This window comes from Nocardia nova (assembly GCF_002933465.1).
GTDB classification, from domain to species: domain Bacteria; phylum Actinomycetota; class Actinomycetes; order Mycobacteriales; family Mycobacteriaceae; genus Nocardia; species Nocardia nova_B.
In genome coordinates this window covers 57,672-103,906 of the sequence record NZ_PSZE01000024.1, presented here as the reverse complement: position 1 = coordinate 103,906, position 46,235 = coordinate 57,672, and the positions used below count along the sequence as shown (strand labels likewise).

General features: G+C 68.6%; 40 protein-coding genes, 4 tRNA genes and 1 pseudogene (1 of these 45 only partly in view). 26 read left to right on the top strand and 19 right to left on the bottom strand.

Features of this window, described 5'->3' with window-relative positions; translation table 11 throughout:
- Window positions 1-1,856 precede the first annotated feature (1,856 nt).
- Window positions 1,857-2,105, top strand: a complete 249-nt coding sequence (locus C5E41_RS33440) for a hypothetical protein (RefSeq protein WP_146097670.1) — start codon at window positions 1,857-1,859, stop codon at window positions 2,103-2,105.
- A pseudogene (locus tag C5E41_RS36025) lies at window positions 2,083-3,162 on the top strand (recombinase family protein); the annotation flags it as partial. The gene C5E41_RS33440 and the pseudogene C5E41_RS36025, both read left to right, overlap by 23 nt.
- A gap of 87 nt (window positions 3,163-3,249) precedes the next feature.
- Here the strand turns inward: C5E41_RS36025 and C5E41_RS35345 are convergent.
- Complete coding sequence (locus C5E41_RS35345; RefSeq protein WP_258081226.1) at window positions 3,250-3,462, bottom strand: hypothetical protein; 213 nt, start codon at window positions 3,460-3,462, stop codon at window positions 3,250-3,252.
- 259 nt (window positions 3,463-3,721) lie between these two features.
- A tRNA-Val gene (locus tag C5E41_RS24690) sits at window positions 3,722-3,796 on the bottom strand.
- 520 nt (window positions 3,797-4,316) lie between these two features.
- On the opposite strand from C5E41_RS24690, the gene C5E41_RS24685 reads away from it, so the two are divergent.
- From C5E41_RS24685 to C5E41_RS24670, 4 genes are all read left to right on the top strand, one after another.
- Window positions 4,317-4,389: transfer RNA gene (locus C5E41_RS24685), tRNA-Gly, on the top strand.
- A gap of 23 nt (window positions 4,390-4,412) precedes the next feature.
- A tRNA-Cys gene (locus tag C5E41_RS24680) sits at window positions 4,413-4,483 on the top strand.
- A gap of 17 nt (window positions 4,484-4,500) precedes the next feature.
- Window positions 4,501-4,575, top strand: a tRNA-Val gene (locus C5E41_RS24675).
- Window positions 4,576-4,721: 146 nt separating this feature from the next.
- Window positions 4,722-5,180 (top strand): SRPBCC family protein, encoded by a 459-nt coding sequence (locus C5E41_RS24670; protein WP_181063404.1) that lies wholly within the window; start codon window positions 4,722-4,724, stop codon window positions 5,178-5,180.
- Between the two features lie 19 nt (window positions 5,181-5,199).
- Here C5E41_RS24670 and C5E41_RS24665 read toward each other — a convergent pair whose 3' ends face one another.
- Window positions 5,200-5,967: an ArsR/SmtB family transcription factor gene (locus C5E41_RS24665; RefSeq protein WP_104378146.1), complete on the bottom strand. Its 768-nt coding sequence runs from the start codon at window positions 5,965-5,967 to the stop codon at window positions 5,200-5,202.
- A 331-nt stretch (window positions 5,968-6,298) separates the two neighbouring features.
- On the opposite strand from C5E41_RS24665, the gene C5E41_RS24660 reads away from it, so the two are divergent.
- Window positions 6,299-7,717, top strand: a complete 1,419-nt coding sequence (locus C5E41_RS24660) for an MFS transporter (RefSeq protein WP_104378130.1) — start codon at window positions 6,299-6,301, stop codon at window positions 7,715-7,717.
- A gap of 120 nt (window positions 7,718-7,837) precedes the next feature.
- Complete coding sequence (locus C5E41_RS24655; protein WP_104378145.1) at window positions 7,838-9,022, top strand: hypothetical protein; 1,185 nt, start codon at window positions 7,838-7,840, stop codon at window positions 9,020-9,022.
- Window positions 9,023-9,024: 2 nt separating this feature from the next.
- Here C5E41_RS24655 and C5E41_RS24650 read toward each other — a convergent pair whose 3' ends face one another.
- Window positions 9,025-9,966 carry a hypothetical protein gene (locus C5E41_RS24650; protein ID WP_146097669.1) on the bottom strand — a complete coding sequence of 314 codons (942 nt, stop codon included), beginning with the start codon at window positions 9,964-9,966 and terminating at the stop codon, window positions 9,025-9,027.
- A 266-nt stretch (window positions 9,967-10,232) separates the two neighbouring features.
- On the opposite strand from C5E41_RS24650, the gene C5E41_RS24640 reads away from it, so the two are divergent.
- Both C5E41_RS24640 and C5E41_RS24635 read left to right on the top strand, forming a co-directional pair.
- Window positions 10,233-11,471, top strand: coding sequence for an MFS transporter (locus C5E41_RS24640; protein WP_104378127.1), 1,239 nt, complete (start codon window positions 10,233-10,235; stop codon window positions 11,469-11,471).
- The gene (locus C5E41_RS24635; RefSeq protein WP_104378126.1) at window positions 11,468-12,007 is read left to right on the top strand and encodes a GNAT family N-acetyltransferase; all 540 of its coding nucleotides are present in this window, start codon (window positions 11,468-11,470) and stop codon (window positions 12,005-12,007) included. Before C5E41_RS24640 ends, C5E41_RS24635 begins: the two co-directional genes overlap by 4 nt.
- A gap of 48 nt (window positions 12,008-12,055) precedes the next feature.
- Here the strand turns inward: C5E41_RS24635 and C5E41_RS24630 are convergent, their stop codons facing one another.
- Entirely contained in the window at window positions 12,056-12,862 is an 807-nt protein-coding gene (locus tag C5E41_RS24630) for a tyrosine-protein phosphatase (RefSeq protein ID WP_104378125.1), read from the bottom strand.
- Between the two features lie 82 nt (window positions 12,863-12,944).
- Window positions 12,945-13,964, bottom strand: coding sequence for a cell division protein ZapE (gene zapE, locus C5E41_RS24625; protein ID WP_104378124.1), 1,020 nt, complete (start codon window positions 13,962-13,964; stop codon window positions 12,945-12,947).
- Between the two features lie 35 nt (window positions 13,965-13,999).
- On the opposite strand from zapE, the gene C5E41_RS24620 reads away from it, so the two are divergent.
- The 4 genes from C5E41_RS24620 to msrB all read left to right on the top strand — a co-directional run bounded on the left by C5E41_RS24620 (window position 14,000) and on the right by msrB (window position 18,352).
- Complete coding sequence (locus tag C5E41_RS24620; protein ID WP_104378123.1) at window positions 14,000-14,791, top strand: pyrimidine reductase family protein; 792 nt, start codon at window positions 14,000-14,002, stop codon at window positions 14,789-14,791.
- Window positions 14,792-14,823: 32 nt separating this feature from the next.
- Window positions 14,824-16,386, top strand: a complete 1,563-nt coding sequence (locus C5E41_RS24615; protein WP_104378122.1) for an alpha/beta hydrolase — start codon at window positions 14,824-14,826, stop codon at window positions 16,384-16,386.
- Window positions 16,387-16,504: 118 nt separating this feature from the next.
- Window positions 16,505-17,839 carry a glycosyltransferase family 87 protein gene (locus C5E41_RS24610; protein WP_258081225.1) on the top strand — a complete coding sequence of 445 codons (1,335 nt, stop codon included), beginning with the start codon at window positions 16,505-16,507 and terminating at the stop codon, window positions 17,837-17,839.
- Between the two features lie 57 nt (window positions 17,840-17,896).
- Window positions 17,897-18,352: a peptide-methionine (R)-S-oxide reductase MsrB gene (msrB, locus tag C5E41_RS24605; RefSeq protein ID WP_104378120.1), complete on the top strand. Its 456-nt coding sequence runs from the start codon at window positions 17,897-17,899 to the stop codon at window positions 18,350-18,352.
- Window positions 18,353-18,561: 209 nt separating this feature from the next.
- Here the strand turns inward: msrB and hemQ are convergent, their stop codons facing one another.
- The 3 genes from hemQ to hemE all read right to left on the bottom strand — a co-directional run bounded on the left by hemQ (window position 18,562) and on the right by hemE (window position 22,070).
- A complete protein-coding gene (gene hemQ / locus C5E41_RS24600; protein WP_104378119.1) occupies window positions 18,562-19,257 on the bottom strand; it encodes a hydrogen peroxide-dependent heme synthase in 696 nt (231 codons plus the stop codon).
- A 138-nt stretch (window positions 19,258-19,395) separates the two neighbouring features.
- Window positions 19,396-20,736, bottom strand: coding sequence for a protoporphyrinogen oxidase (locus tag C5E41_RS24595; protein WP_104378118.1), 1,341 nt, complete (start codon window positions 20,734-20,736; stop codon window positions 19,396-19,398).
- 266 nt (window positions 20,737-21,002) lie between these two features.
- Window positions 21,003-22,070, bottom strand: coding sequence for a uroporphyrinogen decarboxylase (gene hemE, locus C5E41_RS24590; RefSeq protein ID WP_104378117.1), 1,068 nt, complete (start codon window positions 22,068-22,070; stop codon window positions 21,003-21,005).
- A gap of 119 nt (window positions 22,071-22,189) precedes the next feature.
- On the opposite strand from hemE, the gene C5E41_RS24585 reads away from it, so the two are divergent.
- Entirely contained in the window at window positions 22,190-22,828 is a 639-nt protein-coding gene (locus tag C5E41_RS24585; protein ID WP_081879712.1) for a DUF3000 domain-containing protein, read from the top strand.
- A gap of 21 nt (window positions 22,829-22,849) precedes the next feature.
- Window positions 22,850-24,166, top strand: a complete 1,317-nt coding sequence (locus C5E41_RS24580; RefSeq protein WP_104378116.1) for an HRDC domain-containing protein — start codon at window positions 22,850-22,852, stop codon at window positions 24,164-24,166.
- Between the two features lie 124 nt (window positions 24,167-24,290).
- On the opposite strand, the gene dxs is transcribed toward C5E41_RS24580, so the two are convergent.
- Window positions 24,291-26,186, bottom strand: a complete 1,896-nt coding sequence (gene dxs / locus C5E41_RS24575) for a 1-deoxy-D-xylulose-5-phosphate synthase (protein WP_104378115.1) — start codon at window positions 26,184-26,186, stop codon at window positions 24,291-24,293.
- 173 nt (window positions 26,187-26,359) lie between these two features.
- On the opposite strand from dxs, the gene C5E41_RS24570 reads away from it, so the two are divergent.
- Complete coding sequence (locus C5E41_RS24570) at window positions 26,360-27,166, top strand: SIMPL domain-containing protein (RefSeq protein ID WP_104378114.1); 807 nt, start codon at window positions 26,360-26,362, stop codon at window positions 27,164-27,166.
- Between the two features lie 222 nt (window positions 27,167-27,388).
- Here C5E41_RS24570 and C5E41_RS24565 read toward each other — a convergent pair whose 3' ends face one another.
- Window positions 27,389-28,783: a class I SAM-dependent RNA methyltransferase gene (locus C5E41_RS24565; protein WP_104378113.1), complete on the bottom strand. Its 1,395-nt coding sequence runs from the start codon at window positions 28,781-28,783 to the stop codon at window positions 27,389-27,391.
- Window positions 28,780-30,768 (bottom strand): APC family permease, encoded by a 1,989-nt coding sequence (locus C5E41_RS24560; protein ID WP_104378112.1) that lies wholly within the window; start codon window positions 30,766-30,768, stop codon window positions 28,780-28,782. Before C5E41_RS24560 ends, C5E41_RS24565 begins: the two co-directional genes overlap by 4 nt.
- Window positions 30,769-30,936: 168 nt before the next feature.
- On the opposite strand from C5E41_RS24560, the gene C5E41_RS24555 reads away from it, so the two are divergent.
- The gene (locus C5E41_RS24555) at window positions 30,937-31,608 is read left to right on the top strand and encodes a potassium channel family protein (protein WP_104378111.1); all 672 of its coding nucleotides are present in this window, start codon (window positions 30,937-30,939) and stop codon (window positions 31,606-31,608) included.
- The gene (locus C5E41_RS24550; RefSeq protein ID WP_104378110.1) at window positions 31,605-32,309 is read left to right on the top strand and encodes a potassium channel family protein; all 705 of its coding nucleotides are present in this window, start codon (window positions 31,605-31,607) and stop codon (window positions 32,307-32,309) included. The genes C5E41_RS24555 and C5E41_RS24550 overlap by 4 nt, the downstream gene beginning before the upstream one ends.
- 6 nt (window positions 32,310-32,315) lie before the next feature.
- Here the strand turns inward: C5E41_RS24550 and C5E41_RS24545 are convergent, their stop codons facing one another.
- From C5E41_RS24545 to C5E41_RS24535, 3 genes are all read right to left on the bottom strand, one after another.
- Window positions 32,316-32,975: a sigma-70 family RNA polymerase sigma factor gene (locus C5E41_RS24545; RefSeq protein WP_308189495.1), complete on the bottom strand. Its 660-nt coding sequence runs from the start codon at window positions 32,973-32,975 to the stop codon at window positions 32,316-32,318.
- Window positions 32,976-33,146: 171 nt separating this feature from the next.
- Window positions 33,147-33,740 carry a DUF3159 domain-containing protein gene (locus C5E41_RS24540; protein ID WP_258081233.1) on the bottom strand — a complete coding sequence of 198 codons (594 nt, stop codon included), beginning with the start codon at window positions 33,738-33,740 and terminating at the stop codon, window positions 33,147-33,149.
- 192 nt (window positions 33,741-33,932) lie between these two features.
- Window positions 33,933-34,355, bottom strand: coding sequence for an OB-fold nucleic acid binding domain-containing protein (locus tag C5E41_RS24535; protein WP_104378108.1), 423 nt, complete (start codon window positions 34,353-34,355; stop codon window positions 33,933-33,935).
- A 301-nt stretch (window positions 34,356-34,656) separates the two neighbouring features.
- Here C5E41_RS24535 and C5E41_RS24530 point away from each other — a divergent pair, with 301 nt between their 5' ends.
- The gene (locus C5E41_RS24530; protein ID WP_104378107.1) at window positions 34,657-35,385 is read left to right on the top strand and encodes an alpha/beta fold hydrolase; all 729 of its coding nucleotides are present in this window, start codon (window positions 34,657-34,659) and stop codon (window positions 35,383-35,385) included.
- A gap of 43 nt (window positions 35,386-35,428) precedes the next feature.
- On the opposite strand, the gene C5E41_RS24525 is transcribed toward C5E41_RS24530, so the two are convergent.
- Both C5E41_RS24525 and dut read right to left on the bottom strand, forming a co-directional pair.
- Window positions 35,429-36,370, bottom strand: coding sequence for a DUF3710 domain-containing protein (locus C5E41_RS24525; protein ID WP_104378144.1), 942 nt, complete (start codon window positions 36,368-36,370; stop codon window positions 35,429-35,431).
- 1,388 nt (window positions 36,371-37,758) lie between these two features.
- The gene (dut, locus tag C5E41_RS24520; protein WP_104378106.1) at window positions 37,759-38,256 is read right to left on the bottom strand and encodes a dUTP diphosphatase; all 498 of its coding nucleotides are present in this window, start codon (window positions 38,254-38,256) and stop codon (window positions 37,759-37,761) included.
- Between the two features lie 141 nt (window positions 38,257-38,397).
- Between dut and C5E41_RS24515 the strand changes: the two genes are divergently transcribed.
- On the top strand, window positions 38,398-38,928 hold the full coding sequence (locus tag C5E41_RS24515; protein ID WP_104378143.1) for a DUF3093 domain-containing protein: 531 nt from the start codon (window positions 38,398-38,400) through the stop codon (window positions 38,926-38,928).
- A gap of 77 nt (window positions 38,929-39,005) precedes the next feature.
- Here the strand turns inward: C5E41_RS24515 and C5E41_RS24510 are convergent, their stop codons facing one another.
- Window positions 39,006-39,308 (bottom strand): DUF4193 domain-containing protein, encoded by a 303-nt coding sequence (locus C5E41_RS24510; RefSeq protein WP_025351469.1) that lies wholly within the window; start codon window positions 39,306-39,308, stop codon window positions 39,006-39,008.
- A 510-nt stretch (window positions 39,309-39,818) separates the two neighbouring features.
- Here C5E41_RS24510 and cei point away from each other — a divergent pair.
- Complete coding sequence (cei, locus tag C5E41_RS24505) at window positions 39,819-40,496, top strand: envelope integrity protein Cei (RefSeq protein ID WP_104378142.1); 678 nt, start codon at window positions 39,819-39,821, stop codon at window positions 40,494-40,496.
- A 12-nt stretch (window positions 40,497-40,508) separates the two neighbouring features.
- On the opposite strand, the gene C5E41_RS24500 is transcribed toward cei, so the two are convergent.
- The gene (locus C5E41_RS24500) at window positions 40,509-41,420 is read right to left on the bottom strand and encodes an inositol monophosphatase family protein (protein WP_104378105.1); all 912 of its coding nucleotides are present in this window, start codon (window positions 41,418-41,420) and stop codon (window positions 40,509-40,511) included.
- A 119-nt stretch (window positions 41,421-41,539) separates the two neighbouring features.
- On the opposite strand from C5E41_RS24500, the gene ppgK reads away from it, so the two are divergent.
- The 4 genes from ppgK to C5E41_RS24480 form a co-directional block, all read left to right on the top strand.
- Window positions 41,540-42,298 carry a polyphosphate--glucose phosphotransferase gene (gene ppgK / locus C5E41_RS24495; RefSeq protein ID WP_030517222.1) on the top strand — a complete coding sequence of 253 codons (759 nt, stop codon included), beginning with the start codon at window positions 41,540-41,542 and terminating at the stop codon, window positions 42,296-42,298.
- A gap of 152 nt (window positions 42,299-42,450) precedes the next feature.
- On the top strand, window positions 42,451-43,842 hold the full coding sequence (locus C5E41_RS24490) for an RNA polymerase sigma factor (RefSeq protein ID WP_104378104.1): 1,392 nt from the start codon (window positions 42,451-42,453) through the stop codon (window positions 43,840-43,842).
- Window positions 43,843-43,947: 105 nt separating this feature from the next.
- Window positions 43,948-45,537: a Na+/H+ antiporter gene (locus C5E41_RS24485; RefSeq protein WP_104378103.1), complete on the top strand. Its 1,590-nt coding sequence runs from the start codon at window positions 43,948-43,950 to the stop codon at window positions 45,535-45,537.
- Between the two features lie 340 nt (window positions 45,538-45,877).
- Window positions 45,878-46,235, top strand: partial view of a rhomboid-like protein gene (locus tag C5E41_RS24480; RefSeq protein WP_181063403.1) — the start only. It continues 503 nt past the right edge of the window; 358 of the gene's 861 nt are visible here — the first part of the coding sequence; it begins with the start codon at window positions 45,878-45,880; its stop codon lies beyond the right edge, outside the window.

The window sequence follows — 46,235 nt, the reverse complement described above, 5'->3', positions numbered from 1 at the left end:
GCTGGCCCGCTCCCGCGGCCTTACCGAACCCACCGAACAGGAGGAAACCACCACTCCAGCACTGACCGCCTGACCAAACAGGATCACGCGGCAATCACCCCGATACACCACACAATTGGACTTGACCCGTGCCGGCCGGTAGCCGATGACCGGACCAGCAAAGGCAACTTACCCTCCCAATGCCGAGAGTCCCGAGGACTCGCCGGACCGCACCGCTTTTCAAGTCCGATTGCAGGGTACACGCCCTCCGTTCTCGTCGATGCAATCGGTTCACGACAGCCGTTTGAGATAACAGGTTCGATATAGCCTCGTAAACCGAAATGACATGTTTGGCCCGAAACTCCATGTAGGCGCCAATCATATTCGCACCGGAGGCTCACACACGCAGTTCCGAAGGAACGAGTTCGCATACACGTTGCCGACGCGGCACAGGGTTCGCCCTCATACGTGTAGCCGCCGAACTGCCGTTTGAATCGAGATAGCACGTCCCACACCCCCGGGACGGCCCCCGCAGCCCTGTCGACCGAAAGTATTGCTGCGGCGAGCCATCAGATGCGACGCGGGCGATTGTAATGGGCCGCGCTTCAACAGCGCCGACACCTGCATCCGTCAACGCCACTCGATCAGAACATGCCGCATCCGCAGCGAGCTCCGAAAGGACGCCAGCCGAAGATTTACTCGACATCAGACCGTCGCGGTACACGCTCGGCGCTAATACCAGAATGCCATTGCCGCAAGTGGCGATCCGCCTCGGACCCTCATCGGAATTGCCACTGATATCGATCTCGGCAATAAACTGCCGCGGCAGGCTCGCGGCGGCGAGCACGCTTACATGCCTGAAGTGGCATGCCCAGCGGCCCGGTGGCCTTCACCGTCGACGACCAACCGATCGCGGTCACCATAGCCGACTCCCCTACCAAGCTCTGCATTGATTCCCACTAGCACCTCTACATTCCAGCAGCATTGCGCAACCGCGAGCACATGGTCGGCGCCATTTGTTGTCTCTACCACCACGCCCGCGACGACGGGTACATCCCAGCGACGGGCAATGCCGTTGCGCACGTTTGACAACCCACGGCAACGACCGGCCAGCCGAACAACTCCTGCGCACCGCAACGGGCGACCGATTACCGGACGGCGCTAGGACTACCTGTGGCACCGCATCGGCCGAGAATCCCGTGGGTCAAGCCCCTGAAGTTCACGGCAAATTGGCTGCGCCACACCTCAGTGACCTGAGCGAACGCAACTTCGGCTACGCAGGCCCCGAGCGTTCGCCGGCCACTCAGAGCCATCCGGCTCAGACGGCCCAACTCTGACCTACGTCCGAGCGTCCTTGCCCGAAGTCGCGACCGCACTGGCGACCCTCGTCGCCGAACCGCATCCACTCACCCCTACCGAAACAGATGAAGTAGGACAACTCTCAGCGTCGGACACCCACGACTCCCGGCACAGTCGCGTGGGCGAGCATCCACTCGCGCATGCCTTATCACCTGTGATCCGTTGCGGGTCACGTGTTTACGAGCCAGATGGTCAGGTATTCTGAGATTGAGCTAAGAATTCGATCAAGCTTCTTCCCCTAGCGCTATGCAGCTGGGAACATGATCTCGTCTGGCGCAGACGAGGACTCGATTTGTCCGAAGTGAATCGAGTGCATATGTTCTTGCGCCCCACAGCCTCTGCCAACAGGGCCTGCAACCCGCCTGAGCCGCCCGCCGGTGGCTTGGAGCCGTCATCAATCGGCACGCATCCCAACTCGCTGATGCTGCAGCTTGCTTCGCTGATCAGGCCGACATCACACCCACAGCAATCTTGTAGCAATCAAACTGGGATTGCGTCGTGCCACAGGATTGGCATCCTTGACAGCTACAGACGTCTCCGAACAGGGTGCGGTTCAGACCCGCTACGGATGCAACGGGCGCGAGATGTCTAGGCGCGGCCAGCTGCCGTTCGGCGAGAAGGCCGAGCATCGCCTTGTCGTGCAGAGTGACCGGCGGGATCCTCCCGATCTCCGCATGCTCAGCCGAGCCGTCATCGAACTGGCCAAAGAGATCGCCGAGGCCACCACCATCGAGGAGGAAAGAAATGAGAGGGGTCGGCGCCACTGACCTCGCCGTCGCGTACCTACGCGTCTCGGACAGGAAGCAGCTCAATACTGCTGCAGACATCGATCCGGACGGCAATTCCATTGCCACACAACGGCGTATCGTCGAGCAGCGTGCCGAGACACTGCCGGCCAGGATCGTTGAGGAATTTGTCGAACCCGGCGTCTCCGCGCAATCTGTCGAGAAGCGTCCCGAGTTTCAGAAGATGCTCGCGCATCTCCAGCAGCACCCGCAGATCAAGTATGTGATCGTCTACATGCGGTCCCGCGCCTTCCGTAACTACATCGACGCCGCGTTGACCAAACGCCAGCTGGATCTCATGGGCGTGAAGCTCATTTCGGCCAAGGAAGACTTCGGTGACGGCATCTACGGCGACATGATGGCCGCCATCACCGACATCTTCAACGACACCCAGAACCGGCTCTCCGGCCAAGACATCAGCACCAAAATGCAGCACAAGGCCATGAACGGCGGCACGTGCAGCCGCGCGAAGCTCGGCTACGTCAACACCCGAATCATCGTCGAGGGCCACCAGGTCAACACCGTCGAGATCGATCCGGAACGAGGACCATTGGTAACTCGCGCCTGGGAGCTCTACGCCAGCGGCGAATACACACTCGAAGCACTGCAAGCGACGATGGCCGACCTCGGACTCACCTGCCGACCCACGGCACGTCGCCCTGTACCAACACCTCCCTCGGCCGCCACGCTGCACAACATGCTCCGCGACCCGTACTACGTCGGATACGTCGTATGGAAGGGCCAAATGTATCCGGGGCGTCACCAGCCCCTGGTCACTGAAGAACTGTTTCACAACGTCCAGGAGGTTCTCAGCGCGAGAAGCGCCAACGGCAACCGTGCACGGATCCACAACCACTACCTCAAGGGAACGCTCTTCTGCGGCCGATGCCGCGACGCCGGCGAAACATCGCGCCTGTTCTTCAGTACCCCGAGGAGTCGCAACGGCACTCACTACGAGTACTTCGTGTGCCGACGGGCCACCGAAAGACAATGCGACCTGCCCGCCTTGCCACGCGAGACCGTCGAGGCCGCGATCGCCGAGCACTACCGCTCCTTGCGCCTGCCGGACCGGTTTGCGGCGGAGACTCGGCGACTACTCGAAGAGGTCGTGACCGATGAACAGAGCTCAGTGCGACAGATGCATGCCGACCTCAATCACAAACTGGCAGACCTCGACGCGAAGGAGAGCCGGCTGATCGATCTTCTCGCCGACGACCTGATGCCCGCCGACAAGGTTCATCTGAAGTTGATCGAACTCAGGGGCCAACGCAAGCGGATCGAAGCCGGTATCGCCAACACGACCGAGCAATTGACGGTCGGAGCGAGTGTTCTCCGTCACGCACTGGATCTCATCACGGACCCATACGCGCTATACCAAGGATCCAGCGACGAAGTTCGGCGACGCCTCAACGCCACGTTCTACCGCCGCTTCTACCTGGACGACTTAGCGGAATCAGTGACCACCTCAGTGAGGGACGACAAGTGCGACATCTTCGCCGACCTCCATGCAGCAGCACAGAGCCAACCGGATAACCAACCAGAAAAATCGGACAAATTGCGGAACACGCGGCAGGTCGCCGGTTCCTATAAGAGCGTCATGGTGGTCCCAGCTGGGTTCGAACCAGCGACCTCTCGCGTGTGAGGCGAGCGCTCTCCCGCTGAGCTATGGGACCGGGGATTTCGGGGCGGCTGGGGTGCCGTTCCGAACGAGATGGAACCTTAACACGCGTCCCCGGGGTCACACCAAATCGGGGCTTGACCTGGGTATTTCATCCGGTCGGCGATGGACGGAACATGAACGGGCACAGAAGGTCTCATGCAGCCCGATTCGGTGCGTAGTCGGCCCTTCTCTACCGGCGTGAGCATCGCGGGAGATTGGGCGGGACGTGCCCGACCGGGCCGGCGGTTGCGGATCTCCACGCCGCGGGACGAGGCCCGACCACACCCCTACCGCGGGCCGGTCCGCCGCCGCAGTCGGCGCGGCGACGGATGGGACTTCGGGGAACGCCTGGTCGGTGCCGCGCCGGTGCGCCGACGCCGGCGTCACCCGATGGGGGCTCCCGCCCCCGGAAAACACACCGATGTTATTCACTTTCGCCCCTATCTACCAGGCGATTTGTTGACGACGCGGGTTGTGGGCTAATGTTCTCTCTCGCAGCCGGAAGGGGCCGAAAAGCCCCGGAAATGCAGCACGCGGATGTAGCGCAGTTGGTAGCGCATCACCTTGCCAAGGTGAGGGTCGCGGGTTCGAATCCCGTCATCCGCTCGAAGGCCAACCCGGCCTTGGTTGGCGGTGTGGCCGAGTGGTGAGGCAACGGCCTGCAAAGCCGTGCACACGGGTTCGATTCCCGTCGCCGCCTCTGAGTAGGCGAACCACGCGCGATTAGCTCAGCGGGAGAGCGCTTCCCTGACACGGAAGAGGTCACTGGTTCAATCCCAGTATCGCGCACCAACGAAGAACAGGTCAGCCCCGGTTTCGACCGGGGCTTTCTTGTATCCGCATCATGGATGTATCCAGACCATGGACAATTGTGTCCGCCGTCTCATCGCCCGGGATACGGTCGAAGCCCAGCAAGCCGAGCGGCAAGGAGAGATGTCGTGCGCGATTCGGTAACCGTCCACATGGCCGCGTCGCCGGCGCAGGTGTGGCCGCTGGTCAGCGATATCACGCGGATCGGCGAATTCAGTCCCGAGACGTTCGAGGCCGAATGGCTAGGCGGCGCAACGGGTCCCGCGGTGGGTGCGAAGTTCCGAGGGCACGTGCGGCGCAATCAGGTGGGGCCGGTCTACTGGACCACATGCAGGGTCGAGGTGTGCGAGCCCGAACGAGAGTTCGCCTTCACCGTCCTCGGACCCAAGGGGATGCGCATCAACCGGTGGGGCTACCGGCTGGAACAGCGCGACGGCGGCACCGACGTCACCGAATCGTTCGAGCTCTCGGCGATCCTGCCGTTGCGGCTGTATTGGACGGCGCTCGGGTGGGCACGCGGACGGCGCAACCGCAACGATATGGCCACCACCCTCAACCGGATGAAGATCGCCGTCGAGCACGGCTGATCCGGCGGTTCGACGCGGGCTATTCGGCGAATTCGACGCCCAGCACCCGATCCAGCACCCGCGCTCCGCTGTCTGTCAGCCGCAGCGTGCGGCGGGTCCCCGGCCGTTCCACCCAGCCGGCCGATTCCATACGGGTCAGTACCGCGGCACCGAGCGCACCGCTGAGATGATGGCGTTGCTCGCTCCAGTCGACGCAGAAACGCAGCAGTGAGCGGCGCCGGCCGCGGGCGGCGTCCAGATCCACGCCCAGCTCGGCGAACAGGGCCTCGGCATTCGGGCCCAGGCGATACGGGTGGTCCGTCATCGGCGCCGAGATCGGATCTCCCTGTGCGCGTGCGGTTCCCGCGACGCCGTCGGTTCGGGTCAGCGCCTGCCGATCGAGCAGTGCCTCGGTGACCGCGACGCCCAGTCGGCCGGCCAGGTGGTCGTAGCAACTGCGCGCCCGGCGCAGCGCGGCCGCGCGGGTGGATTCCCGCAGTGAGCGCACGGGTCGCGTCGGCGCCAGCACTGCCAGCGCTTCGATGGCGGCTCCGACCTGGGAATTCGCTATGCGATAGTACCGGTGCCGGCCGGATCGTTCGACGGTGAGCAGTCCGCCATCCACCAGCCGGGCCAGGTGCTCACTGGCTGTGGACGCCGCGACGCCGGCTTCCGCGGCCAGCACCGACGCCGGCAGCGCGCGCCCGTCCGCCAGGCCGATCATCATGCGCGCCCGGGTCGCGTCGGCCAGCAGGGCGCCGACAGCGGCGATATCGGAGTACCCGTAGAGAGGTCGGCGATCGGTCATGACACGAGTCTGCCGCGACGACACTTCGGTATGCACCGAATCGTCGCCGTCCGCGTCGTCGCCGTCCGCGCCCGCCCGCGCCGCCAGCCGCCCGGACGGGCCGCCCGGCAATCGGCAGTCAACCTCACGTCACCGACTCCCTGGGCGCACGGTTCATCGCCGTCGTGTATCGCCGGAGCCGCCGGCGTCGGCGATGGTTCCGGCGCCGGACCCGACCCTGCGCCACCAGGGGGCGATGAGCGAAAGAAGCTGAGGCAGGACGCTGTTCACCCGCTGCCTCATCGCCGATACTTCGGTCCACACCGAAAGATTGCGCACCGACACTGCGGATATGACTTCGACTCCACAGGTTCGCAACCCGGCCGCCATACTCACGGTGATGTGCGCCGGGATGTTTCTGGTGTTGCTGGATGTGACCATCGTGAATGTCGCGCTGCCCGCGATCGGGCGCGGCCTGCACACCGACGTCGCCTCGCTGCAGTGGGTGGTGGACGGATACGTGGTCGCGATCGCGGGATTGCTGCTGGCGGCGGGAACCGTCGGCGATCGGATCGGGCATCGCCGGATGCTGCTCGCCGGATTCGCGGTCTTCGGGCCGGCCTCGCTGGCGTGTGCATTGGCCCCGTCGATCGGGGTGCTGATCGCCGCGCGAGTGGTCCAGGGTGTGGGCGGGGCGCTGCTGTTGCCCAGCACCATGGCCGTCATCGTGGACGTCTTCCCGGATCGAGCGGAACAGGCGAAGGCGCTGGGCACGTGGGCGGCGGTGTCGTCACTGGCGTTGCCGGCCGGGCCGCTGCTCGGCGGAATTCTCGTCGACCGTCTCGGGTGGCGGCCGGTCTTCTGGATCGCGGTGCCGCTGACGATCGCGGCGACCGTCGGGGCCCGGATCGTGGTACCGGCCGCACCACCGCGGCGCGGCGAGCGCATCGACGTGCTGGGACTGGCCGGATTCGTCCTCGGCCTGGGGGCGCTGGTGTTCGCCGTCATCTCCGCAGGGCACCACGCGGGGACGGCGGTCGTCGCCACCGCGGCGGTGGCCGCGGTGTGTGCGCCGGCGGGCGCCTACCTCTCGGCCCGGCGCAGCGCTCATCCGTTCCTGCCGGTGGACCCGTTGCGGCACAAGGATTTTCTCGTTCCCAATGCCGTCGCCCTGATGATGAACCTGATCGTCAACGGCATCCTGTTCATCGGCATGCTGTATCTGCAGGACACGTTGGGGCGCTCCCCCGTCGCGGCCGGCGTCAACGTGCTGCCGCTGGCATTGCCGCTGGTGCTGCTGGCCCCGGTATCGGGACGATTGACGGCCCGGTACGGTCCGCGCTCGGCGATCGCGATCGGCTGCGCCCTCGCGGCATGCGGTTCGGCGATGCTGCTGACGCTCGACGGCCGCGGTGGAAGCGGCGGGCTGCTGCTGAGTTTCACGGTGCTCGGCTGCGGCTGCGGCCTCATCACGACATCGGTGGTCGCGGCGACGGTGCGCGCTACACCGGCGGACCGGTCCGGCCTGGCGACGGGGGTGTCCAATACGGCCCGGCAAGTCGGAACCGCCTGCGGTGTCGCGATATTCGGTGCCGTGGCCGGATCGCCGACCGGGCCGAGCTTCGTCGGCGCCATCCACTGGCTGGCGGCCGGATCGGCTCTCGCATGGGTAATCGCACTGCTGATCACCGTCTTCGCCGTGGAGGCCGGCGGGTCGCGAGCGGCCGATGCGGGCCGGGACAGCCGCCGCACCGAACCTGCTCGCCGCTGAATCGCCGAGGCGACCCTGAATCGGCCACCACATCAGCGGACACGCCCGCGCTCGAGCGCCTGGAACCCACACGAAGGCATAGGCTTTCGAAAGGACGTGCGAGACAGCGAAAGGCATGTGGTGACGACCAACCGGATCGAGGAGATACAGGCCGGGTTACTCGACGACCTGCGCGACGGCATCTCCTTCACCTCCGAGCAGATGGCCGACACGCTGGCGGACATGGTCGCTGCCCAGGCCGAGGAACGCCCCCGCGACGGCGAGTTACTCACCCGCCGGCTCGGGCTCGACGGTGTGCGCCCGGAGACCTTGACGCTGCTGGGCGCCCGCTTCGAACTCTCCCGCGACCGGGTTCGCCAGCTCTATACGCGAGCGGCGGGGCAGCTGCTGCGGCGAGTGCAGGCCACCGGCCATCCCGACCTCGCCATATTCGCCGAGCGATACCCGGTCGGGTGGGGCGATCAGCGACTGACCCGCACGCTGCTCACCGAAACCTATGTCGGAGACAGCGATATCGCCGCCCAGGATCTGGCGTATCTGAAGTTGCGGCTGGCCGGACATTCGCTGATCGACGCCAAACGGGTGGCCGGCTTCGTCTACCAGCGCATCGCGGGCTGGCAGCAGCGTGGCCGCTGGCATCTCGATCGCCCCCGCACGGCCGAACCCGTTGCCGGGCAACTGCTTCCGCTGCTGCGCCGGGTGCAGTGGCCGAGCGGCGATCCCGACGACCTGCCCGAGCTGCCGATCACGACCGTCGACGCCGACGACGATGCCCGCGGCCACATGTTCGCCGAGAAGCTCGGCCGCGAAACCACCTTCGACACAGCTCTGCAGGCCCGGCTGCTGCGCATGCTCGACGACGGCGAACAGGTCGACAGCTACACCGAGCGGCCCGTTGCCGTCGACTTCACCGTCGACGGCTTCGCGGACTCCTACTGCCCCACCGTCGCCGCCCGACTAACCGACGGACGCGTGCTACTGGCCGACGTGGTCGCGCTGGGGCAGTTGGGATTACACGCGAATCGGGTGCGACTCGAGGCCGCCCGCGTGCACGCGCACGCTCGTGGCTGGGGATGGCTGGTGTTTACCGGCAGCCGGCTCGGCGAGCCGGATCTGTTGCGACACACGGTGTCCGCTCGTTCGGAGAATATTCTCCGCAACCGGCTCGCCGCCGGCGCCGTGCACTGGGCCGAATTCCGGAGCCTGGTCGACGAGACCGGCCTGGAACCCGTGGACCTGATCGCGCTCGCGCTGCGCCACAACTGGCGCTGGGATCGTGCCCCCTTCCGGCTGAGCGCGACCTGACATCACTTCAACATGAATCCCGCCACGATGAACGTCACGATCACCAGCATCGCGAAACAGGTCATCAGCTGCCAATGCAGCACCGCCTCGCGCTGACGCGCGATCCGTACCCGCAGACCGGCCTCGAGCCGGTCGCGATCGGAGAGCCGGCGTTTGACCGCGTCCAGCTCCCCGGCGACGAGTTCGGCACGTTCGAGCCGATGCATCATCTTGTGCATCTGTTTGGCTTTGTCGCGAGTCGCCCTGCGCGCCAAGGCCAATTCGGTGCGCTGGTCGAGCAGTTCCTGCCGCTGCTGCGCGATCATCATCGCCTGTGCGTGGGTGTGGGCCTCCCAATCGCTCACCGTCGCCCACCCTCTCGTGTCCTCGTCCAGATATCCGCAGGCCAACTCGCCCGCAACCCAGCCATCGATGAATTCCCTTATTCCCCAGGGAGTTTCCCTAGGGCTGAGGATACCGTCGGAATCGATGACCAGCCCGCCCGACAATGCCCGGTACTCACACCCGGCGGCGGCGAAATCGTCCACGCCCAGCGCCGGTATCCGCCCGATCCAATATCCGGTCGGGCACAGCCACAACACCTCGTCACAGCCCACCGCCTTCAACCGGGCCGTGCGTTTGCGCGCGTGCTCGATGGAGACCGGCGCGCTGCGCACCTCGATAGCGCACAACCGGCTCCCGCGCCGCCACAGCAGACCGGGCGTCTGCGCACCCAGCGGTTTGTCCACCTCGGCATCGTCGGCACCCGCCGCCAGCAGCCTGCCGCGCAACCAGTACTTGAGCCGCTGCACATCCCAGTGACAATTGCCACATCCGGGTTCGCGACACCGGTCGCCCGCCTGATGTCCACGCGGATTCGGCTCCACCACAGGCAGTTTCACCGGCTCCAGGGGAGCCAGCGTCGTCGTCTGCTGCCTCGTCTCGGCCCGTTCTGTCGTACTCACGCGACCACTCCCCTACCCGTGCACCAGCGGGCCGTGCGGCCCGCTGTATCCAGAGTGCCGCACGTGCCAGGGGGCTACACGTCCCCGTGACCGGTTTCGTTATCCAACCGGGAGCCCCACGTGATCATCGAGTCCGGCGAACTGCGGAATCGCCCGCGATCGGACAGCGGCGTAATCGCGACGTTGCGAAGCCGGGACTTCTGCTGCCGCGTGCGGCTCGGGCGCTCCGCTACCGCCGCCGGGCTCTCACCCATTAGGCTGCGCAGATGTTCGACCGCGGATACATTCCTGTATCGACCGCGCTGCGAGCCGCCCGCGCCGCCAATTCGGTGGCCTTCGCGCTGCAGGGCTTCTTCCTCGCGGTCGTCCTCACCGAACTGCCGCAGCAGCGGGATCGACTCGGGCTCACCGACACCGTCATCCTGGTCGCGGTCGTGATGATCTCCGGCCTGGCCGCCGGCGGCAGTCTGCTGGCCGAGCGGGTGGCGGTGCACTGGTCGAGCCGGGTGGCGATGCGGGCCGGGCTGGCGCTGATAGCGGTGACCGGACTGGCGATCGCGGTCGCGCCGAATATCGTGGTCGCGCTGATCGCGCTCGGCTGTTATGGGGTCGCGGTCGGCATGGTCGACGCGGGCACGAATATGCAGGCGGTGTTCATTCAGCACGGGTACGGGCGGTTCGTGCTGTCGTCGTTCTACGCGGCGTGGAGTACCGGGTCGATTCTGGGCGCCCTGTTCGTCTCGGGCTGCGAGAAGGTCGGAATCACACTGCCCTATGCGGTCACCATCGCCGCCGCGGTGGTCGCGGTGGCGAGTCTGGTGTTCGGGCCGCGGCTGCTCGGCGCCGACCAGGCCGAAGCCCAGCCCGCCGAATCGGTCCGTACGCCCGAAACCGTTGCGGCCGTTGCCTTGCGCGCGTATCTCGCGTTGGGTATCGCGATGGCGCTGGTGTTCGCCATCGACCTGGCGGTGGGCAACTGGTCGGCGTTGTACCTCACCGACGATCTGCTGTCCTCGTCGGCGACGGCGGCCCTGGCGCTGGCCGCCTACCAGGGCGCCTCGCTGCTCACCCGGCTCAGCGGCGACTGGTGGGTGCGCCGATTCGGCGCGCGGACGGTGGTTCGGCTGGCCGCCGGGATCGGCGTGCTCGGCCTGGCACTGGTGGTGGCCGCGCCGGGACCGGCCACGGCACTGGCCGGATTCCTCATCGCGGGCCTCGGCCTGCCCGTGATCGCACCGCTGTGCTTCAGCGAGGCCGGGCGACTGACCGAAGGCCGCGGACTGGACGCGGTGGTCGCCCGGCTCAATCTGTTCAACTACGCGGGCACGCTGATCGGCGGCGGCGTGGTCGGGGCCGTCGCCGACGCGTCGAGCCTGCGGGTCGGGTTCGTGATCCCGCTGCTGTTCGCCCTCGCCCTGATCGCCACCGCGCGCTTCTTCCGGCCGCGTCCGGCGCCCGGCAAGCTGTCGGCGACCCGATCCGGGCATGTTGTACTGGACCCATGACCGAGCAGGAAGTCGTCGTCGACCGCGCCGGAATCTGGGACGCGGAGGAATTGAGCGACGTCGCCACCGCGACATTTCCCCTGGCGTGCCCGCCGGAGTTGACCGAGGAGAACATCGACACCTTCATCGCCGAGGTGCTGTCCGGCGAACGGTTCGGCGATTATCTGAGCGATCCGCAGCGGATCGTGCTCAAGGCCGTCATCGGCGGCGACATCGTCGGCTACACCATGCTGATCTCCGGTGAACCGGCGGATCCCACGGTCGCCGCCATGATCGCGGCCCGCCCCGCACTCGAGATCAGCAAGATGTACGTGATGCCCGGCCATCACGGCAGTGGCGTCTCGACCGCCCTGATGGGCGCGGTGGTGGATTATGCTCGCCGCAGCGGATATTCGGTGGTCTGGCTCGGTGTCAACCAGCGCAACGAGCGGGCCCAGCGCTTCTACGGCAAGCACGGTTTCCGCCGAGCCGGTACCAAGACCTTCACCGTCGGCAACCAGGTGTGCCACGACTTCGTGATGCAACGGGAGGCGTGAACCCGGCTGCCCCGCAACCGGATTCGACCCGCCGGTCGAAACTGCCGGTCAGGCGAGCAGTTTCGCCTTCAACGCCGCGATATCGCCGTCGGTCAGCTTCAATCCGTCGTGCACGTAGTTGTCGAAACTGCCGTAGCTCTGATTCACCTGATCGAATGCGGAATCCAGCGCAGACTGCACGACACCGTCGACCGCGTCGCTCTCGGCGGCGTCGCGGTAGTAGTTCGACAGCAGGAAGTCGTAGTTCACGGTCTCGCGGTCCACGCCGAGGATCGTCAATAGGACCGCCGCGGTCCAGCCGGTGCGATCCTTACCGGCCGAGCAGTGGAACAGCACCGAACCGTCGGTGCCGGCGATGTCGCGCAGGACACCGGCGAACGCCTCGCTCGCACCGGGAGCGGTGATGAACGCGCGGTAGAGATCGCTGCCTGCGCTCAGCGTCGAGGCCATGACCTGGGGCGGGGCCTGCCCGATCACATCGCGAATGTTCAGCGTCGCACCGACCGGCACCCGATCCGGCCCGAACGCACGTTCGTAGCTCGTGCGCAGATCGTCGACGACTCGCAGCCCGCGCGCGGACAGCGCCGCGGAATCCGAGTCGGACAGTTTGCCCAAGTCCGCGGTGCGGAACACCAGGCCGGTCTCGACGACGTGGCCGTCGGTGGTGCGGTATCCGCCGATATCGCGCGCGTTCTGCACACTGGCCAGATGCAGGGACCGGTCTTCGGTGTTCACCGAGACCGACGAGGGGGCCGCGGGCGGGTCGGCGGCGACCGCGACACCCAGCGCCGGACCGGCCGCGATGAGAGCGCCGACGGCGACGGTGGCGGCGAGGCGAATCGAACGATGGGCCATGTCAGCTCCGTTCAGAGGGAAACTGGACAGTCGTCCATGGTAGGGAATTCGCCTCCCGACAGTACGCCGTACGAAACCGGGATCAGCCCGCCGGGACCTCGAATCGCGACAGTGCCAGCAGGCGCGAGATCGCGCGCAGGTACTTCTTGCGGTAGCCGCCGCCGAGCATCTCCTCGGAGAAGATCTTGTCCAGCGGCGCACCCGACACGGTGACCGGCGTCCCGGCGTCGTAGAGCCGGTCGGCCAGCACGACCATCCGCAGCGCCACCGCCTGATCGGTGATGGTGTGCACCGCCGAGATGTAGACCGCCGACACGCCGGCGATCAGGGAACCGTACTTCGACGGATGCAGCGTGCTCAGGTGCGCGAGCAGTGCGTCGAAGTCGTCCAGCGTGGAATTCGCTGTGGCCGCGGCCTTTTCCGACAGCAGCGCCGGATCCGTGGGTTCCGGCGCGGGCGGCAGATCCCGGTGGCGGTAGTCGGGGCCGTCGACGCGGACGGTGTCGAACAGCGAACCCAGCTTGCGGATCTCGCGCAGGAAGTCCTGGGCGGCGAACCGGCCCTCACCCAGTTGATCGGGCAGCGTGTTCGATGTCGCCGCCACCGACACGCCGCGCGAGGTCAATTCGGTGAGCAGCCGCGACACCAGCATGGTGTCGCCCGGATCGTCGAGTTCGAATTCGTCGATGCACAGCACGCTGTTGCCGCCCAGACGTTCCACCGCGTTCGTGAAACCCAGGGCGCCCACGAGATTGGTCACCTCGCCGAAGGTGCCGAACGATTTCGGACCTGGGGAGGCATGGAAGATCGAGGCCAGCAGGTGCGTCTTGCCGACACCGAATCCACCGTCGAGATACAGCCCGGCGCCATCGACCTGCTTCTTCTTCCCGAACAGCGACTTCTTACCGGCGGCGGCGTGGATCGTGCCCACCCGCGCGGCGAAATCCTCGGCCGCGCGCACGGCCGCGGCCTGGCTCGGCTCCTTGGGATCGGGAATGTAGGAGGCAAAACTCACCTCGTCGAACGTGGGCGGCGGCACCATCTGGGCGATGAGTTGATCGGCCGGAACCTCCGGATGACGATCGACGAGGCGTTGTTGCACGCTCGTAGCGTACTGACGTGGTGTGATCGGACCTTATGCAGCGTGTCCCCGATGCGATCCAGTTCACAGCACTGACCACCGGCGGTGCCGGCGAGATCACCGACCTGGTTCAGCTCTACACCTATCCGGCGGTCCTGGAGCGGCCGTGGATCCGGGTCAACTTCATCGCCAGCCTCGACGGCGCGGTCACCGTCGACGACCGCTCCGGCGCCCTGGGCCGGCCCGCCGACGCCACTGTCTTCGCCATCCTGCGCGATCTGGCCGACGTGATCGTCGTCGGCGCCGGTACCGCGCGCGTGGAGAACTACGGCGGCGCGCGCACCGATTCCCGGCGGCGCATGCGCCTGCACCACCACGGGCTGGGCGGGGCGCGCGACGGTGCGCCGCCGCCGGTCGCGGTGGTGACCGCGAGCGCGGCGCTGGACCCGGCGAGCCGGCTGTTCACCGACACCCAGCGCCCGCCGATGATCCTCACCACCGCCGCGGCCGACGGCGAACGCAAACGCCTGCTCGCCGAGACCGGCGCCGAGGTGATCGAGGCCGGGCAGAGCACCGTCACCGCCGCCGACATCCGCCGGGTGCTGGGCGAGCGCGGACTGCTGCGGGTGCTGTGCGAGGGCGGCCCGTCGCTGTTCGGCGAATTGATCGGCGCGGGCGCGGTCGACGAGTTGTGCCTGACCGTCTCACCGCTGCTGATCGGTGGTACGGCGGGCCGAATCGCGGTGTCGCCCAATGCCTTGCCGACCCCGATGAGCCTGCGGCACGCACTGATCGACGACGACGGCACGGTGCTGACCCGGTGGGAGCGCAGCCGCACCCAAGGCTGAAACGGCGCACCGGACCTGGCAGGCTGTAGCGCATGCGTTGGACTCGCGCCGCTCTGCTGGCATCGTCGCTGACGGTTCTGCTGACCACCGCCTGTGGTGCCGGGCCGTCGCAGCGACCGGGCGTGGCGGTGGAACAACCGCACGGCGGCTCGGGCCCGGCCACCAGCACCAGCGCCGCGCCGGCTGCGCCATCGCAGGCGCAGGTCCCCAAAACCGATCTGGCCTGGCACGATTGCGCGGCACCGACCTTCACCTCGCTGGGCACCGGGGCGCCGCCGGCCGGGGTGAGCTTCGACTGCGCGGAACTTTCGGCGCCGATCGATTCCGGCGGCACGGTGCTGGGCACCTTCCGGATCGCCGCGGTCCGCGCGCGTACTCCGCAGACGCCCGCCGACGCGGCGCCGCTGGTAGTGACCTCCGGCGGCGATCGGTCCTCCACCGCGACCGTCGCGGGTCTGGTGTCCGGACCGGGCGCGGCGATTCTGGCGAGCCGGCCGGTGGTCGGGGTGGATCGACGCGGTATCGGCAGCTCCCAGCCGATCGACTGCCTGCCCGACGACACCCGGCAGGGGCTGGCCGACAACGGCCAGTTCGCCCCCGGCGGCGACCGGGTGGATGCGGTGGCGTCACTGAGCCAGAACGCCACCGTCGCCTGCCAGGACTTCCTGCAGCCCTATCAGGGCACCTTCGACACCCCGCACGCCGCCGACGACATCGAACAGCTGCGCAAGCAGTGGCAGGTCGACCACATCGATCTGCTGGGCACCGGAAACGGCGCGCGCGTGGCGCTGAGCTATGCCGCCAAATTCGGCGACCGGCTGGCCCGGCTGGTGCTCGATTCGCCGGAACCGGCGAACACCGATGCGGTCACGCGCACCGAACAGCAGGTGAAGGGCGCCGAAGCGGCGCTGACCGGATTCGCCCGCCGCTGCGCCGATCTCGGATGCTCACTGGGCGCGGATCCGCGGGCCGCGATCACCGACCTGATCAACCGGGCGGGAGCGGGACAACTCGGCACACTGTCGGCATCGGCGCTGACCACCACGATCACCGCGTTCCTCGGCGACCCGCGCGCCGATCAGGCCGCGCACATCACCGAACTGGCCGATGCGCTGTCGGCGGCCGGGCGCGGTGATCAGGGGGCTTTGCAGGCTCTGGTCACCCGGGAGGCGGCAGCGGTCGGAGCCGACGGGCAGTTCGTCTCCCGCTGTAGCGACGATCAGCAGCCTGCCACCCCCGACCGCGCCAAGCAGCTCGAAATCGATTGGGCTGCCAAATATCCCGCCTTCGGCAAGACGGCGGCGACCGGACTGATGGTGTGTTCGGCATGGCCGGTGGCGCAGGCGCCGCGACTGCCGGACAAGTTCACCCTGCCCGTGCTGGTGCTGGGCACGACCGCCGATCCCGTCGTCGGCGGTGACGGGCGATCCTCGGTCACCGGCGCGCTGGGTGCGGCGGGTGCGCGCACCTCCACCGTGCAGTGGCAGGGCTGGGGGCATCCGGTGTTCACCCATTCGGGCTGCGCGCAGCAGAACATCGTCGGCTATCTGAAGGATGGCACCCTGCCCGCCGACGGCACTGCCTGCCCGGCCTGAGGTGATCGTGCGGGTGCGCACGAAGTGGCCGGGCGCACACCCGGCACGAGCGGTCTCCGGCGCGCCCGACGGCGGGTCCGCGCAACCATCGCGCAGGCTTCCGGTGTACCGTGCCCCAGTGTTCCTTCGTCAGCTCGAGCCGCGCACCGCTCGCACCACCGCCGAAGTGTTCAACTTCGCACTGTGGCCGTTTGCGATCCTCACAGTGCTGCATCAGGTCATCGTCAAAGGGACCAACTTCTCCATCACCGACGATTTCGCGCCGGTCTACAAGGCCTCGCTCGCCTTCCTCAACGGGCGCGCCATCTACGGCGAGAACTTCGACCTGGTCGACCCGCACTATCTGTACCCGCCCAGCGGCACCCTGCTGATCGCGCCGCTCGCGCTGATCGACCCGGAGAAATCGCGCTGGTGTTTCATCGCGCTCAACGCGGTGGCGATCATCCTGGCCTGGTATCTGCTGCTGCGGCTGTTCAAGTTCTCGACGAAATCGGTGGCCGCGCCGCTGCTGCTGTTGCTGATGTTCGCCTCCGAAACCGTCATCAACACACTGGGTTTCGGCAACGTCAACGGCTGCCTACTGCTGGGCGAGGTGCTGTTCATCCACTTGCTGCTGCAGCGGCGCGATCTGCTGGCCGGGCTGGTCATGGGACTTACCATCGCGGTCAAACCGACGCTGGCGCCGATGCTGCTGATACCGCTGGCGCGCCGCCAGTGGCAGGTCTTCATCACCGCGATCGGCGTGCCGGTGGTGCTGATGGCGGTCGCGTGGCCGCTGACCAAGGATCCGATGGACTTCGTCCACCGCACGCTGCCCTATCTGCTCAAATCGCGCGACTACTTCAACAGCGCGATCGTGGGCAATGCCGAGTACTACGGACTGCCGGTGTGGCTGACCTGGAGTATGCGCATCGTGCTCGGCGTGCTCGTGTTGCTCTCGTTGTGGCTGCTGTACCGGTACTGCCGCGACGACGAGCTGTTCTTCGTCTGCACCACCGCGGGCATCATCCTGATCGCGTCCTGGCTGCTGTCGGGTCTGGGACAGCAGTACTACTCCATGATGCTGTTCCCGTTCCTCATGACGGTGGTGCTACGCAATTCGGTGCTGCGCAACTGGCCGGCCTGGCTGGCGATCTTCGGGTTCATGACCTACGACAAATGGCTGCTCGACCACTGGCAGAGCACCGGACGGGCGCTCGAGTACCTGCGCGTCACCTTCGGCTGGGCGCTGCTGCTGATCGTGACGTTCTGCGTCCTCGGTGATCGGTATCTGGCGGCGCGGCGCGAGGGCCGGCTGGATTCGGGGATCGAACCGGCGTTCCTGTTGCCCGAGGCGACCGCGAAGCCCGCGGTGACCACCGATCCGGCCCCGCGGATCGAACGCCACGAACCGGCGCCCGACGACGACACCATGGAGCCGATGGCGCAGCCGGAGGCCGGTGCGCTCCGCTGACCTGCGGTGATCGGGCGCGGCCCGATGATGGTCGCGCGACGCCACTAGAATCGCGTCATGAGCTCACAGGATGGTTCGCCCGCGACCTCATCGCTTCCGGCACCCAAGATCGAGCTGAGCCCGCAGCAGTGGCGGGCGCGGCTGACCCCGCAGGAGTACGCGGTGCTGCGCGAAGCGGGCACCGAACGCGCCTTCACCGGTGAATACACCGATACCGAAACCACCGGCGTCTACAGCTGCCGGGCCTGCGGTGCCGAATTGTTCCGCAGCACCGAGAAATTTCATTCGCACTGCGGGTGGCCGTCGTTCTTCGATCCGGCCGATTCCGATGCGGTGATTCTGCGGGCCGACGACTCGCTGGGGATGCGCCGGGTCGAGGTGCTGTGCGCCCACTGCCACAGCCACCTCGGGCACGTCTTCGAGGGCGAGGGATATCCGACCCCGACAGACAAGCGGTACTGCATCAACTCGATCGCGCTGCGCCTGCACCCCTCGGACGACGCGGCGGGCTGATCGCGGCGGAGGTTCGAACTCACCGCCCGAGTGCCGGATGCGATCCGGCGACCGCTGCCGACCGCGCGCCGAGCAGGCGCGCGATCGAGCTGACGGGAAGACCCTACGGGCCCGGCCGCATCCCGGCACGCCCCGAATTCCGGGGGCACCGGCGGATCGCGCGGCTCAGGGCAGTGTTTTCTTTCGAGGCTCAGCGCGGTTCTCGAGGCTCAGGGCAGTGCGTTGACCAACTGCTCGACATCCACGCGCGGGCCGCTGAAGAACGGAATCTCCTCGCGCACGTGGTTGCGGGCGTCGGTGGCACGCAGATCGCGCATCAGGTCGACGATGCGGTGCAGTTCCGGGGCCTCGAAGGCAAGTATCCACTCGTAGTCGCCGAGGGCGAAGGAAGCCACGGTATTGGCCCGCACGTCCGGATAGGCGCGGGCCTGCTTGCCGTGGTCGGCGAGCATGCGGCGACGCTCCTCGTCGGGCAACAGGTACCAGTCGTAGGAGCGCACGAACGGGTAGACGCAGATGTAGTTGCCCGGTTCCTCACCGGCCAGGAAGGCCGGGATGTGGCTCTTGTTGAACTCCGCGGGGCGATGCAGGGCAGCATTGCTCCACACCGGCGTGCTCGCACGGCCCAAATCGGTGGTGCGGCGGAAATCGGCGTAGGCGGCCTGCAGATCCTCGATCCGCTCGGCATGCCACCAGATCATGAAATCGGCGTCGGCGCGCAGACCCGCCACGTCGTAGAGGCCGCGGACCACGACGCCGCGCTCCTCGAGCGCGTCGAAGAATTCACGCGCCTGCTTGACCACGGTCTCGCGCTGATCCCCCAATACTCCGGGTTCGACCCGGAACACCGAGAACATCAGATACCGAATGGTCGAATTGAGAGCTTGGTAATCGAGTCGCGCCATAGCCTCCATCGTGCCACTGGGCGGTTTCCGGTAGAACGCCCGCACCCGTGTTGTTCGGCACGGTCGCTTCGCATACGGGCGCCCGGCATGTCGGCGTCGCCTTGCCGGGCGAGCCAGGCCGGCAAGGCACGCCTTCGATCACCGGGCCAGAATGCGCTGCGCCGCAGCGGTTCCCGAAGCGGCGCAGGCCGGGACGCCGACGCCGTGCAGGTACGCGCCGGCGATCGCGAGGCCGGGCAGTGCGGCAACCGCCGATTCCAGTTCGGCGATACGAGTGGTGTGGCCGGGCGCGTACTGCGGGAGACCGCCGCGCCAGCGTTGCACCACGGATATTTCGGGGTGGACCGAGAGGCCGGTCACGGTGGACAGGTCGGCCACCGCGGCCGCGACGAGTTCTTCGTCCGACCAATTCAGGGGGGTGTCGTCCCCGAAGCGGCCGAAGGAGGCGCGTACCAGCGCCACCGCACGCTCGGCCAGATGTGGCCACTTGCGGCTGGAGAGCGTGAAGGCCTTGGCGCGCAACGGTTCTCCGGTGGCGACCAGGATGCCGGAATTGTCGGGCAGTGGGGTGTCCGCGGGCAGGCCCAGGGCGACCACGGCGGAGGAGGACAGTTCGATGCCGGCCGCGGCCGCGGCTGCTTCTGGAACCACCGCCCGCAGCAACTCGGCGGTGACGGGCGCCGGGGTGGCGAGGATCACCGCGTCGGCCTCGCCGACCGGATCGATCCGCCAGCCCGTGGCCGTCCGCGCCAGACCCGTTGCGGCCGTATCGGTTTCGACCTTCGGCGCGGCGGCCTCGCGCAGGGCGTCGAGCAGTACCCGATATCCGTCGCGCAGGCCGCCGAAAACCGGGGCCGTGGACGGCGGTGGCAGGGCGTCGGCGACCGCGCGGGTGAGATTCGGGGCGCCGGCGTCGAGGGCGGCGGCCAGCGTCGGCAGCGCCGCGCGCACCCCGATCGACTCCGCACGCCCGGCATACACCCCGCCCAGCAGCGGATCGACACTGCGCTGCACCACCTGCGCGCCGAAACGGTCGCCGACCAGTTCAGCGACCGACACATCGCCGCCGCGTTCCCAGCGCAGCGGCCGGCTGGGCTCGGCGGCGATCCGGTCGAGCGTCTCCGCGTCCACCAGGCCGGCCACCGCATCGGGCCCGGCTGGAATGCCCATCAGCGTGCGTTCGGGCAGGGGGTGGACGGTGCCGCCGGACCAGATCAGGGGTCGCCGCGCGGCCGGATGCACCAACTGCTCGGTCAGCCCCAACTCCGCGAGCAGCGCCGGGATTTCGGGCCGGCGGCCCACGAACGCCTCCGCTCCCAGATCCACCGGCCCGCCTGCCAGCTCACCGGTGTGGAGAATGCCACCGATCCGGTCGCGCCGCTCCACCAACACCAGTTCGAGCTCCGAGCCGAGGGCCACTCGCAGCCGATACGCCGCGACCAGACCGCTGACCCCGCCACCGACCACCACGACCCGCATAGCCTGCTCCTCACTCGTACCCGCACCGGCCCGCGGCGCTGCCGCACCCCTGCAAGGTACCCGCCTCTCGACGAGCGCCCGGATGCCGCCTCGGCCCCCACCGCTCCCACGCGCCCCGGCGTTCGGCGAACCCGGCTGAGCGCAGCTCGCCGATCGGCTGCCGCCATGGAAATACCGGACCGCGCCGATCACCGTGGACTGGACAGTGCGCGCGGCCGGACAGTGGTAGCCCTGCGACGAAACCCCTGTCCGGCGAGGAGGACGGTCTACAGCGGCGTGGGCAGGCTGTGTATCAGCTCCACGGCCGCGGTGATGGCGCCGGGGTCGGTGTCGGGCAGCACGCCGTGGCCCAGGTTGAAGATATGACCGGTGGCGCCGAGGGTGATCGCTTCGTCGGCCTCGTGGGCGATGCGGCGGACCTCACGGTCGACGACCTCGCTGCCCGCGAACAGCACCGCCGGGTCGAGATTGCCCTGCAAGGCTTTTCCGGGTCCGACGCGGCGCGCGGCGGCAGTCAGCGGCACCCGCCAGTCGACGCCGACGACATCGGCTCCGGCCTCCCCCATCGCGCCCAGCAGTTCGCCCGTGCCGACACCGAAGTGGATACGCGGCACACCCGCTTGCGCGATCTCGGCGAAGACCCGTTCCGAATGCGGCAGAACGAATTCCCGGTACTGCGCCAGCGACAACGCGCCCGCCCACGAATCGAACAATTGCACCGCGTCCACGCCGGCCGCGATCTGAGCACGCAGGAATTCCACGGTGATATCGGTGAGCACACCGAGCAGCGCGTGCCAGGTCTGCGGGTCGCCGAGCATCAGCGCCTTGGTCCGTTCGTGGTTGCGGCTGGGGCCACCCTCCACCAGATAGGACGCGAGAGTGAAAGGGGCACCGGAGAATCCGATGAGCGGAGTCTCGCCGAGTTCGTCGAGCAACAGCCGCACACCGTCGGTGATCGCACCGACCTCCTCGCGCCGCAGCCGTGGCAGCGCGCGCACATCGTCGACCGAGCGCACCGGATTCGCGATCACCGGCCCCACGCCGGGCACGATATCGAGCTCGATGCCGGCGGCCTTGAGCGGAACGACGATGTCGGAGAACAGGATTGCCGCGTCCACACCGTGGCGGCGGATCGGCTGCATGGTGATCTCGCACACCAACTCCGGATCGAAACACGACTCCAGCATCCCGATGCCCGCGCGCAGTTCGCGGTACTCGGGCAGGGACCGGCCGGCCTGCCGCATGAACCAGACGGGACGGCGGCCGGGTCCGGCGCCAGTGGCGGCGGCGAGGAACGGCGCATCGGGCAAGCGGCGGCGGGTTGGTGTGCTCATCCCCGCTATCGTATGCCGCCGCCGGGCGCCTACCCGCGCGGCTGTCCCCGCCCGGTCACGGCGCCCATAGCGGCGCGCCTCCGCGTGCCGGACACCGGAGAGGTCTACCGTTCACAGTCGTGACACCGCTCGACTTCCGCGACGGCGCCGCACCGACCCCGGGCCCTGACAGCGAACCAGCCCAGTTTCGCGCCGCGGTCGATGCGATGGGCACCGCATCCGTCCATCCTCGGATCGAGCTCGCACCGATCCGGCCCCCACAACGCCTGGCACCCTATTCGTACGCCATCGGAGCCGAGGTCAAACATCCCGACACCAATGTCATCCCGGTCGATTCCGACGACGACGCCTTCGGCCGCCTGATCCTGCTGCACGACCCCAACGGGCACGAGGCCTGGCACGGCGTTTTCCGATTGGTGGCCTATATCCAGGCCGATATCGATGCGGCGCTGGCCGGCGATCCGCTGCTGCCGGAGGTCGCCTGGAGCTGGCTGGTCGACGCCCTGGAATCGCGCGGCGAGGAGTTCACGGCGCTCGGTGGCACGGTCACCTCCACGAGTTCGGTCCGCTACGGCGATATCGCCGGGCCGCCGCGCGCCTATCAACTGGAGTTGCGTGCCTCGTGGACGGTCGGCTCGCCCCAGCTGGCCCCGCATGTCGAGGCGTTCTGCGAGGTGCTCGCCTACGCCGCGGGGCTGCCCCCGGCCGGCATCACCCATTTGCGGCCGCATCCGCAGATTGCCGACGACCAGTTCTGAGCGACACGTAGAGTTCGGGCTATGCCCGAAGCCGACGAGTCCGACACCCTCCCGAGGACATCACCCGCACCGCAGCACCAGCCCGCGCAGCAGGACGCGGACAGCGTGGTTCCTCTGCTCGCCCCGGCCGACGGCGTTCCTCCGGTTCTCGACTCCGCCCGTGAGATCGCGGAAGCGGCCACCGTGCTGGCCGCCGGGTCCGGGCCGCTGGCCGTCGACGCCGAACGCGCTTCCGGATTCCGCTACTCCAACCGGGCCTATCTGATCCAGCTGCGCCGGCGCGGCAGCGGGACCTTCCTCATCGACCCGATTCCGGATCCGGCCGCAGTAGACGCATTGGCGGCGGTGATCAACGACCTGGAATGGGTGTTGCACTCCGCCGATCAGGACCTGCCGTGCCTGGCCGAACTGGGACTGCGGCCGGGCCGGCTGTTCGACACCGAACTGGGTGGCCGGTTGGCCGGATTCGAGCGGGTCGGATTGGCCGCCATGGTGGCGCGGCTGCTGGGCCGGGAACTGCGCAAGGGACACGGCGCGGCCGACTGGTCGACCCGGCCGCTGCCGCAGGACTGGCTCAACTACGCGGCCCTGGACGTGGAACTGCTGGTCGAATTGCGCGACGAGGTGGCGGCCGTGCTGGACGAACAGGGTAAATCCGACTGGGCCGCACAGGAATTCGACCATGTGCGCACCGCCCGGCCCGCGCCGCCGAAGCCGGATCGCTGGCGGCGCACCTCGGGCATCCACACGCTGCGGCGGGCGCGGCAGCTCGCGACCGTCCGCGAATTGTGGACGGCCCGTGACGGTATCGCGCGTCATCGCGATGTGGCCCCGGCGCGGATTCTGCCGGATTCGGCGATCATCGCCGCGGCACAGGCGGATCCGAAGACGGTTCCGCAGTTGCGCGCCCTGCCGGTGTTCGGTGGTCCGCGGCAGCGCAGATATTCGAGGGAATGGCTGAACGCGGTGGAACGTGCTCGCGCGCTGCCGGATTCGCAGCTGCCGCCGATGTCGCAACCGTTCGACGGTCCGCCGCCGGTGAATCGCTGGGAGCGCCGCGATCCGGTTGCGGCGGCTCGCCTGGCCGCCGCCCGGGCGGCGATGAACGGACTGTCGGAGCGGCACGCGGTCCCGGTGGAGAATCTGCTGACTCCCGATCTGTTGCGCCGCCTGTGCTGGGACGGCCTGCCCGAATTCCGCACCGGCGCAACGCCGTCGGATCCCGCGGCCGTCATCGACAAATATCTCGAGGCCGGGGGCGCCCGGACCTGGCAGCGCGAACTCGCGGTTCCCGAGCTGGCCGCGGCACTGTTCCCGGGGCCGGCTCAGTCCTCGTAGGCCGGTGTGCGCCGGTCCCGACGCGCGCGGCCTCGTCGAAACTCTCGGCGGTCAGCCGCACGTACAGTTGCACTCTACCGTCGCAGACTCCTGCCGGCGACAAAACTGTAACAGGTTTCAGAATCTACACCGCACCACCGGTCAGCCACCGGGTAACGCGCTCGGCGATATCCTCTGCCGTCAGGCCCAGCTCCTGATGAATCTGGGCGCGCGAGCTGTGCTCGAGGAACTGCTGCGGCACGCCGAGCTCGCGGGTCGGCACATCGAGTCCGGAATCACGCAGCCGCGCGGAGACGGTGCAGCCGATACCGCCGTGCAGGCCGCCGTCCTCGACGGTGACCACCATGCGATAGTTCTCGGCCAGTTTGACGAGGGTGTCGGAAACCGGCAGCACCCAGCGCGGGTCCACGACCGTCACCGAAATCCCCCGGGCCGCCAGCAGATCCGCTGCGGCGACGGCGGGGGCGCCGAGCGCGCCGACCGCCACGAGCAGTACGTCACCGCGCACCGCCTGCGCCGAGGAGCCCTCCGGCCGCCGCAGCACGTCGACACCGTCGAGCCGTTCCAGCGCCGGCACTTCCTCGACGACAGCGCCTTTCGGGAAGCGCAGCGCGGTCGGCCCGTCAGCGACCGCCAGCGCCTCGGCGAGTTCCTCGCGCAGCGTCACCGCGTCGCGCGGGGCGGCGACGCGAATACCGGGCACGATGCCCAGCACCGACAGATCCCACATGCCGTTGTGGCTGGCGCCGTCGTCGCCGGTGATGCCGGCGCGGTCCAGCACCAGGGTCACCGGCAGTTTCAACAGCGCCACATCCATCAGCAGCTGATCGAAGGCGCGGTTGAGAAAGGTCGAATAGATCGCGACCACCGGATGCAGGCCCCCCAGCGCCAGTCCAGCGGCAGAGGTCATCGCATGCTGTTCGGCGATACCCACGTCGAACAGCCGGTCGGGAAACCGCTCACCGAACGGCGCGAGCCCGGTCGGGCCCGACATGGCGGCGGTGATGGCGACGATATCGTCGCGCTGTTCACCGTGGCGGATCAGTTCCTCGGAGAACACCGAGGTCCACCCGACGGTCTTGCCGCCGGTCGGCTGTCCGGTCTCGGGATCGATGGCGCCGATCGAGTGCATCTGGTCGGCGACGTGATCGACCGCGGGCTGATATCCGCGGCCCTTGAGGGTCACCGCGTGCACCACGACGGGACCGCCGAAATCCTTGGCTCGGCGCAGCGCGGCCTCGAGCGCCACCTGATCGTGCCCGTCCACCGGGCCGACGTACTTGAGCCCGAGATCGCTGAACAGTTCCTGCGGCGCCACCGCATCCTTGATCCCGGCCTTGAGCGCGTGCAGCATCGAATAGGCCGAGCTACCCACGCGCGGAATGCCCTGGACGAACCGCTTGGTGGCGTCGAGTGCCTGTTCGTAGGCCGGTTGCATGCGCAACGCGGTGAGCCGGTCGGCCAAACCGCCGATGGTCGGCGAGTACGAGCGGCCATTGTCGTTGACCACGATGATCAGCGACCGATCCGGGCCCGCGGCGATATTGTTCAACGCCTCCCAGCACATGCCGCCGGTGAGCGCACCATCACCGACGACGGCGACCACGTGGCGATCCTGCCCGGTCAGCGCGAAGGCCTTGGCCAGACCGTCGGCATAGGACAGCGAGGCCGAGGCGTGCGAGGACTCCACCCAGTCGTGCTCGCTCTCCGCGCGGCTCGGGTAGCCGGACAGGCCGCCCTGTTTGCGCAGCCGATCGAACCCGTCCCTGCGGCCGGTGAGAATCTTGTGCACGTAGGCCTGGTGGCCGGTGTCGAAGATGATCGGGTCGGCCGGGGAGTCGAAGACCCGGTGCAGGGCAATGGTCAATTCCACCACCCCCAGATTCGGGCCCAGATGGCCGCCGGTGACCGCTACTTTGCGGACCAGGAACTCCCGAATCTCCTCGGCCAGTTCGCGCAGCTGCGGCGCCGTCAGCCGGCGCAGGTCCTCGGGCGTATCGACCCGGGAAAGAACTCCCACCGTTCTCGCTCCCTCTCCGTGGCTCATCTGTCTCGAACAGTCTACGGAGCCGCACCGAACCCCGACGACGGGAACGATCGGCGAGCTGCGACATCCGAGATCGGTGTGAGGCTCGACATAGATCAACCGCATTACAGTGGGTGATTACCCGTCCCGCCCGCAGGAAGGACGATATGACCGCCGAGCAGCCGCGAGCCGATATTGCAGCGCAGCCGCGAGCCGATATTGCAGCGCAGCAGCGAGCCGATATTGCAGCGCAGCAGCGAGCCGACAATTCCCGTCCCGCGACCGTCACGACATTCGGCCACGGGGTGGCCACGTCGACGCCCGATCGGATGCAGGTATCGATCTCGATCGAGACGCGCGCCGAGGCGGTGGCGACGGCCTACGGCCGGGCCGGTGAACGCACCGCGGCGGTCACCGACACCCTGCGCGCCGACGGCGTCGCCGCCAGCGATATCGCCACCACCGGACTGTCCGTGCGGACCGAGACGACGTGGACGGAGAACGAGGGCACGCGCATCACCGGGTATGTGGCGACCACCTCACTGACGGTGAACCTGCGTATCCCGACCGATCCCGCCGCCACTAACGCAGCCGCAGCTGCCGATCCCGCGAGCGCCGATCCTGCGACCACCGATCCCGCGACCGTGATCGCCCGTGCCGTGGAGGCCGGAGGCGATGATGTCCGCCTGGGCGGACTGAACCTCACCGTCGCCGACCGCGCCGACCTGCTGATCCGCGCCCGCGAAGCGGCGTGGGACGACGCCCTCGACCGCGCCCGCCGCTACGCGGCCCGCGCCGAACGCGCGCTCGGACCGGTGCTGGAGATCACCGAAAACGCCTCGGCGACGCCGGAACCCCGCGGCGACATCCGTTTCGTGGCGGCTCGATCAGCGGCCCCGGGCGCCCCGGTTCCGGTCGAATACGGTGAGCACGAGGTCACCGCGGATCTACGGGCGACCTGGCAGTTGTCTTGAACCGCAACAGGTCTCGCCGACCGCAGGTCACCGTCTCCGACAGCTGCTCCCGCACCACCTACGCTCGCGATGCCCGTCCGGCAGGATCACCGGCCGACCTCGTCGCGGCGGATATCGTGCCGGTAGCAACCAGCACCTCTCTCCCCATCGCCGCGGTCTCGGAATTCCCCACGCCCAAAGTGTTGTGCGGCCCCTCGACCTCGTCGACGGCGCCGCCCGTGTCTACGCCCGCTCGAACAGCGCTAGGCACTCCACATGATGCGTCGCGGGGAAGGCATCGAAGGCGCGCATCTCGCGTACTCGATAACCCGCCTCCCGGTAGAGACCCACGTCGCGCGCGAAAGCCGCTGGATCGCAACCGATATGCACGATGCGCGCGGGCGCGGCGGCAGTGAGCGGGGTGATGACCTGCTTTCCGGCACCCGCACGCGGCGGATCGAGAACGACGACCTCAGGAGCGCGGTCCTGGGTGGCGATCCAGTGTTCCACCCGATCGGACCGCAGGTCGACGGCGGGCAGGTCGCGCAGGGCGGCGGTGCCGTCGGCTACCGCCGAGCGCGCGGATTCGACGCCGAGCACCGATCCGGCGGGCCCGGTCTGCTCGGCCAGACGAGCGGCGAAGACGCCGGCGCCGCAGTACAGATCCCATGCGGTGGCGCCCGGAGCGAGGTCGGCCCACTCGGCCACCACATCCGAATAACGTTGTGCCGCATCGCGATGCGGCTGCCAGAAGCCGGTCGCCGAGACCTCCCAGCGGCGGCCGGCCACATACTGCACCGCCCGTCCACTGCCGGACACCACGCGTTCCGCGCGCCGCGCGTGGGCTGCGGCACGGCGCGCGGCGGTCGCGCGGCGATCGCCCCCGCGCCGCGGGGGTGCGGCCGGCGGCGCGAGTTCCACGATATGGCGCAGGCCGTCCGCGTCGACCGCGATCACCAGTTCGCAGCCGGGAGTCCACGCGCGGTCGGCGATGCCGTCCATCGCTCCCGAAACCGGTTGGGGGCAGCGCAAATCCGTGATCACGTCACTGCTGCGATACCGGTGTACGCCGGCCCGGCCCTCGGTGTCGACAACCAATCGCACCCGAGTGCGCCACCCCACCTCGGGCGCCTCGACGCCGGGGACGACCGCAGTCGCATCGTCACGAAGCCGGTGGTCGGCGTCCGGCTCGGATCCCGCCGCTGGACCGCGGGAGCTTCCCGCACCGCCTGCCGGTGCCCCGTCCCCGGTCTCGCGTACCGGAAGCGTTTCCACGACGATGTCGGTCTCCCAGTGCGCGAGCCGCTGCAACTGCTCGCGGACCACGGACGCCTTCAGGGCACGTTGCGCTTGCGGGGTGGCGAAGGCGAAATCGCAGCAGCCGGCGCCGCCGGGACCCGAGACCGGGCAATTCGGGGCCACGCGGTCCGGCGACGCCTCCAGGATGTCGATCGCCTCGGCGCGGCAGAACGAGCCGCCGCGGTCCTCGGTCACCCGGGCTCGCACCAGTTCACCGGGCAGACCGTGCCGGACGAACAGCACCCGGCCCTCGTGCCGGGCGACACAGAAACCACCGTGGCCGGGTGGTCCCAGCCGCACCTGCACTGTGCGTCGGGACCAGTCCGGCCCGGCACTCACGAACGATCCTCGTAGCCGCGGCGGACCGCGCCGGGGGCGTTGACCACTTCGGGGCGGCGTGCCTTGGTCGACGAACTCAACTGCCACGGCACACTCGTCACCATCACACCCGGCTCGAACAGCAACCGGCCCTTGAGCCGCAGCGCACTCTGATTGTGCAGCAACTGCTCCCACCAGTGGCCGACCACGTATTCGGGGATGAAGACCGTCACCACATCGCGCGGCGAATCCTTGCGTACCCGCTTGACGTAATCGACCACCGGCTTGGTGATTTCGCGGTAGGGCGATTCGATCACCTTGAGCGGCACCGGAATATCACTGTCGGCCCACTCTCGCACCAGCGCGCGAGTGTCGGGTTCGTCGACGTTGACGGTGACCGCCTCCAGCGTGTCCGGGCGGGTGGCCCGGGCGTAGGCGAGCGCGCGGCGCGTCGGCAGATGCAGTTTCGACACCAGCACGATCGAATGGGTGCGGCTGGGCAGCACCCCGGTGAACTCCTGCTCCTCGAGTTCGCGCCCGACGGTGTCGTAGTGGCGGCGGATCAGGCGCATGAGCCCGAAGATGGCGGCCATGGTGACAATCGCGATCCAGGCGCCGGCGAGGAATTTCGTGATGAGCACGATGATCAGCACGGCCCCGGTCATGGTCAGGCCGATACCGTTGATGACGCGTGAGCGCAACATCCGCCGGCGCACCGCCGGATCGGTTTCGGTACGCAACAACCGCGTCCAGTGCCGCAGCATGCCGGTCTGGCTCAGCACGAACGAGACGAACACACCGACGATGTACAGCTGGATCAGCCGCGTCACCTCGGCGCCGAACAGGACCACGAAGGCGATCGCGGCGCCGGACAGGAACAGGATGCCGTTGCTGAACGCCAGCCGGTCGCCACGGGTGTGCAGCTGCCGCGGCAGGAACCGGTCCTGCGCCAGGATCGAGCCGAGCACCGGGAAGCCGTTGAAGGCGGTGTTCGCGGCCAGCACCAGGATCAGCGCGGTGACGATGGTGATGTAGAAGAAGCCGAGGGGGAAGCCGTCGAAGATCGTGTGGGCCAACTGGGCAACGAGCGTCTTCTGCTCGTAGCCTGCGGGGGCGCCGACCAGATCCGCGGAGTTCGCCGCGAAGACGACGCCGAGTTTGCGCGCCATCAGAATGATGCCCATCAGGAGGGTGACCGCGATGGCGCCCAGCATCAGCAACGTCGTGGCGGCATTGCGGGATTTCGGTTTACGGAAGGCCGGCACACCGTTGCTGATCGCCTCCACACCGGTCAGGGCCGCACACCCGGAGGAGAACGCGCGCGCGATCAGGAAGGTGAAGGCGATGCCCTGCAGGTGTGATTCGTTGCCGTTGAGACCGAAGCCGGACGACTCGGCGTGCAGGTCGTCGCCGAAGACGAAGATCCGCACCGCGCCCCACGCCAGCATCACGAAGATCCCGATCATGAAACCGTAGGTGGGTATCGCGAACGCGGTGCCCGATTCTCGCACCCCGCGCAGATTCACCGCGGTCAGCAGAACGATCGCCGCCACCGCGAACAGCACCTTGTGGGTGGATACGAACGGCACGGCGGACCCGATGTTCGATGCCGCCGAGGAGATCGACACGGCGACGGTGAGGACGTAATCGACCATCAGCGCACTGCCGACGGTCAGCCCGGCCATCGGACCGAGATTGACCGTCGCGACCTCGTAGTCACCACCGCCGGACGGATAAGCGTGCACATTCTGGCGGTAACTGGCCACCACGACCGCCATCACGGCCGCGACTGCCAACCCGATCCACGGCGTGTAGACGTAGGCGGACAAACCCGCCGTGGAGAGCACGAGGAAGATCTCCTCGGGCGCGTACGCCACCGACGACAGGGCGTCGGAGGCGAAGACGGGGAGCGCGATCCGCTTGGGCAGCAGGGTATGTCCCAGGGAATCGCTACGGAAAGGGCGGCCGACCACCATACGCTTGACGGCCGTCGTCAACTTGGACACTCGGCACAGCATAAGGGCAGGACCGGATGTGACATAGCGGGCGGTTCACTCGCGTTTCGGTCCCGGCCGATGGGGGAACATGCTGCGGGGAACCGTCAGCGGGTACGGTTCCCTCGAGAGGGAACCAGACCGCACACCACGGTTTTCGGCGGAATTGGGGTTGACACGGTGTACGTAGTGATCATGGGGTGCGGCCGAGTCGGCTCCGCATTGGCACGCGCCCTGATCCGGATCGGCCACGAGGTAGCCGTGATCGACCGGGATCCGGGCGCATTCCTGCGCCTGGGCAAGGACTTTCCCGGTGAGCGGGTCACCGGCGTCGGCTTCGACCGGGGCGTGCTGACCCGCGCGGGCATCGAGCGCGCCGGGGCGTTCGCCGCGGTGTCCAACGGCGACAACTCCAACATCATCTCCGCACGCGTCGCCCGGGAGACTTTCGGAGTGGAACGCGTGGTGGCCCGCATCTACGACGCCAAGCGCGCGGCGGTCTACGAGCGGCTCGGCATTCCCACCATCGCCACCGTGCCGTGGACCACCGACCGGTTCCTGCGCACGCTCACCGGCGACGAAACCATCACCACCTGGCGCGATCCCACCGGCACCGGATCGGTCACCGAACTCGTCCTGCACGAGGATTGGTACGGGCGTACCGTTCGGGATCTGGAGGATGCGGTGCCGGTGCGGGTGGCCTTCCTGGTCCGCTTCGGGCAGGCGTTGCTGCCCACCAGCAAAACGGTGTTGCAGGCCGACGACACGGTCTACATCGCCGCCGTCTCCGACAAGGTCGGCGAGGCCGTCGCCATCGCCGCCACCGCCCCTTCGAACGAGGACAAGTCGTGAACGTAGCGATCGCGGGAGCAGGCGCCGTCGGCCGCTCCATCGCCCAGGAATTGCTGCGGGGCGGGCATCGGGTCACCCTGCTCGAGCGGCGGCTCGACCATATCGACCCGACCGTCGCCCCCTCGGCCACCTGGATGCACGGCGACGCCTGCGAACTCGAACTGCTCGAGGAAGCGGGCCTGCAGGACTACGAGGTGGTGATCGCGGCCACCGGCGACGACAAGGCGAATCTCGTGTTCAGCCTGCTCGCCAAGACCGAATTCGGGGTGCGCCGCGTGGTCGCGCGGGTCAACGATCCGCGCAACGAGTGGCTGTTCGACGGTTCCTGGGGCGTGGACGTCGCGGTCTCGACACCGCGGCTGCTGGCCTCGCTGGCCGAGGAAGCGGTCTCCGTCGGCGACCTGGTCCGGCTGATGACGTTGCGTCAGGGCCAGGCGAATCTCGTCGAGATCACCCTGCCGACCGACACCGCGCTGGCCGGTCGCGCGGTGCGTACGCTTTCCCTGCCCCGCGACGTCGCCCTGGTGACGATCCTGCGCGGCGGCCGGGTGATCGTCCCCCAACCCGACGATCCGCTGGAGGGCGAGGACGAGCTGCTGTTCGTTTCCACGGTGGAGGCCGAGGACGAACTGCGCCGCAGCCTGGCCACGGACCCGGCGGGCGCGGCGCCCGCCGGCGCGGAGCCGCCCGCCGCGATCTGAATCGGCTCAGGCGGTTTCGGGGAGCAGCTGCGCGCGCAGCTTGGTCAGCGCGCGATGCTGCATGACCCGGACCACGCCGGGACTCGTGCCGATGGCCTCCGCGGTCTGCGCGGCCGTCCAGCCGAGCACGATTCGCATCACCAGCACCTCCCGATGGGCAGGCGCGAGGATCTTCATCAACTCGCGGGTGGCTTGGCGTCGTTCCAGATTGAGTGCCAGCTCCTCGGGTCCCGGTGCGGTGGAGGCGGTGTCGGGGAATTCGGCCACCGGATAGGACGGATGCTGCTGGGCGCGTCGGAACGCGTCGGCCACCTTGTTGGCGGAGATGCCGTAGACGAACGCCAGGAACGATTTTCCCTGATCGCGGTAGCGGGGAATCGCGGTGACGGTCGCGATACAGATCTCCTGCGCGATGTCGTCCGCGGTGACGTGCGGATTGTTGCTGCTTCCGACGCGCGCGGCGCAATAGCGGCGCACCAACGGGTGCACGATCCGGATGATCTCGGTGACCGCGCGCTGATCACCCGCGGCGGCCGGCCCGATCAGGCGGTCCAGTTCGGCGGCGGCGCGGCGGCTGTCGGAACCCGCGGGCGCCGATCTCGGCGAACGGACTCCCGCACCCTTCGCCGGGCCGGGCGCCGTCACCGTGTCGTTCTCGGTATCCACCGGGGATCCTCTCGCCGATCGCTACTGACTGACACGATCGTGCGCCGAATCCAGTTCGCGGAATAGATACCCCAGGGGTGGGTTCTGCCCACCCCATCAATGTTCCGCCCCCAGAATTGGGGGCATTACCCGACTCGGAGTCGGTTCGGTCCGCCGGTGCTGTTCGGCGCGCTATTCGGTGGCCGAGGAGCCGGGCATATGGCCGGCGCGGCGCACCGCCCACACGGTGACCAACAGGGCGACCGCGGTCAACGGCCAGCCCATCGCGATGCGGGCGGCGGCCAGCCAGCCGGTGCTGTCGGTGTCGTAGAAATGGTTCTGCACCAGGTAGCGGGCGCCGAAGACGATCACCCACACCACGGTGGCCAGATCGTAGAGTCGCATCGCGCGCCGATCCGAGCGCCAGCTGTGACCGTGGCCGTTGAGCACACCCCAGATCACACCGGCCAGTGGCCAGCGCACCAGCAGCGATACCAAGAAGACCCCGGCGTAGACCAGGCTGGCCCAGATCCCGAAGAGGAAGTATCCCTTCGCAGCACCGGTGCGGTGGGCGATGAAGGCGCAGACCGCGACACCGATGAATCCGGAGATCGCCGGCTGGATCGGCGAACGGCGGATCAGCCGCCAGATCAGGACACCGGCGGCGGTAGCCAGCGCCGCCCAGATGGCGGCCGTCAGGCCCCACAGCGTATTCGCGGGGACGAATACCACCACCGGCAGCGTGGAATAGATCAGTCCGCTGATACCACCGAGTTGCTCGAGCAGCGTCTGCTCGAGCTCCTCCTCACGGTCCTCGCCGGTGCAGGACTGGTCGTCCTCACCAGCGGCCGGATGACGCGCAGCATCACCGCCGGACTCGCGCAGGCGGTGACGGCCGCGCCCCGCGACGGGGTTCGCGTGGAGTCCGGCCACGGCGGCCGGGTCGGCGCCCTCGTCGTTGTGGGGTATCGGCATACGTCAGAAATTCTCGCGGAGTTCGTAGTAGGGGTTGTACATCACCTTGGCGCCATCGCGTTCACCGATGCGACCACGGACCAGGATACGGCGTCCCGTTTCGATACCGGGTATCCGGCGCCTGCCGATCCACACGAGCGTCACCGCGTCGGTGCCGTCGAAGAATTCGGCCTCCACCGAAGCGCTGGCCGACTTCGGACAGGCCTCCACACTGCGCAATCGCCCCAGCATGGTGACCTCTTCGCCACGTCGGCATTCCGCCGCCCTGCACGCGCCCGACGCTTCGGAGGTCTCCGCCAGCTCCTCCGCATCGAGGACGTCGAGATCGGCCGTCAGACGACGCCCCAGACGCCGGAAATAACCGCTGTCGGGGCCTACCTTGCCCGCGGCACCGGAACCCGCCTTGTTTCCGCCTGTGAAAGGCATCTTGCAACACTTCCTGCACTTACAGACGGCGTGGGTCACACGTCGTCGGTTCCCACACGACCGGCTGATGGGCCGTACACCGCCACTGTAGATGCACCCGGACGCCCTCGCTACGGGAGCCCGCCACCACCGTCACGGCGCTGACCGCACCGTTTGCTGGGTTCCCCGCCGATCCGCGCGCGAACCCTCGGATTCGAGTGGTCGACAACACGTTTTTCACGCGTCGGAGGGGCGGCCCCGGGCGGACGGCGGTGATCGAAGGGGCGCGGGGCTGACCCGGCCCAGCGGCTAGGCTGCGGCCGTGGCAGAACTACCCCCTACCGGCAGCCCGCGCCCGGCCGTCGTCGTCGCCCTGCCGGGCACCGGATCCGATGCCGACTTCGCCCGACGTGCGTTCGAACCCGCTTGTGCCGCAATGGATCTGCCGTTCATCGCGGTGGAGCCGCAGCCGCGGGCTGTGGTCGCGAGCTGCCGGGCGGCGCTCGACGAGGCGGCCCGCGTCGGGCCGGTGCTCGCCGCGGGAATTTCGCTGGGCGCCGCGATCGCGGTGGAATGGGCTGCCGCCCACCCGGAATCGGCGTTCGGGGTGGTCGCGGCCCTGCCGGCCTGGACCGGCTCCGATATCACCGGATGCCCGGCGGCGCTGAGCGCGGCGAGCACCGCGGCCCAGCTGCGCGCCGAGGGCTTGGAGCCGGTGATCGAACGGATGCGCGCGGGCAGCCCGGCCTGGCTGGGCCGGGCGCTGACCCAGTCGTGGCGCACGCACTGGCCCGACCTGCCGTCGGCACTGGAAGAGGCCGCCACGTATGCCTGGCCGGACGCGGAATTGCTTGCGGCCCTGCGCGTTCCGACCACTGTCGTGGCCGCGGTCGACGATCCGGTGCATCCGCTCGCCGTCGCCGAACAGTGGTACGAGTTGATCCCGCGGGCGCGCATCCATCGCATCACCCTCGACGAGCTCGGCGCCGATCCGGGGATTCTCGGCGCCCGGGGCGTCCCCGACATGGTCGGGCACGGTCTGCGGGCCTGACGGCGGCCGGGCGCCCGGCCGTACCGCGGGCGCCCGGAAGCGGTCAGTTGCGACCGAGTTGCTGCATCGCCGAACCTTCCGCGCCGCGACGCGGCCCCTGCTGTTCGGCGGTGACCACCGGGAAGGTGCCCGTCGCGGCCGCCTCGGCCGCGGCCGCCTGCGCGGCCAGCGCCTGCTGCTGCGCCGCGATCTGCTGCTGATGCGCCGCGATCAACTGGTCGGCGAGTTCCTGCGGCAGCACCACCGGCAACGGTTCCCGGACCGGCATCGGCTCGTCGCCGCGACGCACCACCGTTTCGGCGAGAATCGCGCGGGCGGCCTCGACCAGCGGGCCGCCCTCGTCGGCGGCGCCCGAGGGCCCCGCCGCCACCAGCCGGACCATCCAGCGATAACCGTCGACGCCGATGAACCGCAGGTCGGCACCCTCGGTCACCGCGTGCAGTTCGCGACCCCACGGCCCGGTCTGCACCGAGACCTGCGCGCCGTCGGCCCGCAACGATTCCGCCAGGTCCGCGGCGACGGTCCGCCACTGGCCCGGCGATTTCGGCGCCGCGTAGGCCGCCACGGTCAGACGTCCGTGCGGGGTCGCGAGATGTACCGCCTGCGGCGTGCCGTCGGGCGTCATCTCCACCTGCAACTGACCGCCGTCAGGGACCGGGAGGAGCACCGAACCGAGATCGAGATGCTGCTCGGAGATCTCGGCGAGTATCTCAGCCACCTCGTCGTAATCGAAGGGCCCGGTCCGCGGTGCGGAATCCTCGCCCTCGCCGGCGTCGCCGTCCTCGTCGTCGTATTCGTCGGCGTCGTACTCGTCGGTGTAGTCGACGTCGTCGAAGCCCTCGGTGTCGTCTTCGAAGCCCTCCGTGTCGTCTTCGAAGCCCTCGGTGTCGTCTTCGAAGCCCTCCGTGTCGTCTTCGAAGCCCTCGGTGTCGTACGCGCTTTCCTCGGCGTAGGCGTCCGTACCGGCGTATGCGGAATCGTCCACGTAGCCGGAGGTTTCGGCGGGATCCTCGGCGTAGGCATCGGCGTAGCCGGGAGTCTCGGCGGACGAGTCGCCGCCGTGCGCCCCGGATGCCTGCCGGTAGGGGTCGGCGACCGCGAAACCGCCTGTGGCCGGGCCGGATTCGGCGGTGTCATACCCGTGGCCGGCGTAGGGCTCCGGCGCCGCCGCATGCGGCTGCGCGGGCGCGCGATAGCCCGACGCTTCGGCATCCACCGGGCGATGCCGGCCCGTCTGCGGGTGGCCGTACTCGACGTCACCGGAATCCGGGCGCTGTCCGGGCACGACAGGGTGCCGGCCGGTAGCCGGCGGCGCGGGCGTACCCGTCGGTTCCGGTGCGCGTCGCGGCGAAGGCGGGGCTCCGGCGGGTGCGCCGGCCGGGACCGCCCGCCCGGGACCGCCCGGCGCCGGACGTCCGGGTCCCGGCGGAAGCCGTGGCACCGAACCAGTCGGGGGCCCGGCCGGGTTCGCGCCGGGCGGAATCCGCCGGACCGACCCCGTCACCGGACCGCCCGGTGCGGGCGCTGCGCCGGGAAGTCTCGGCACGGCGCCCGTGCCGGCCGACCCCGGAGGATGGCGTCGTGTCGGTCCCGTACCGGCCGGGGTGCCGGGATTGCGCGGCATCGCACCGGTGTCGAGCGGGCCGCCGGGAATCTGCGGTGTGGGACCGGTGCCGGACGGAGCACCCGGGATCCGAGGCGTGGCGCCGGTTCCCGCCGGACCACCGGGAATGCGCGGAGTGGCGCCGCTACCGACCACCCCGCCCGGGATACGCGGGGTGGCACCGGTGCCGCCCCGCCCACCGGGAACGCGCGGCATCGCCCCCGTACCCGCCGGGCCGCCGGGAACGCGCGGGATCGCGCCGGTTCCACCCGCGGGCCGCGGCGGCAACTGGCCGGAGGGGATGCGCGGAATGGGCCCGGTGTCGTCCATATCGCCCGGCACCGGCGGCAGGTCCGGCCGCGGTCCGCCCGGCGCGCGCCGCGGCGGCCGGACCGGCGCATCACCGCGCGCGGGAGTACCCGGGCGCGCCGGCATTCGTGCGTGCGCGCCCGTCTCGTACGGGTCGGGCCGCGCACCGGGATACGGCGCAGCCGCGCGTCCCGGCGTCCCATACCCGGGTGGAGTCGTACCGTGGTCCGGCTCCGCACGGCCGTGCCGCCCGGTGCGCCCGGCCGGGTAATCCGGCTCGGAATAGCCGGGACCGTAGGCGGATTCGCCGTAGCCTCCCTCGTCCCCCAGCTCCGGCGCCCGGTGCGTGCCGGTCCGGTAGCCGCCCCCGGCGTATCCCTCGTCGTAATAGGAATCGCCGTAGCCGGTGTCGTCCCGCTCGGAGTCATGATCGGATCGATGATCTTCACGGCCGAACATGTTCATACCTCCCCTCCGGCGCGGCCCACCCCGCCGGATTGCGGCGACAGACTGTGGTGTCCGCCGCTCGACCCGTAACCGCCTGCGCCGCGCGATGTTTCGTCGAGCTGGTCGACCTCCACGAAATCCACCAGTTCCACCCGCTGCACCAGCAATTGTGCGATCCGATCGCCGCGACGCAACTGAATCGCCGTGCGCGGGTCGTGATTGATCAGGCAGACCTTGATCTCGCCCCGATACCCGGCGTCGACCGTGCCCGGCGTGTTGACGACGGACAGACCCGTCTTGGCGGCCAGCCCCGACCGGGGATGAATGAGGCCGACGGTGCCCACCGGCAACGCGACGGCGATTCCCGTGCCGACGAGCACCCGCTCGCCCGGCTTTAGGATGACGTCTTCGGTGGTGCACAAATCCACTCCGGCATCGCCCGGGTGCGCGCGCGTGGGCACCGGGACGCCGGGATCGAGCCGCAGCAGAGGTATGGGTGCAAGTCCGGTCACGTCCAGCGAGCCTACGCGTCCGGCGACCGGGTCGTGGGAGCGCCGGGCCCCAATATGGCGGCGCCGAGCGGCCGCGCTCACGCACGGCCCGGACCGGCTCCCGCCGACCACGAATATGTCGGCCTGACCTAGCATGATGTGGTGTCCGACCAGTCCCACGCAGTACCTCCACACGAGTCCCCGGCGCGCGCGCACGCCGACACCCCCGCCGCGGTCTACTCCGAACGGCTGTGGGTTCCGCTGTGGTGGTGGCCGGTGGCGCTGGCGGTGACCGGCCTGCTGGCCGCCGAAATCCACATGGGAGCGCCCGGGATCCGGGCGTGGCTGCCGTATGTGCTGCTGTTCCCGGTGCCCGTCTGGGCGCTGATCTGGATGAGCCGCCACCGGGTCGTGGTGGCGCCGGATGCCGACGGCATCCTCGAATTGCGCGCGGACCGGGCCCACCTACCGGTAACGTATGTATCCCGGGCGGTACCCGTACCGGCCAGCGCGAAAAGCGCGGCACTGGGTCGGCAGCTCGACCCGGCCGCATTCGTCCAGCATCGACCCTGGATCGGGCCCATGGTCCTGCTCGTCCTCGACGATCCGGACGACCCCGCTCCGTACTGGCTGATCAGCACGCGTAAACCCGAGCAGGTACTGGCCGCGCTCGGCGTGCCGAGCGCGGGCTGACGGGACCTGCCGGGCTGTTTGTCGTCGTTTCTTTCAGCTACCCGCGGAACTGATCCGCCGCGGCCGCACGGATCCGCTCAGGCCGCGCAATCCATGCAGATCATCTGCCCGCCGGCCTCGCTGGCGAGTCTGCTGCGGTGATGAACCAGGAAGCAGCTCGAGCAGGTGAACTCGTCGGCCTGCTTCGGGATCACCCGGACCGAGAGCACCTCCTCGGACAGATCCGCGCCGGGAAGCTCGAACGACTCCGCGGTATCGGATTCGTCGATATCCACGACGGCGGACGCGGCCTCGTTGCGACGAGCCTTCAGCTCCTCGAGCGAGTCCTCCGACACTTCGTCGGATTCACTGCGCCTAGGTGCGTCATAGTCGGTTGCCATGTCGTCTTCCCCTCGTCCTTACTCCGTATATCCCGGACCGGCTCCGCCGACGTCGATCCCTGTCGGAATCGCCCGGCAATGCCGCCCCGCCGTGGTGTACGTCACGTGTACACCGCTCGCCGCCCGGCCGGATCACCCTGATCCAGACCGGATCGCGCTCGGTCAACGCAGGACCTGTCCTGGTTGTTCCCGGAATCGCTTCCCTGATTCACATCAGCTGATTCGTATCGGGCCGCCAGACAATAGCGGACGCCGGGGCAAAAGTCGCAATCAAAACTCGAGCGAGTCGAAACCGACGGATAATCGTCACTGCGGCCGCACTGTTGTGGCGATACGCCATCGCTTCGTGCCCGACGGTTCCCAGCCCGTGACCCGATCGCGATCCGGACGGCCGCGCCGATCGTTACCGTCCCGATATCCAGCATCGCCGTAGCCGCCTGTTTCCGCGGCGAACCGGCGCGCAGGTGTCCGCGTGCGCGACTGTCGTCCGCCAACTCGTAAGGTGTGCGTGTGGTTTCACTGATCACCGAAGGCAGCGCGGTCGACAACAAGGGCCGTCCGTTCCTGCGGCGCCGCTACCAGCCGTGGGTCGCACTCATCGCGGTTCTCGCCCTCATCTGCGCAATCGTGTGGATCAAGGCGCTGACCACCGCCGACACCACCCATACCGCGATGGCCTGCAATTCGCCGGCCCCCGCTTCGGATCCGAACTCCCCGCAGCCCGCGCCGCTGGGCGAGGTGGTGTCCCCGTCGCGGCTGCACGATGTGGAGCCGGCGCCGCTGGCTCAGGCCAAGGTGCGGGTGCTCAACGGTTCCGGCCAGCGCGGCCTGGCCGAGCACATCGCGTCCAAGCTCGGTGACTACGGCTTCGCCAGCCCGCCGGCTCCCGTCTTCGGCAACGATCCGGTCTACCTGAACGGCGACCTGGTCTGCACCGGCCAGATCCGCTATGGCGTGAGCGGTCGCCCGGCCGCGGCCGCCGTCCAGCTCGTCGCGCCGTGCGCGGAGCTGATCGAGGATCAGCGCACCGACGACACCGTCGACCTGGCCCTGGGCACGCTGTTCGGCAACGATCTGCAGCCGAGCACCGATGCCGAGGAAGTGTTGCGCGCCTTGAAAAATCCGGCGCCCAACGGCCCGGACGTGGATTCGGCGCTGCTGCAGGCCGCGCGCACCGCCCGCTGCTGAGTTGTGCCGCGCTCACTCCTCCGGGATGGGCGCGGCGACACCGAGCCGGTCGAACAGGTCGGCGAGTTCGTCGGCGATGCCCGCGGCGGCGGCGACGGTCAGCTCCCCCTGCGCGCCCGTGGAGTCCGCGCCGGGCAGCCGCAGGACAGCGCCCGCCTCCGCCGCGATCAGGGCTCCGGCGGCCCAGTCCCACAGATTGAGGCCGTGCTCGTAGTGGGCGTCCACGCGGCCCGCCGCCACCATGCAGAGGTCCAGGGCGGCCGAGCCGATCCGGCGGATGTCGCGGACTCTCGGCAGCAGCTGTGCCACGAGTTCGCCCTGCCGTTCCCGCCGCGCCGCGCCGTAGCCGAAGCCGGTGGCCACCAGAGCCAGCCGGACGGAGTCGATATCGTTGCAGCGCAACGCGATCGGCTCATCGTCGCCGCCGGCCAGGGTGGCGCCCGCGCCCAGTCCGGCGCTGTAGGTCACCCCCCCGGCCACGTCGACGACGGCACCGGCCAGGGAACGGCCGCCGCGCATCGCGGCCACCGATACCGCGTAGGCCGGGATGCCGTACACGAAGTTGACCGTGCCGTCGATCGGATCGACCACCCACACGATCTCATCGGCGGCTCCGAGGCTGCCACCGCCCTCCTCGCCGAGGACCCTCTCCCCCGGGCGTGTCTCGGCCAGCAACGACCGAATCAGCTGCTCCGTTTCGGTGTCGACCACGGTGACCGGATCGGTGGGCGTCGATTTGGTGCGGACCGAGTCGTCCTCGGTGCGCCCCGGGCCGAACACCTCGGGACGGCGGCGGCGGACGTGTGCTGCCGCGGTCTGGGCCAGATAAACTGAAACACGGCGTAATTCGGCGATTTCGACAGGATCGAGGACGGGCGCTTCCGCGATGTCGGCGGGTGAATTCGTCTCGGGCACGGTTTCCATCCGACCACAGATCCGCCCGGACTCGCATCCGCGCGGTCGCGGCCACGGGCGCGTCGCGCGGTGTAACGTGCCGCTGGCACCTTCATCGGCCTAAGACCACAGGGAACGAGGAGTTCGCGATGTCCGCTCGGGGGCAAGCATTCGGAATAGATATCGGGGGTAGCGGGGTGAAGGGCGCGGTCGTCGACCTCGCCACCGGCGACCTCGCCCACGAACGGATCAAGATCTCCACGCCCCACCCGGCCACCCCGAACGCCATCGCCGAAACCGTCGCCAAACTCGTCACCCAGGCCGACTGGGACGGCCCGGTCGGGCTCACCCTGCCCAGCGTGGTGGTCAACGGCATCGCCCGCACCGCCGCCAACATCGACAAGAGCTGGATCGACACCGACGCCCGTCAGCTGTTCTCGCTGGCGCTGGGCGGACGCGACGTCGTGGTGCTCAACGACGCCGACGCTGCGGGCCTGGCCGAGGACCGCTACGGCGCGGCCCGCAACATCGACGGCCTGGTGATGCTGTTGACATTCGGCACCGGTATCGGCTCGGCGCTGCTGAACCACGGCGTCCTGGTGCCCAACACCGAACTGGGCCACATCGAGGTGCACGGCAAGGAGGCCGAGCACCGGGCCGCGTCGTCGGTGAAGGAACGAAAGAATCTGTCGTACAAGGAGTGGGCCGCCGAGGTGACGAAGGTACTGGTCACCCTGGAGGACCTGTTCTGGCCGACGGTCTTCGTCGCCGGCGGCGGGATCAGTCGCGATGCCGAGCACTGGATCCCGTTGCTGGCCAATCGGACTCCGGTTGCGGCCGCCCATCTGCGCAACACCGCGGGGATCGTGGGCGCCGCGATGGCCGTGGATAGCGGGATCGCGCCGTGAGCACTCGTTGCCGATAGTTACAATGGAACGAGACCGGCGGTGAGCCGGAAAACAACCCCGGCACGTAGAGCCGGGTTCAACCCCGACAGAACCGCTCCGCCGGATGTTTACTCTGGCGTGACGCCGCACGAGACCGTCACGAAAGGGCGTACGTGGTAGCCACGAATACCCGACAGACCGCCGAATCGGCCGACGCTGCCGACTCCGCAGAAGGCACCGCAGCACGGCCGGTCCGCAAGGCTGCCGCGAAGAAGGCCCCGGCCAAGAAGGTCGCCGCGAAGAAGGCCCCCGCCAAGAAAGCGGGAGTCAAAGCTGCAAAGAAAGCGCCCGTCAAGAAGGCCACCACGAAGAAGGCGGCCCCCGGCGCGGACAACGAAGCCGACGAGCATCTCGACGACGAGTCGCTGGAACTCGACGACCTCGGTGATCTGGAGGTCTCCGAGGACGATCTGAGCGACGAGGGCGAAGATCTGGTCGAAGAGGCCGCCGAGGACGAAGAGGCCGAAGCCGAGGACGAGGAAGCCGACGAGCCCTCGGAGAAGGACAAGGCCTCCGGCGATTTCGTCTGGGACGAAGAGGAATCCGAGGCCCTGCGCCAGGCCCGCAAGGATGCCGAGCTCACCGCGTCCGCGGACTCGGTGCGCGCCTACCTCAAGCAGATCGGCAAGGTCGCGCTGCTGAACGCGGAGGAGGAGGTCGAACTCGCCAAGCGGATCGAGGCCGGTCTCTACGCCACCGAGAAGCTGCGCGAATTCGCCGACAAGGGCGAGAAGCTGCCGGTGGCCACCCGCCGCGATCTGCAGTGGATCATGCGTGACGGCAACCGCGCCAAGAACCACCTGCTCGAGGCCAACCTGCGTCTGGTCGTCTCGCTGGCCAAGCGCTACACCGGCCGCGGCATGGCGTTCCTGGACCTGATCCAGGAGGGCAACCTGGGTTTGATCCGCGCGGTGGAGAAGTTCGACTACACCAAGGGCTACAAGTTCTCCACGTACGCCACCTGGTGGATCCGGCAGGCCATCACCCGTGCGATGGCCGACCAGGCCCGCACCATCCGTATTCCGGTGCACATGGTGGAGGTCATCAACAAGCTGGGCCGCATCCAGCGCGAGCTGCTGCAGGACCTGGGTCGCGAGCCCACGCCCGAAGAGCTCGCCAAGGAAATGGACATCACGCCGGAGAAGGTCCTCGAGATCCAGCAGTACGCGCGTGAGCCCATCTCGCTGGACCAGACCATCGGTGACGAGGGCGATTCCCAGCTGGGCGACTTCATCGAGGATTCCGAGGCGGTTGTCGCGGTCGACGCGGTGAGCTTTACTCTGCTGCAGGATCAGCTGCAGTCGGTGCTGGAAACGCTGTCCGAGCGTGAGGCGGGCGTGGTCCGGCTGCGCTTCGGTCTCACCGACGGCCAGCCGCGCACCCTCGACGAGATCGGCCAGGTCTACGGGGTCACCCGTGAGCGCATCCGCCAGATCGAGTCGAAGACGATGAGCAAGCTGCGCCACCCGAGCCGGTCCCAGGTGCTGCGCGACTACCTGGACTGATATCCGCACCACCGACGATGCCGCCGAGGTTCCGCCTCGGCGGCATCGTCATTATGTCCGGCATGTCCGGCGCATTACCGCGACGGCCCCATAGGGTGGGCTGTCGTGGATCAGTTGGTGTTGGTTTTCGTGCTGGCGTTCGCGACGATACTGGCGCAGCCGCTGGGCCGGCGGATCGGTTTGGCGCCCGCGGTGCTGATGACGGTCTTCGGGCTCGTCATGGCGGTGCTGCCGTTCGTGCCGAATATCGCGCTGGCGCCCGACCTGATCCTCCCGCTCGTCCTGCCGCCGCTGCTCTACGCCTCGGCGCGGCGCACCTCCTGGCAGCAGTTCGCGTCCAACGCGGGGGCGATCCTGTTACGGGCGGTCGGTCTGGTGGTGGCCACCGCGGCCGCCGTCGCCGCGATCTTCCATCTCTGGTATCCGGCGCTGCCGGTGGGCACGGCGTTCGTCCTGGGCGCGGTGGTGGCGCCGCCGGATCCGGTGGCGGTGAGCGCGATGGCGGACCGACTGGGCCTGCCGCGGCGTCTGGTTGCGGTGCTCGAGGGTGAGGGCCTGTTCAACGACGTGACCGCGGTGGTGATCTACGACGTCGCGGTGCAGGCGGTGGTGACCGGACAATTCTCCGCCTGGCGGACAGCGGCCGGCTTCGTGATCTCGGCGGTGGTGGCGGTGGCGGTCGGACTCGCGCTCGGCTGGGCCGGCAGTGCACTGATGCGGAGGCTGACGGAGGCGCCGTGGCAGGTTGCTCTCGGCTTGCTGCTCCCGTTCGCCGCCTACGGCCTGGCCGAGGCCGCACACGGTTCGGCGGTGCTCGCGGTCCTGGTCTGCGCGCTGTATCTCACCGATGCCGCAACGGATTTCAGCGATGTGGGATACCGGATCGTCGGCGATTCGTTTTGGGACGTGCTCGACATGCTGGTCACCGGATTCGCCTTCGGACTGGTGGGACTGGAACTGAGCACGGTGCTCGCCACCACCGGACCGAACTGGCCGCGCCTGCTCGGCGGGGCGGCCGCGGTGGTCGGCGTGGTGGTCGGCCTGCGGCTGCTGTGGCTGCTCGCCAGTACCGCGCTGTTTCGCGGATGGTGGCGGCGCCGGCGCGTGGACGAGCCGTACACCTGGCGCGAAACCGTGGTCACTTGGTGGGCCGGCATGCGCGGCGTGGTGACCGTCGCGCTGGCGCTGGCCTTGCCGCTGACCACCGATTCGGGCGCGGACTTCCCCGGCCGCACCGAGGTCCTGTTCATCGCGTTCGTCGTGGTGCTGTTCACGCTGCTGTTGCAGGGTCCCACGCTGCCCCTGGTCGCTCGCTGGACCGGGGTGAAGGCCGATACCGAGGTCGAGCGAGCCATGGAGCGACAGCTGTGGACGCGGATACTGCGCGCGGAACTGGCCCGGCTGGAGGAGATCGCCGACAACGAGGATCTGCCCGACGAGGTGTATCAGCGGCTGCGCGACACCGTGGAACGCCGGTTGATGCGCGCCGACCCGGAGGCGGCCGACGCCGCCGACGGCGCTAAATCGGTCGAGCACGCCATGCGGCTGACCGGCAAATTGCGCATGATCAGCCACGACGTGCTCGAGGCCGGGCGCGGTGAGGCTCTGGCCGCCCGGCGCGAACCGGGTATGCCGCCGGATCTGGTGGACCGGGTGATGCGGCGACTGGATCTGCGCCCGCCGCCGCTGCTGTGAGGTAGCGGGACCCGCGCGGCGGTCGGGACCAGCTGTTCCTGCAGGTCGGCATCACCGATACCCACGAACCGGATCTGTCGCGTATCCGTGGGCAGCGCGCGAGCCGATACCGGCCCAGCAGCGCGGAGTCCGAATCCCCGGCGACGGGGTCGTTCGCTGGCGAGGAGGACGCCGCCGAGGAGACGCTCCGGCACCGCCGGTAGCTGCCGCCGGCCGGCAGCGCCCGCGCACTGCGGTGACCGCACAGCTCACCCGTGGGAACCGCCGCGAGGCGAACCTGTGACACCGGATTGCGCGGGTCGGTGGGCGGACCGGCTCGGCGCGGGCGACACTGGCATACGTGGCGTCTTCCGCTTTGAATCACTACCAGTCCCCGTGGACCCGGACTCTCGACCTCGACACCGGGCGGCGGCAACTGCTGGACTGGTGGCGCGGCCCGGATCGGATCTACCGGACCGGGAAGTCGGTCCACGATCATCTGGCCAGTGCGCCCGCCTCCTGCGCCTACGCGTTCACACTGTTCGTCACCTGGTGGACGCTACGCGGGATCAGCGATATCGCCGGGCACCGCCTGATCCTGTCGGCCTCGACGAATCTGCACAATATGCGCCGCGAGCCGGTGCAGGTGCTGGTCGCTTCGGCGTTCTGGACCGACGGCGGATTTCCGTGGGTGATCATCATCGGATTCCTGACGGTGA

Excerpts from the sequence above, each read along its gene's own strand:
- C5E41_RS24630 (WP_104378125.1), bottom strand. The coding sequence starts at position 12,862 with ATGGCCCATCGTTCGATTCGCCTCGCCGCCACCGTCGCCGTCGGCGCT.
- C5E41_RS24615 (WP_104378122.1), top strand. The coding sequence starts at position 14,824 with ATGCGTTGGACTCGCGCCGCTCTGCTGGCATCGTCGCTGACGGTTCTG.
- C5E41_RS24580 (WP_104378116.1), top strand. The coding sequence starts at position 22,850 with ATGCCCGAAGCCGACGAGTCCGACACCCTCCCGAGGACATCACCCGCA.
- C5E41_RS24500 (WP_104378105.1), bottom strand. The coding sequence starts at position 41,420 with ATGGAAACCGTGCCCGAGACGAATTCACCCGCCGACATCGCGGAAGCG.
- C5E41_RS24660 (WP_104378130.1), top strand. The coding sequence starts at position 6,299 with ATGACTTCGACTCCACAGGTTCGCAACCCGGCCGCCATACTCACGGTG.
- C5E41_RS24635 (WP_104378126.1), top strand. The coding sequence starts at position 11,468 with ATGACCGAGCAGGAAGTCGTCGTCGACCGCGCCGGAATCTGGGACGCG.
- C5E41_RS24510 (WP_025351469.1), bottom strand. The coding sequence starts at position 39,308 with ATGGCAACCGACTATGACGCACCTAGGCGCAGTGAATCCGACGAAGTG.
- C5E41_RS24665 (WP_104378146.1), bottom strand. The coding sequence starts at position 5,967 with ATGACCGATCGCCGACCTCTCTACGGGTACTCCGATATCGCCGCTGTC.
- C5E41_RS24535 (WP_104378108.1), bottom strand. The coding sequence starts at position 34,355 with ATGCCTTTCACAGGCGGAAACAAGGCGGGTTCCGGTGCCGCGGGCAAG.
- C5E41_RS24620 (WP_104378123.1), top strand. The coding sequence starts at position 14,000 with ATGCAGCGTGTCCCCGATGCGATCCAGTTCACAGCACTGACCACCGGC.
- ppgK (WP_030517222.1), top strand. The coding sequence starts at position 41,540 with ATGTCCGCTCGGGGGCAAGCATTCGGAATAGATATCGGGGGTAGCGGG.
- C5E41_RS24595 (WP_104378118.1), bottom strand. The coding sequence starts at position 20,736 with ATGCGGGTCGTGGTGGTCGGTGGCGGGGTCAGCGGTCTGGTCGCGGCG.
- hemQ (WP_104378119.1), bottom strand. The coding sequence starts at position 19,257 with ATGGCGCGACTCGATTACCAAGCTCTCAATTCGACCATTCGGTATCTG.
- msrB (WP_104378120.1), top strand. The coding sequence starts at position 17,897 with ATGAGCTCACAGGATGGTTCGCCCGCGACCTCATCGCTTCCGGCACCC.
- C5E41_RS24640 (WP_104378127.1), top strand. The coding sequence starts at position 10,233 with ATGTTCGACCGCGGATACATTCCTGTATCGACCGCGCTGCGAGCCGCC.
- hemE (WP_104378117.1), bottom strand. The coding sequence starts at position 22,070 with ATGAGCACACCAACCCGCCGCCGCTTGCCCGATGCGCCGTTCCTCGCC.
- C5E41_RS24570 (WP_104378114.1), top strand. The coding sequence starts at position 26,360 with ATGACCGCCGAGCAGCCGCGAGCCGATATTGCAGCGCAGCCGCGAGCC.